This window comes from Vibrio sp. 811 (assembly GCF_033339195.1).
Map to the genome: position 1 here is coordinate 519,042 of NZ_JAWOUB010000001.1, position 56,525 is coordinate 575,566.

Genomic DNA, 56,525 nt, shown 5'->3' on the forward strand with positions numbered 1-56,525 from the left:
CGAGTTAGAATCCAATATCGAACCATTTAAAGGCCTATTGTTAGGTCTGTTCTTTATTACCGTTGGCGCAGGGATCAACTTCTCGGTCCTTTTTGGTGATTTCTGGTTGGTCATGGCATTGACCATTGGCGTGATGGTTTTGAAAGCCTTGGTGCTGTTTATTCTTGCACTGATATTTAGGGTGAAAGGCAGCAACCGCTGGCTGTTTACCCTAAGCTTGGCTCAAGCAGGTGAATTCGGCTTTGTGCTTCTAAGCTTTTCAGTGCAAAACCACGTCATCCCATTTGAACTCTCACAAACTCTTGCGTTAGTGGTTGCGATTTCGATGTTCCTGACACCAGGTTTGTTTATTCTTTTTGATAGAGTGATTCTGCCGCGCTTTGAAAGCCAGTCAAATGAACGCGAAAGCGATACGATTGAGGAAACAGGCACGGTGATCATCGCCGGCATCGGCCGCTTTGGACAAATAGTGAATCGCCTATTGGTATCAAACGGCGTGACTACCGTGGTACTTGACCATCAATCTGACCAAGTCGATAACATGCGCCAGATTGGCACTCGCGCCTATTTTGGCGACGCGACTCGACCAGATATGCTACATACAGCCGGCATTGAGCACGCCGCTGCGTTGGTTGTGGCGATTGATAACCAAGAATCGAGTGTAGAACTGGTGAAGTACGTTAAGCACACGTACCCAAAAGTAACAGTGATTGCACGTGCCTTTGACCGTGGACATGGCTATCTTTTGCGTCAAGCGGGAGCTGATATTATTGAATCAGAGACCTACCATTCTGCATTGGAGATGGGCGGTCACACAATGAAAGCACTTGGCATTCACCCCTTCTTTGTTGAACAACAGAAGGCGACATATAAGCGTGTTGAAGCACGTAAGTCAGAAATACTCTACAAAGCTTGGGAAGATGATTCTGAAGGTGAACGCTATGACAACAATTTCCGACAACTGTTTATTCAGTTAGAGGAGAAAATGGCGGAAGAGATGCAAAAAGATCGTCATGACAAACTATCGCGGTCAGAACGAGGTTGGACACCGCCACCTAAAGGTTACGCCGATGACTTTAATGAAGATAACGTCCAAGAGCTAACACCACCAAGAGAAGAGCCTATCCAACGATAACGCACTCCATATTAAAAACCTCCCGCTTGGGAGGTTTTTATTTTTTCAGTACAGAGCCACACGCCGTGCAGGATAAAATGATCTTCTCGATATTACATAAGATCATTCATTAAAATCTCATACTCTTCGTTTGCTTCTTCCACTAAATGAGAAAGCTCTAACGCATCAGTAACTGCAAGATTGAACTGCCACGGAGTTGTGTCTTCTTTACCACAGATTCGAGTTTCACACCCACGACTCTCAAAAGACAAATCATCAAACTCTGTGGTGTGGCGCTCTTGAAGTTCAACAATCTCAACTTCTAATTTACCGACAGGATTGACTTTAACGTGGGCATGTAACTCCGAACTGTTAGACAAACAATAATCTCTATGAACCGCAATCATGGCCGCCTCCTTGGTCTGCCAACTGACAACTCAACATTGAGTGTAGACGAGGGATTTTGAACGTGGCGTGAAATAATAATGAAGATTGATCTGTCTCATTAGAACAGACAATTGTTGTCATGAAGGCATGAGCCAGTATGAATCTCATCTGATTTAAATTGTTCTGAGATCGTAATAGTTGGCATTTACCGAGACTTTCCCTATTATCGAAACAAAATTACTGTGGTCATTCTTTAGAGGTCAGTATGGAGCTTGAAGCCGTTGCTAAAGCACTAAAAGAGTTAGGGCATCCGACTCGTTTAAGTATTTACAAAGAAGTCGTCAAAGCGGGATACAAAGGTATCGCGGTAGGCGGCGTACAAGAAAAGCTTGGCATTCCAGCATCCACTCTCTCTCATCATATCTCGAGCCTTGCTTCAGCTGGTCTTCTCACCCAGCGCCGCGAGGGTAGAACCCTTTTTTGTGTTGCAGAGTATCAGTGCTTAGATGACGTAATTGGTTTTTTAAAAGCAGAATGTTGCGTTAACGAGTGCTCATAAATTTCTAGCAAAAACGAGAGAGTTTGAGTTTCTATTGAACTTCAGCAGAACGTGAATGACGATGAAAAACATACACACCGAAGTTGCTAAGCTCGGTGTGTACATCTTCTAGTTCGCGACAAGTAACATCGACGACTTAGATGGTACGATTAACTTACCGTCAGTTGGAATGATTTGTTCTGTCATCAAATCAACCCAATTACCATCGATTTTTAATGTCAAAGACTGTTGACGCTGTGATTTATTAAGCACCACAATACCTTTGTCACCTCGCTTAAGTACGAGCATGTCATCGTTACCTTCAAGAACACTCATCGGCTCGCCATGCGTCATATTATGGAACTGGATCATTTTTGCCATTCTCGGATCGCTCCATGCACCTTGCCATCTTGGCTGACCATTTTTACCTTTAATACCGCTAGTGTTTAAGTCGGTATAAATCAACGGCACACCACCATCTCGGCCTAGAATATAGGCATAAGCTAACCATTCGTTTTCCTCGTCCATGATGAGCTCAAGAAAGACATCATTGTTAGGAATATCATGTGTGATAGCAAATGTAATCGCACGACCGGGGGACAGAGCCTGACCAAAACAATAGGGATCAATCAGAGACTTGAAGCTACCCTTTTTAGCAAACGCCTTAAACATGGTTGAGAACAAAGGGAAATCGTACGCACCTAGGCGAGTTTCCTGTAGATACGGCTCAAGAAACAGCTGATACTCTTCTTCCGTCGCACCGCCATCGGTAATAATTTCGCCAAATATGTGCACATCCCGCGTGATGTCGTCTGTCCAAACACGCTTAAGATGCTCTAACGTCATGTGTTTCGCAGCGTCAATACGAAAACCTTTCACACCAATAGCTTTCAGCGCCGTTAGGTACGCTCGCTGCTGTTCAACGACATGGTCACAAACACGAAGAGTTGGCAAGCCAGGGTCGGTTGGCCCACCTGTGATACGTCCGTTTTGAACCTGCCACTTATCTTTCCAGTCTTTGATGCCGAATGCTTCAACAAAGTCCTCTTCATCAAAAAGTGGTTGAGATAGATCGCCAAACAACGCTAGCGACTGATATTTCTGTTTGTTGTTCTGGTATTCCTCCAAGACCTCTTGTCTTGGGTACTGAAGGTCTCTGCGAAGGTGGGCCTCATTTGCCATATGGTTAAACACTACGTCGGCATAAACCCACACACCAACTTGCTCCAGTTCACGAACCATATGAATAAAATCTTTGGTATCACCCAAGGCATTATCGATAACACGATAATCCTGTGGTTGATAACGCTGCCACCAGCGCTCATCGTGTGCGCTTTTCATTGGTGGCGAAACCAACACAGAGCCATAACCAAGCTCGCGGATTTCTTTTGCTCGTTGGGCAATGTCAGCATACTTCCAATCAAACGCATGTAAGATAACGTTTGCACCGAATGATTGTGTTTCCTGTGAGCCACTCATGTTGTTCTCCTGCTCGTTTCCACTCACGATTACTTGTTTGCATTTTTTTGTGAGTGAATTCAATAATCGAAATTATAAAAGCTATTCATCAGAGGCACTCACCCTTTTAGCACTAACTCAAGGCTGAAATCGAAGGCGTAGCGACTCATCCATTGCACAGCGATAAATCGTTCTGAGTGAATAACGGGCACACAACATACAATCCAAACAGCCCAACACAAACCTAAAGCATTGTTTTTCTTAGCAAAAACTTCAATTTAAAAAGATAGAACATAAGACCTATGTACGCCCTAAAATAGGCCCAAAGGATAAAAATAGCCAAGCCAACCCGTTGAGTAATCAATTGTTAATAAAACGAAACTGGCAGATGGATCACGTTTGGCGCGTTTCAAAAATCCAGTAAATCACCATACCTAGCGTTAAAAGACTAATGATTTCTGTTTGTATCTGTCCCGAAATGACTTCAAAATGCGAAACTTAGCTTATCTCTATGGGGTATGCTCTACCTTGGAGGATAATAATGAATATCAAAGAATTTTCTGACCTCGTCGGGCTATCTGCTCATACACTTCGATACTATGAAAAAATCGGTTTACTTAAACATGTCCATAGAAACGCGAGTGGACATCGAATGTATAGTTCGAAAGATCTAAACTGGATAAGCTTTGTTAAGCGTTTAAAAGAAACTGCAATGCCACTTGAAGAGATTCTAGAGTATGCCAAATTAAGGGAAGTCGGCTCTCAATCTGTACCACAACGTCAAGCCCTGTTAGAACGCCACCAAGAAAACCTCAAACGCCACATTGAACAACAGAAAAAGCACTTATCGGCTCTAGAAGAAAAAATTGCCTTGTATAAAAGCGGAAAAGTTCGTTGACTTAGAGTTAACTCTAACGATTAAGGTGTGTTTACGTTTATTCACTAGGAACATACCGATGGAACAATCACGCTTTAACAAAGGATTAGAACTACTCTCTCAAATTGATGGCGACGCTGGTCATAATGTCATCGAAAGCTTACAAGATATTTGTCCAGATTTAGCTCAGTACACCATTGAGTATCCGTTTGGCGATATTTATGCTCGCCCGGGCTTAGACCTAAAATCGAGAGAAATCGCAACCGTCGCCGCGCTAACGGCAATGGGGAATTGCGCGCCGCAACTAAAAGTGCACTTAAATGCAGCGCTGAATGTAGGCTGTAGCGAGGATGAGATTAAAGAGATCATTTTGCAGATGTCCGTCTACGCAGGGTTTCCCGCGGCATTAAACGGCATGTTTGCATTCAAAGAAGTGCTAGCGGAAAGAGCAGAGCAATAACGACGTTGAAATCAATTTAACCGCAATTAAAAACGGCCCTTGGGGTTCGGGCCGTGATTAAAACAACGAGTGAATTAGCGCTCAGGAGTTTCAAGCAGTTTAACCGCGCAATCTACCGCGTTGTTAATGCCTTGACTGCTCTCCAACTTGCCTGAACTTGCAGGACCAAGGGCACAAGAATACAAAGCCAGCTGCTTATCGAACGGCAGATCCAACTGTTCATAGAGATTTTGTCGGATTCTTGCATGTTGTTCTGGTTCTTGGTTAGCAAGGCTAATCAACGTTTCATAAATAAGCGTTTTCATGTCTTTCCCTTTTCACTTTATTGCACGGGGTGCATATATATTGTATCCATTTGGGAAACACAAATCAGAAGCTAGGTCACAGAACGCGTCGCTAAAAAAGTTTATGTGCGCGGTAAATTGCAATACAAACCTAAAGCCGTTTAGAAAAAGGGCAACTGATAACTCGATAGATCAGCCGATTAACTAGCATTCGCCGCTGTTTGTTTATAATCGTGTCCGATATAAACAAAAACGTCGCTGTATCAGCGACGTTTTATCTCGACTTTAGTTAATCGAACCTGTTTAGTTGAAGTGCACTAGCATTTCAACGTCATCGCCTTGCTCTGGAGCCTGAAGAGCGAAGTGCACGTACCCTGCTTCAGTAACAGGAATCGCAAGGTATTCATTGCTGCCTGCATAGTTGGACGCATACTCGTGCTGCTCTACTGTAGGCCAATGCTCCCTACTCGCGTATAGATCGACATTACCAGTTTGAGAGTGAGCCGTTAGCCATACACGAACCTCTTCTACACCTTCAGGCACATGAACTGCTGCATAACGCTGCTTGTGAACGGTAAGCATTTTGGCTTCACCAGACTCTAGTACCACAGGTGCTAAATCATCTTGCACTTGGGTTGGCGGTGTTTGCGCTTCCACTTCTAACGCAGCCACAAGATTTACTGAGTCATAGCTATCACGTCCAGTTAAGCTGATGTAGTAACGACCCGCTTTAACGTAACCATCTTGCTCTGGTTCAAACACAATCTCTTCATTGCTGCCATCAGCATATTGACTCATTTCGAAATCATAGTAATGCGCGACTTTGTTGTAGCTCATGTAAAGATCCGCATCACCCGCCCCCTCAATAGATACATTGAAGTTAACGGTGTTGGCTGGAACATCAACGTAGAACAGTTTTTCGCTGTATGCTTCGCCACTGAGCTGAAGGCTTTGGTTCGCCGTCAATTCAGTCACTTGTGCTTCAGGGCTTGTTGGTTCTGTTGGCTCTTCTGGGTCTGTATCAGGTTGCTCAGGTTCCACTTTTAATGTGTCCAACCAACGTTCAAACTCAGCATCGTATTGTTGACCTAAAGACGTCACCTGCTGTGCCCATTGTTCGAACTGGCCAGAGCGCGACAATGCCAACAAGCTTTCGACGTCTTGTGGATGATTTTCTAACATGAATCGAACAGCTAGATAACCCCAACGATAGATACGATTGGTATCGTGAGAGTACGTGGTATCAAACACAGTGGAAAGGCTAAGTTTACCATCTGCAATCAGCTCAATCGCAGCTTGGTAACCTTGCTTGTAATGCATGTATTCAGCAAAACCTTCTAGCCACCAAACAATATGACCATGAGCCAAGTTATCGCTGAACGAACCGTATTGGTTAAATCGTGCATCTAAATAGTGCGTGTATTCATGTTCTAGGTTCAAGATAGAGAGATCTTCACCATTCGCGTAGCGATAAGCGACGAAACGCGCAGTATTGTCCGCTTTTGAAGGGTCACCTTCTAGGTACTGACCGCCGTTGTCCGTTGTATTACCAAATAGGAATGAAGAGTAATCAACGTAACTAGCGTTACTCGCGAATACCGCCACTTCAACACGATCATTCAAATCATCAGCGACAGGTTGATTACCCGTATTCGCAACTCGATGGAAGTCGGCTTCTTTTGCCGCTAGCACTTCACACGCTTTCGCTGCTTGAGCATCGGTCAGATCTTCAGAGCGAATAATGGCAGGTCCCTGACATTCAAAACGATTTGGCATTACACGTGCAGCTAAATCTTGCTTGGCTTGCTCAATATTCAGACCATTTAGGCCTTCTGGTGCGTAGTAGCTCATCATTTCAACGGCAGCAAGCCATAGTTTGTCATGCTCACTACCCAGTGGATAACGCTGCATCACCTGTTGCATTACTGCCAATGCTTTGCGTTTGGTCTCCTGATCTGGGCTCGCGAGCAAACGACCAGTTTCACGTAATGCATTGAAAACGATAAAGCTTGCATCCGTATCTAATGCCCAAGCATTATCAGATGCGAATTTCACCAACGTATCAATATGGTGTGTATTGTTTGCCATGTATCGGTAGAACGCATCGTTCGCCGCATGGCCTGCCATAGAGCGGAACAAGTTGTTTAAACCATCGACCCATTGCGTGTCCTGCGCGGTTTCACGATTAAAGTGCATCAACGCGGCCATCATGCTATCCATGGTCAGCGGCAACTGCTTAACGTTATCAACCATCAAAGTCAGGCTCTTCATTGCACCAACTTGTTCACGACCTTGATCCAAAGCATGAGGGTTGTTTAGGAATAGGCTCGTCGACTGAGCAAAACGCTGACTCAACGCTTGCGAAAACTCAGGTGTACCAGTACCAGCGTTGTAGCGAACGTAGTAGGCCGCTCGAATAAATTCGCCTAGGTTCTCTAGAATACGAGCTTGATCTGCTTCACCACGATAGCGAGCGATTTCTTGATCCAGCGCGACTTGGATACGGCTTAGGCTCGCTTCACTATAGATATCATTCAGCGTTTCTGAAGGTGCTGAAAACCATGCGTGGTAGCAATCATACTCAGCACCAGAAACGGCAGTAGCCAGATCTCGCGATTGTTGTAAATCAGCAACAGCACACTGATTTTGTGCAAAAGAGAAGCCAGACACACTCGCTAGCATACAAGCAAGCGCCAAACGATGGCGCGGGAAAAAACGGATATGAGACATAACAACACTCATTGATTATTAACATACATTGAGTGGGGGTTTATATTCTTTACAGCTCAAACAGTGAAATCAGTGTCATAAAATTTATGAAACCGCTCCCAAAAATAGGTCTTTTACTCTAATTAAATGGGAGCAATCCCACTCCAAAAAAACTCACAATTATCAATAAAAACATTAATTTACCTTTTTCTAAATAACGACTTTATGAGGAAAATTGCCCTTAAACGCCCCCCTTAACTCTTCCAGATAGAGTTCACGACAATCAAAGGTTCTAAATTAAATTTTGATGCTTGATACCATCTATTTTTATTTGTGACTCATTCCCAATAAGTCATAGAGTGCATATCAAAAGGTTGGCATTAATGGTAAATTCTCCGCCAAGTCAAACACATTTACTCCTCCAGTCATTGATGAGTGAATAAAGCAGATATTTGGCTAGGGATAATACATGTCACTTTGGGGATTTTTGGGAGCGGGGATTGCCTACTTCATGACAACGTTTGCCTTTGTTTTTGGCGGCATTTTTTGGTTATGTGCTGAAGGTAATACATTAAGAGAAACAAAGCGCCAATCATCAATAATGTCCGGGGTTATTGCTTGTACTATTGGAACTTGGGTGCTTGCTTTTGGTGTTTACGTTTACGGTTACTTTTGGGATAACTCTTCTCACTATTATTTTTATTTGCTCGCTCCATGGGGACTTGCCATTTTTGGGGTAAAACTTCGTAACCGCTGGGTTAAGCAATACGCGCGTGTAAAACACGCAAAAGAAGAACAGTGGCAAAAGCGCTGGCGAGAATTATTAGGGGAAGATACTGAAGAGCTTCCACCATATACACATGATTACGAGCTCTACTCGGGCATTTGGCAAGCCAATGAAGCGCTCCAAGAACAGTGTTTTGCAGCCCTTCCTCACGGGAAAGCAGTCTACGAGAGAGTGAAAGCCTTCCAAACGATGGCCTCCCCCGCTGGTGACATAAACAATCAAGTTTTGCTGAGTAAACTCGATCAACTAGAGGATGAAATCATTCAAGTTCTTGAGCAACACTCGCAAAAGAAAGTAAGCATTGAAACTGGCGCAGGTACTTTACACAAAGAGTCAAAACGCAATGTTTATCACCATGAGAATGGCCCAACAGAAGAGCAACTGTACGACTCAATCAACCTCCAACATGATTTGGATCGAGAGCTACGCAACATTATCTATGATCGGCTCGGTTACGATGGCGAAGATGAGTACTTTTTCCTCCAAGCGCCACTCGAAGAGCTTACCGAGAATGAAACCGCAATCAACTGGATGCTCTGGGGGTTAGTAAGCGACCATTTTGCTGTTGACCCATACCAAACGGCGTTGGATCTCAGCCTAATGAATGCGGAACCAAGATGGGGGCAAAATGAACGGTTTGTAATGATTACGGCTCAATAAACGCAAGTACTAAGTCTAACTTTAATACAACCTATTCTGAGACCACCCTCGCGTTGGTTAACTTAGCCAGTAAGCGGCCAACGCGATCGCGCATTTCACGTCTATCGACAATCATATCTAGCGCACCATGCGCTAGTAAAAATTCACTTCGCTGAAACTCGTCTGGTAGCTTTTCACGTACCGTTTGCTCAATGACCCGTCTTCCCGCAAAGCCAATACTTGCTTTAGGTTCACCAATATTGATGTCTCCTAACATGGCTAAACTCGCCGAGACGCCACCATAAGTTTGGTCCGTCAATACTGAGATATAGGGTAATCTGTGCTCAGATAAGTGGTTTAACGCGGCGCTGGTTTTTGACATTTGCATGAGTGCCACCAAAGACTCTTGCATGCGCGCCCCTCCGCAAGCGGAAAAACATACTAACCCAGATTTTGTATTAATTGCGCTTTCAACTGCTCGGACAAACTTCTCGCCAACCACTGCGCCCATCGAGCCTGCCATGAAAGAGAATTCGAATGCACACGCAACAACAGGCAGCCCCAATAACTTGCCCTCCATCACCACCAACGCATCTTTTTCTCCAGTCGTTTTCTGTGCTAAAGCAATTCGCTCTTTATATCGCTTTAAGTCTTTAAAACCCAAAATATCTTGTGGCTCCAACTCACTTGCCAACTCTTGTTGTGTTCCATGGTCCAGAAAAGAGATCAACCTTTGACGCGCAGCCATTCTCATGTGATATGAGCATTTAGGGCATACTTCCAAATTTTCTTTTAACGCGGCACGATAAAGTATTTGTTCACACTCAGGACACTTTGTCCAAACGCCCTCAGGGATAGACGCTTTGCGCGAACCTATTATATTTTTATTCTCAAATAACCGTTCTAACCAGCTCATAAATTCACCACTATTGATTACGTTCTAGCGCGATATCTCGTTGTTTGTTCGCTTAAACTTGTAAATAAAATTGTATGTAACTTAGTACAGGGATAAAGTGCGATATGCTGGCTTGATAATCCAATAAAGTGGGATAATGAAATGTTTGATAACGTTGACCAAATCTGGTTAAAAAGTTTTCACTGTGTTTATGAGAACAACAGCTTTAAGCGAGCCGCTGAGTGTTTGAATATACCAACATCAAATATCAGCCGACACATTGCCCTGCTTGAAGAAAAGTTAAACATTAGGTTGTTCAATAGAACAACAAGGCGAATGACGCCTACCGAGGCTGGAGAAGAGCTCTATAGCAGCACTCGTCCGTTATTGGAGCAACTCAACGCCGCACTAGAAACGGTAACGCGCCACTCACACACGGTAACAGGGGAACTGCGAATTCTTATGCCAGACACACCTGTACTCGCCAAAGCGGTTGTCACCTTTTGCACGCAATACCCGTCAATCTCTTTGTCTTGCGATACAACGCTAAACCCTAAAGATGATGTTATTGACAGCTTTGATGTCATTTTGAGTTTTCATAGAGGGACTTTGTCAGACAGTAACTGGGTGGCGAGAGAGATAAAACGCTGGCCCAGTGCCATTTTAGCCGCGCCTCAACTAATTGAGAAATACGCCACCCCTTACAAAATTACGGATCTAAGTCATGTTCCCTGCATCACGACGCTTACCGCAGTAAATGGTGCACCATGGGTATTCAGAAGCCCTGCTGGGGGCCATATTACTCAAACTGTGCAATCTTCATTCAAAGTAAACAGCGGTCATCTCGCCAGATATGGCGCGTTATCAGGGCTTGGGTACGCAATATTGCCAATTGAGTCATGCCAAAATGAGATCAAAAATGGTGAGCTAGAAATCGTCACTCTAGAGTACGAACCTGAGGATTTAGTGCTTTACGCCTTTTACTCGTCTAGAAAACATGTAGCTAAGAAAATATCTATGTTTGTTGAACATTTAAAGCAAAATGCGAAACTTAACGCTTAGCTAAGCTTTACTCAACTAATTTATCATATTTTGTTTTATCGTCTAGAAAGGACAGACACCGCTAAGCGATTTGAGACTCGATTTTTTCAAATAAAAAAGCCAGCAATTAACATTTACTGGCTTTTTATTAAAGAGGGTCAGTTGGCGTTTAGATTCTAAACGCTCCCACGTGACGATCGAGTGTTCGCGATAGCTCCGCGAGTTGTTGACTTGATGCTTCTAGTTGCTCACTCGCCGTTAGCGCACTTTTCACTGAGTGGCTGACGGTATCCATGTTCATATTAATTTCGTTTGCTACCGTTGATTGCTGTTCTGTTGCGGTTGCTACTTGAGTATTGATATCTGAAATAGTCGTCACTTGTGCAGCTATTGCTTCTAAAGCCTGTCGAGCTAACTCGGTTTCTGCCGTTCCTTCTTCAATAAGAGTCTTACTATTGCTCATTGAATTCACCGCACTTTGAGCTTCAGTTTGTAGCTGGTGAATCATGTTGTCAATTTCATCGGTAGAATGAGCCGTTTTAGTCGCTAGGTTGCGAACTTCATCAGCTACGACTGCAAAACCTCGGCCGGCATCACCAGCGCGTGCAGCTTCGATAGCCGCATTGAGAGCCAATAGATTGGTTTGCTCCGAAATACCTCTAATCACTTCTAGAATACTACCAATCGACTGAGTATTTTCAGCAAGACTCACGATAATGTTGGAAGTGCTGTTCATCTCGTTTTCAAGATTAGTCATCGCCGTTTTGGTTCTTTCTAGCGTCGTGTAGCCATCTTGCGCTTCATTACTTGCTGCACTCGCAGCATTTGCCGCTCCAGCAGCATTGGAGGCAATTTCATTGACCGTCGCAATCATTTCGTTCATGGATGTGACAACCAGCATGGTTTGCTCGTTCTGCTCTTGCCCTCTTGTGAGCGCTTGTTGAGATTGCCCACGCAAAGCGACAGCTGAACTATTAAGCTCCACACCAGTATTTACAACTTGTGTAATAATCTCATGTACTTTCCCAACAAAAACGTTGAAAGCAGAAGAAATTTGCGCGACTTCGTCATTACCTTTCGCTGGCAAACGAACGGTTAAGTCTCCGTCTCCTTTTGAGATGTCTTGTAGAGCGTCTTTAAGCGCAGAAAGCGGTCTCATCAGTTTATTTAGCAGAAGTGACAGAATCAAAACACACATAACGAAGATCGCCACCATAGAGATCAACTGGTAAGTAATAATTCCATTCGTCGCTTGGCTCACTTCGGTAATAGGAATACCAATATCAAAAGTACCGTATAACTGACCATCCACATAAATTGGTGCCATGATGTCAAACACCCATACTTTCTGGACATCGGCATACCACTTTGAGTACTGTTGAACACCTCTCGTCGCGCCTTCAACAGTATATTCATCGTTATAGGTTTTGTTCAGCTTGTGCTTATCACTGTGGGCTACTGCCGTTACGTTACGGTCAATTACAACGGCATAACTCACGTCTGAACGTTGTTTCAGCCCCTCAACAAGCGATTGTAAATCTTGCATTGGATTGGCTGAGTTCTCCAAAATATAACTCGCATTTCCCGCTAGAAACTCAGCTTGAACTTGGGATTTGTTTAAGATGATGTCATCGATTTTCTGACTCGAAATTAGGTACGTTGATGCCATACTCGCCACGACAGCAATACCAAACATGGCGCAGACTGCTAATAAGATGATTCTTTTCATTATAATTGTCTCAATACAATTCAATTGATGCTCATTAATCGAGCGCTAAGCCTTTCTTCTCCAAAACCAACCAAACTGCATTTTGGGTCTGTTTGGCAGAGCAAGACATAACTTTATAACTATGTATCTGCTTGGTTCCCGATTACTTTAGACAGAAGGAAAAAAAGTCTTCAAAACGTCACATTTCTACGAGGTTTGGCGAAGGGACGAGTACGCAAAAGGAAACGTTTGCATAGTTAAATTTAACTATGCGACCAAATTGGTATCGAACATTAAAGAAAAGAGTTCTAATTAGCGTTTTGCCGTCGGGAGCGCTGTGGTCAGTGCTCCCGTTTTATCATTTAGTATCTCAGGTTCAGATATTAGAGCCACAATTGCAGCGGTTGTAATCCGAGATGCTTGGTGAAGCGAGAATGACTTGGTTTGTAGATATGGCAGCGATGTCGGATCGAGTGATTCTCAATCAAGAATCGGCAGCAAAACATGCAAACCAAGGCATGAAGCCATTACCCATACAAAAAGAAAGGAAAAGAGTCTTTATCATAGAGTTTAACTCGTCAGCGATATGTATCCATGCATACCCATGTATAAACCAACTGCACTGATCAAGACGCCCGATAAGTAAGGAGCTCGACGTGCAACATCATTCAAACCGCTCCATTTAGATGTCGCTTTTTGCACGCCCACTGCTGCCACAACGCCAACAGCAACCAGAGTCAAGGCTAAGCCAATACTGAATGACACAACTAAAGTCGCACCAAGAGTCATTGCCTTAAGCTGCAAACAGATAAGCAAAACCGTTACCGCAGCAGGGCATGGAATCAAACCGCCCGTTAATCCAAACAGCAGAATTTGCCCATTCGTCACGTCTCGATTCTCAAAGCGTTTTTGAATGTCTAAAGCGTGAGCGCGTTCGTGAGCATCTTGATATTCCTTATCTTCGCTTTCTAAATGAGAACCAGAACGGAAATGTACATCAAAGTCATGGGTATGATCATGGTGCCCGATGATCAAAGTGACAGAAAGTCCATTAGAGACTTCAATGCAAGACGCCGATTCCAAGTATCCATCACGCTCTATAAAGTGATAGATATCAGCAGGTTGATAACCATCACTCGATACCGAAACCTTGATACCTTCAGCAGTTAAAGGTTTACCGCTGAGTGTTCGCAATTGGAAACGGTGATGCTCCCCTTCCTGTGTAATCGAAAGCGAAACATGCCCATGTCCTGTATCCACAACTTGAGTCGTCCAGTCGCGAGCATGATCCTGAGCTTTGTTCCAAGCTCGCTCATCGCTCCATGTCCGCCAAAACATCCATACGCCGGTTGTCACGATAATGACCCCAGAGATAAGTTGCATCCATGGTTCAGCCGCTTCAGCGGTGAATTTCTGGCTAATATACATCCCGCCAACAGCGATTAACCATACAATTATAGTGTGAGAAAGTGTGGCAGCTAAACCCAGCATCACGGCTTGTTTGACCGTTCCTTTCACCGCGACAATGAACGCCGCCATCATCGTTTTAGAGTGCCCAGGTTCTAAACCATGCAAGGCGCCAAGCAAAATGGCACTGGGAATAAAGAACCACCCATTACCTTGTTGTAGTAACGCGACAAAATCCATTGTTGTTCTCTGTTGTTGATTCTAATTTATCGCAAACTATACTCCCCCCCAGTATTAAATACTACCCCCCAGTATAAATTGAGTGCTACATTATCAGTTAGAATAACTCGGCCCGTAACTTAAAGAAGATAAGACATGTCGCATACAACCAGAGATCAAAAGAAGCTCAACACTCGAGTCAGTAAAATACAGGGTCAGGTGAATGGACTTAAAAAAATGCTGGAAGAAGAGCATGAATGCCAAGATGTGTTGCAGCAGATTGCCGCTATTCGGGGAGCAGTAAATGGTTTGATGCGAGAAGTAATTAAAGGTCACTTACTTGAACACGTCGTACTTGAGGAAGACAAAACTCAACGTGAAAAAGATATGGAAGTCGTATTAAAAGTACTGGACTCTTATATAAAGTAACCCTACTTCGCTAGAGTAAAATCACTAGAGTTAAACTCGAATAGAACCTTTATAGGTAATCTCTTACTAAGCGGGAAATAACAATTCCATTTCATATTGATTAAGTTGAAAACGGAACCTATATCGGTTCAATTTAAATAGTTTATTTATAAGAACTAAAACGGCCCAAACATAGGGCCGTTCATATTATTAAAAACTCTAAACTATCTGATAAAAATACATATTGTGATAGGTTTTTACTTTATGGAAGAGTACAAGTAAACCTTTATACCTCTTGTAATTCGACGTGCTTAGCGCTGTAAGATTTTGTAAATGCAACACACCCCAAAAGTACAGCAAGTGGTAACACAGGATCAAAGATTGAACCATGAGATCCGAAGAATAAGTTAAGAATCATGACTAATGAACCACCAATAGCCCAAGCAATTGTTGTTGGAATAGTCCAAATAATGAGTTGTTTCTTAACCTCAGTAACCCCCATTAATCGATTAACAATATGGAATAGCGAGTCATTAAAGTAGCCAGCAAATAGAGATCCCATCGTAGCTGCCGTCGCTGCGAATAAAAGGTTAACGTCAGGAATATTCACTAAAACTGGGGCAGATATAGAAGCAGCGGTTATCATGGAGACTGTACCAGAGCCCTGAATAATACGAACTAACGTCGCAATAATAAATGGAATCATAACCGCAGAAATAGGAAGCCCTGCAACTTGGTTGGCAATCTCTGCGCCCGCACCCGTTTCACGCAATACGGCACCTAACGCGCCACCAGCTCCTGTTACTAACAAAATGATGCCACAAGTGGAGATTCCTTGTTCCATCTTTTCATTCGCTTCTTCTTTGGTAAGGTTATTACCCAATGTGTAAACCGCTAATAACGTCGCTATTGATAGTGCAATTGTAGGGCTGCCGATAAAAGCGATAAATTGACCAAATGTTGTTGCTGTCAGCCCTTCGAAACCGAAAGTACCCTCTAATAAACCCATCACTGATTTCGCAAGTATAAGTAAAATAGGGATAATAATTGGAGCGATAGATTTACTTAAAGATGGTAGGTCTTTCGCTTCTTTACTTGCAATGTACTCTTTGTGATCATTAATCAGTTGCTCACTAGACTTCGAGAAATGTTCGGTTGGAATGAATTCAGGAAACTGCTTTTCTAACCATCTTGCATACCAAACAATACCCATGACACAAGGCGCTGCGATCATCAAACCAAAACCTAACATGCTGGCAAGATCGACACCAAAGATACCAGCAACGCCCAAAGGCCCTGGAGTCGGCGGAATAGCGTGATGCGCTACGACCAAGCCGCCCGCCAGAGCAACCGTAAGCGTTAAAATCGAGCGATTGGACGTTTTTGACAAAGACTTCGCAATTGGATAAAGAATGATAAGCGCGCTATCCACAAAGATTGGGATGCTAACAATATAGCCAGTTACAGCAAGAGCGGCCTCTTCTTTCTTTTTTCCTAACCACTTTATAAAATTATAGGCAATACTTTCTCCTGCTCCAGAAGCCTCTAAAATAGCCCCCATCATAACGCCGAGACCGATGACAATCCCTATACCGCCTAATGTTCCACCAAATCCTTTGCTAACGGTCGCAATCGTGTCGTCAACACTTAACCCACCAATAATACCTGCGATACATGCCGCAATTAACATCGCAATTAACACATGTACTTTTGTACGTAATACAAGAAAAACAAGGACTGATACGGCTACTATTAGTCCAATTACTGAGGTTGGTAACATTAGACAATCTCCATATTGTTAACAGAAATAAATTGTTGTAATACATCCTTGAAATTACTGTCTGCTTTAAATCCAAGCTCCAGTTCTTTAGTACAATCAATTTTTTGTGGCCAACTACTCACAATACGATCAATGCCCGCATCATGCTCATAGGTAATATAATTAGAAAGTTGTTTACCCATTAGAGTGTCCATTGTTTGAATCATCTCAGCTGGTGTAGTTTGAATACCAGGTAAATTAAGCGTTCTATAGGACAGATTATTTAACTGCTCATAAGGCATTAGCCCTGCATATTGAATATTGTCCACTACTCTAGACGGGCTCGATATCCAAAGTTTTAGCGTAGGGTCTACAGGACAATTTGATTCTTGAGCATTCAAAGGCTCACGAATAATTCCGCTTACGAAAGAGCTAGCGGCAAGGTTTGGTTTCCCAGGGCGAATACAAATAGTCGGTAAACGTACGGATACAGCTTTAACAAAGCCTTTACGGGCATAGTCGTTCACCAATAACTCACCTATAGCTTTTTGCGTCCCGTAGGATGACTGAGGATGAAGTGCTGTTATTGGTGTAATCGTTTCCGGAAGATCACCACCAAATACAGCTAAAGATGAAGCAAACGTAAAACGAATATTAGGGTTTACTTTACGGCAACGCTCAAGCAATAACTGTGTGGTCGTCAGATTTACAGCTACGCCTAAATCAAAATCTTGCTCAGCATGGCTCGATACAATTGCCGCTAAATGAAAAATGTGTGTCGTTTCGGCAGTAATAACTTGGTCTATATTTTCTCGTTTTGTCATATCCATGACTAAAGAAACGACTCGGTCATCAATGCCCTCTAAGCGCGACTTTTGAATGTCGACAATAGTAATACTTTCAGCTTTGTTTTCTTTTAGTAGTGATTTGGCAAGTAGGGTTCCGAGAAAACCCGCCCCTCCAGTTATGATAATATTCATAGTCACGACCCTTTGTTTTTGTAATTAGTTTCAAGTTATTTATGGATAGAAATTAAAATTGTTATAGGTATGGTTTAACCCAACTAAGGCCCAGCTGCGTGCTATGCCTTGGGTTGTATTCACAACCGATCCAGCCTTGGTAACCAGAGTCATCCAAAACATTGAATAGGTGTGGGTAATTCAGTTCGCCTTCCGATGGTTCGTGCCTTTCAGGCACAGAAGCAATTTGAATATGGCCTGTGTATGGCGCCACATCGCGAATCAACGTACTCAGATCACCGTCCATAATTTGTGCGTGATAGAGATCGAGCTGCAATTTCACGTTTGGACGAGCCACTTGTTTGATGAGTTCAACCGCTTCACGTTGATGTGCAACAAAGTAGTTCGGTACATCGCGATTGTTGAGTGGCTCAATCATCAGCTCAACACCATGTTCGGCAAACTTATCCGCTGCATAACGAATGTTTGAGATAAAGGTTTCAATATGCTGATCACGAGTGAAGCGTGAATCAACAATGCCAGACATAGCGTGAACCTTTTTACAGTTCAGTGCCTTGGCGTACATCAACGCAGTCTCGACGCTCGTTTTAAATTCATCCTCACGCCCCGGAATAGCTGCAAAACCTCGTTCACCTGCATCCCAATCACCTGGAGGCATGTTGAATAACGCTTGCTCAAAACCAAACTGCTGTATCTTGCTTGCTAGTTCTTGCGCTTCGAATGCGTATGGGAAAAGGTATTCCACCGCTTTGAAGCCCGCTTGGTGTGCTTTTTCGAAACGATCTAGAAAAGGAACTTCTGCGAATAACATTGTCAGATTTGCCGCGAATTTAGCCATTACTTACCTCTCCCTTTTAGGTCTTGAATCTCAGTATCCGTTAAGTAGCGGATGTTGCTATCTTTAAGAATGAACGCTAGCTTCGCTGTCTCTTCTAGCTCTTCTGCGTTATCCACTGCATCTTCAAAGTCCGTACCCGTGATCACTGGACCATGGTTCGCCAGGAGGAAAGCTCGGTAGTCACTAGCCCGCTGCGCAAGTTCTTCAGCAATCTGAGGGTCGCCCGGGCGCAGGTACGGAATCACTGGCAGTTCGCCAATGCGCATTACAAAGTAAGGTGTGAAAGCTTTGATGGCATTCTCGCGATCTAAACCTTCAAGACAAGAAAGCGCCGTCAAGTAAGTAGAATGTAGATGCACAATCGCATTACACTTTGAGTTATTTCGATAAATCGCCAGATGAAAAGCCACTTCTTTTGATGGCTTTTCACCAGAGATATGGTTGCCATCAATATCCACAACCGAAAGCTCTTCAGCAATCAAGCGGCCGAACGAAGAACCAGTTGGCGTTGCCAGAAAGTGTCCATTAGGCAGTTTTAGAGAAAGGTTGCCAGCGCCGCCAGTCGCATAGCCACGTTCAAACATAGAGAGAGCCATAGTGACCATTTGCTCTCGCAGTTGTTGTTCTGTCATCAATTCTTTATTCATCACAACGTCACCTATTCAAAAAACGACTGTGCTTTGGCAAAGAAGTGTTCATCGCCGAAGTTGCCCGATTTCAGAGCCAAAGAAAGCTCGCCTTCAAGTGACTTCACCCAAGGTACACCTGGTGCGATTTGAGGACCGATATGAAAACCTTTTACGGCTAGGCTTTGGGTTACAACCCCTGAGGTTTCCCCACCCGCAACGATGAAATTTTTCACACCGTGCTGCTGAAGTTTAACTGCAAGTTGGCTAAAGAACTGTTCAACCGCGTGACTTGAAGCATGCGCGCCAAACTCTTGTTGAATCGCTTTTAACGCCGCTGCATCTGCGGTTGCGTAAACCAGTGGTGCGAACTCGCTTTCGATGTTGGTCATGACCCAATCAAACACTTGATTTGAGTAATCTTCTTCCGTCAAACACGCCTTCACATCAATAGCAAAGTGTGGCGCTTTTTCTTTGTAAACAGCGACCTGTTGGTTGGTCATGACAGAACAAGATCCAGATAACACAACGGTTGGTGCCTTTTTAGGGTTCCCCTCTTGCTTCGCATCACTTTGATCTTCAAGGTTCTCTATCCAGTTCTTAGCAATACCCGCAGCCAAACCAGAACCACCAGTTACCAGTTTTAGAGACTTCGCCGCTTGACCAAGTGTGACAAGATGCTCTGCATTGAATGCATCAACCACTGCATAGCGGTTGCCTTGTACTTTTAGCTCTTCAAAGCGCCCAATTACCGCTTTTGGACCTTGTTCAATTATTTGGAAGTTCACCAGGCCAGATTTGCCTTGAGATTGAGCATCCATCATACGAACTAGGCTTGAATCAGTCATTGGTGTCACAGGGTGATTACGCATACCTGAGTCGCTTAGCAAGTCTTGGAATACAAATAGATGGCCGTTGTAAACTGTGCGACCATTCACTGGTAATGATGGGCATACAATGGTGAACGCTTCACCTAGCTCTGCAAGCAGTGCATCCGTTACAGGACCAATGTTACCTTCTGCTGTGCTGTCAAACGTTGAGCAGTACTTGAAGTAAAACTGCTGACAGCCATTTGCTTGCAGCCACTTAAGCGCTGCTACTGAATCCTCGATTGCCTCATCTACAGGACAAGAGCGAGATTTAAGACTGATCACGACCGCATCTGCGTTTACATCAATCTCTTCTTTTGGAATACCGTTAAGCTGAACTGTGCGCATGCCGTTTTCTACAAGAAAACCTGCGATGTCTGTTGCGCCAGTAAAGTCGTCTGCGATAACGCCTAATAACATCATTTTTTCTCCGTTTTACGTGCGCTTATTTCTGTTTGTTTTCTACACCTGGAAGCTCAATACCATCAAAAATCTTGATAACGGCACTGTCGTCCTCCTGGCCAAAACCAGCATTGCTTGCACTCAAAAACATGTTTAGTGCTGTGCTTGATAGAGGAAGTGGAAATTTGAGATCTTTTGCTGTGTCCGATACGAGGTTTAAATCTTTCACAAAGATGTCGACCATAGATTTAGGGGAGTAATCACCATCAACCACATGCTTCATGCGGTTCTCAAACATCCAAGAGTTACCCGCTGCATTCGTCACCACGTCGTACATCAGGTCAAGAGGAATGTTTGCACGTGCCGCTAATGCCATTGCTTCAGCACCAGCTGCGATATGAACACCTGCTAGCAATTGGTGGATAATCTTCACAGTTGCGCCTAGGCCAATCGCTTCACCGATGTTGTAGACTTTAGCTGCCGTTGCGTTGAGTACTGGTTCAAGTGCATCAAATGTGCTTTGCGCTCCCGACGCCATAATAGTCATCTCACCTAATTCTGCTTTTGCAGCACCACCAGATACCGGTGCATCAAGCATCACAAGATTGTGTTCTGCCAATTTCGCTTCAATTTGTTTTGCGTCTTCTGCTGAGATGGTTGCTGAAACCATTACTGGCGTATTCGGCTTAAGCGCTGTAGCAAGACCGGTTTTGAACAAGACCGTGTTAACTTGAGCTGCGTTCACAACAAGAACTAGAACCGAATCAAGCTTATCTGCAAACTCAACTGCATTTGTAGAAACAGCTTTTGCACCGAATGAACCTAACTCTTCAAGCGCTTGAGAATTTAAATCGAAACCATAGACATCTAGGCCTGCACGCACACATGACTTTGCGGCGCCCATTCCCATAGAGCCTAAACCGATAACACCTACAGATTGAACTTCACTCATAAAAACAATGCCTTCTGGTCTATTAAACTTTGTTAATTCTTGTTTGGTTGATGTGATTATATGTGAAGATTAATACTAAGACCTCGCTTTGAATCACATTTTTTCACACAAATTAACAATGTCGTGATATATACCTCTTTATGGGCAGAGATATTCCGAGCAGTTAACACAAGCGAAGGCTGTTCTTACAACGTTGAGAACATAATTCACAGATATTCACAACAAATGAAAAGATTGGTAGGATACTGAAAAACAAGAATATAGAAGTGAAACTATGATCCCAGCAGAACGTCAAAGAACCATATTATCCCTGTTATCACATCAAGAAGTGTTAAGCATTTCAGATTTAACCGACCACCTTGGCGTATCACATATGACCATTCGTCGTGATATCGTGAAGCTTGAATCCTCAGGTAAAGTCGTTTCTGTTTCTGGTGGAGTGCAACTCGCTCAAGCTCTACATTCCGAACTTTCCCATGATGCGAAGGTCGAGCAACAAGCGGATGAAAAAATTCAAATTGGTAAGCTGGCGGCTACGTTAATTGGTCAAGACGCTACGATTTACTTGGATGCGGGAACAACCTCTCTAGAAATCGCCCATCAAATAGCAAATCGTAATGATCTTTTAGTGATCACCAATGACTTCTCTATTGCTGCTTTCCTTATGACGCACAGTGAATGTGAGCTTTACCACACTGGGGGAAAAATTGACCGCGAGAACCAATCCACCATTGGAGGAAAAGTCGCAGAGTTCTTGAATGGGCTAAATATTGATATCGCCTTTATTTCGACTTCATCTTGGAGCTTGAAAGGCTTATCAACACCTAATGAAAATAAAGTTCTCGTTAAAAAAGCAATCATCAAGGCGGCACAAACCAATTATCTGATCTCAGACTCAACTAAATACGGTCAGATAGCGAGCTTTCATGCATTAGACATCGAGCAATTGGACGGAATTATTACCGATCGAAACCTATCCGAAGTGGTCACTCAAGAATTAACGGATAAAGGATTACGTGTGTATAAAGAGTAACACTACCTAAACATCTGAGTTCGCGTAACTTTTATACTCGTTAATTTATAGGTGCTTCCAATATACATAGACCGTGCTGTGTACTTTCTGGCAGAAAACACATCCTTTTGTTTTCTAAATTACCAAATTACTGATTACATCTGGGATATGGAAGCTCACTTCGCTTTATCGCTGCTCGTCACTTGTCATCAAAAATCAAATTCACCGCAATTGCCATCAAAACCAAGCCTGAGATTGGTAGTAAGACACCTAATGGCGAGCGCTCAATGTAAGGCAGATTCTCTGCAATCAATAAACCCCACTCAGGTTCAGGCGGCTTAACGCCAAGTCCGATAAAACTCAGAGACGTCAGGCTGAGCGTAATGTATGGCAAACGCAGAAACGCGTGACGAATCAATGGCGGCAGCACATAAGGCAACAAGTAGTAACGGAGTACTCGCCACTGACTAGCTCCCCAAATAGGCGCAAGATGCGTGTAAGGCTGCGCTTTGGCTTCCATCAACAAACTTGAACAGTGCGCTGCTAATGGTGCCCATGACACCATAACAATAGCAATCAAGGCACTGTTTGGGTTCATCCCCGTTAGACCAGCAATCAACAGACCCGCCACAATGTATGGCACACCTTTGGTGAGCTCAATTAAGCCTTGGCTATAACGAGTCACGAAGCCGAGCAGTAAACCAATCACTAAACTTAGGAACGTTGCGATGATGCCCATTTTGATTGTCGACATCATACCGCCGCCAACGCGAGCAAGCAGATCTCGCCCGACCGCATCAGCACCAAACGGTGCTGTTAAGCTTGGCGATTCAAGGCGGGTAAATTGGATAGTGTAAGGATCGCGCATTAACGCCCATCCTGCACAACCAATCAGCAAGGTAAAGATTGTGGCACTGACGATACGTTTGGTGGTGCTTTGGGTAAAACGGAACGTACTGTGACTGCTGATCAACTTACCACTTGTGACACTGTGCCCGAGTAACCAGCGTTGCAATAAGATGCTCGCACTGCTGATCAACATCGAGAACACCAGCAACACCAACAAACCACCTTGCAGCATCGGCAGATCTTGTGATTTCGCTGCGCCTAAGATTAGTCGTCCGATACCCGGAATGGAGAACACTTGCTCCACAGCAACCGCGCCGCCGGTCAAACCAATCACCGTCATTGCGATTTGAGGAATCAAGTTACTAACGGCGCGCCACAAGGCAAAGCGTAAGATTTGAAACTTACTGACGTTCGCCGATAGCCAAGTGATCACCCAAGGCTCATCTAATACTCGCTTGAGGCTGTCATTGAGCAAGCGCCCGAACAAGCCAGCCGCAGGCAATGCCATTGCCAAACTTGGTAGCCAGAGGTTTTGTACGCCTTGCCAACCATAAGGCGGGAACCAACCCAACCAAATGGAAAACACCATGATCAGCAATGAAGCAATCACGTATTCAGGCAATGAGACCAACACCGAACTGAGCGTGTCATGATGCTTGTCTAAACGATTCTGTTGCCAACGACGCACAGTGTAAAGTACGCTCGCCATGCACATTACAAATGCCATGCCTAGCGCTGTAAGCATCAGTAATAGCGACGTTTTTGCGGTTTGTTGAACGCTCTCCATCACGGATGCGCCACTCACCCAAGAGACACCTAAGTCACCTTGCATGGCAAGCGTCAACCAATCCCACAATCGCTCAGCAGCGCTGCGGTCAAGTTGAAGATCTTCTCGAATTGCTTGCAGAGCTTCTGCCGTCAGCAATTGTTGAGCACCCGCACGAGCACGGAGGATTGATTGGCTTGGGTCGATACCGGCAATATCCGGCATCAAACCCACCAGCACAACCACTACCCCGAGTGACAGGAAGCGCGACAAAAAACGCGTAAACCATTCAGGCATACAAGCGCTCCAACGAGAACGCATGTTGGCAACAGACGACATCGAGTTAGTTCACCTCAGTAAACTGGTCGATCAGGCGACGCTCACGTGGGTCACGTTGTGCGTTCTTCACGCGGTCACTCTCACCTTGGATTACACGCTCGTGAAGCAGTGGAATCACAGCGTATTGCTCAAGGATTTTGCTTTCTGCTTCGATGATCGCTTGTTGGCGTTTCTCACCCAACGGCTGACGATCAGCATGTTTCAATGCTGCGTCCACCTCTTCAGAGCAGAACTGACCTAGGTTGTAAGAACCTTTACAGCTAAAGTCACTTTGCATGTACGCCACTGGGTCACCAGAATCCAGCACCGTTGCACGTGACAACAAGAACGCATCGAACTTACCTGCTAGTGCATCGTTTTCGATTTGTGCGTATTCACGAACGTCTAGTTCAACCACAAAGCCAGCCGCTTCAAGTTGTTGCTTTAGCAGCACCGCTACTTCTGGCAACTCAGCACGGTCGGTAAATGTACCGATGGTGATCTTCTCACCGTTCGCGTGGCGCATTTCCATGGTTTCCATACGAGGGTTCGCATCACGAATTGGTTGAGCCCATGCCAATGCAGGACCTAACAGACCTTTTGCTGAATCGGCGTGGTTCTCGTAAACCGTTTTGATGATTTGCTCACGGTTAACCGCTTGAGCCGCTGCTTTACGCAAACCAAACTGGCTAAACACATCTGATTTATTGTTTAGGTAAAGCGTGTTGGTACGTGGCATTGCGACTTCGTGCAGCTGTGAAGATTCCATCATCTCGATTTGCGATACAGGAACGGCTTCGACTACATCCGCCTCACCGGTACGCAGTGCAGCAGCACGAGCAAAACCGTTTGGTACGTATTCAGCGAAGATGCTGTCTACTTTCGCTTTTTCACCCCAGTAACCGTCAAAACGTTTCAGTTTCGCGCTGGTTGTCCCGTTGATTTCTGTCAGAACGAATGGACCCGTACCCGCATTGATTGGCACAACACGACCGTTTTCTTGATATGCAGCACCCGAAAGGATCGCTAACTGTGGGCTAGATAGACGGCTTGGCAACAATGGATCGTTAAAGGTCGTTTTGATTTCAACAGTGAAGTCGTCCAGTGCGCGAACTTGCCATTCGATACCATCCAAAATACGTGGCTTAGGTGCGGCATCTAATGCTGTTTGTAGAGAGTTCACAACCGCATTGGCATCAAGGTCAGAACCATCGTGGAATTTCACGCCCTTACGTACCGTAAATTGCCACGTCATCGGGTCAACTTGTTCCCACTCTGTTGCCAGCATAGGCTCTGCTACCGACTGATCGTTTAGGTTCACCAGCGTTTCTGCCGTGCTCCAACGTGACAGTTTGAACGCGTCATCTGAAAGTGGCGACAAACCTGTGCGTGGTGGTTGCATCATGGCAACGCGAATTTCCGTTGCTTGCGGTGCAGCTGCTTTTTCCGCTTCTGGCTTGCTTTCGCCAGAGTCAAAACAACCCGTCAACAGTGCGCTTAAAGCCAGCGACAAAGCTAACTTGGGAGTACTAAGGTGCATAAGAAACCTCTCCAATGGTTTTTGTGAATTCATTACTTTTGTGTTGAGCGCTCATCAAGGCTCTCGTGATCAAGTGTGATGGGTTATTTGTCACGTTTTGTGCCGTTCCGTGCTCGACAACGCGTCCTTTGTCTAACACCAGGATTTCATCGCATAGGGTTTGTGCCGCATCGAGGTCGTGTGTCACCAAAATCAGGCGCATCTGACGACTCTTTTGAATGCCTGCCAACAAGTCGAGAATCTGTTTACGACTGACGGGATCTAGGCTGCTGGTTGGCTCATCGGCAACCAACACGCAAGGCTCAACAATTAAAGCTCTGGCGATAGCCACACGTTGCGCTTGCCCAACCGATAACTGCTGCGGGTTACGATCCTGCAATGTGAGATCCAAACCGACATCCGCCAAGACCTTTTCCACCTTCTCATTGAGCTCTTGCGTCAAGCCAATATTGCTTAGCGGCTCCAGTAAGATCTGGCGAACGGTGTAGTACGGATTCAAGCTCGATTGCGGCTCTTGTGGGATCAGCTGAATGTGCTGACACAACTCTTGTCGCTGCTTAGCCGAGCTACGCGATAACGGATAACCACACACATACACTTCACCAGATGTGGGTTTACGAAGACCAAACAGAAGCTCAATCAAAGTCGATTTACCCGCGCCAGAAGGACCAACAATCGCAATGTTCTTTGTGTCGATGGCAAGATCCAATTGTTCGAGCGCTTTGAACGGTTTGCCCCCTAACCAACTTGGTTTGGAGTAATAGTGAACACTGGCTTGCTCAAAGCGAACTTCCGCCGATTTAGGCTGCGTGTGCCCGCTCAAGTTGTGCTTAGTCAAAATAGGCTCCAGAGATGAGGTTAAGGCAGCAGTTGCGCAAGTTGTTGGCAGAAAGGATGCGAACTTTGCTGAATGGCTTGCCATGGTGCGCCATAAGCCACCATGGTGTTGTCCGCTATCACCAAGACTTTGTCACACGCCAAAGCCGCAGATAGATCGTGCGTGATCAACAAACCACTGATGTTGCGTTGCTGAACACTGCTGCGGAACAACTCAAGGATCTCCGCTTCGGTGATTGGATCGAGCGCACTGGTGGGCTCATCAGCGATGATCAAGTTGGCACTACCAAGCAATGCAATGGCAATACAAATACGCTGGCGCTGACCACCAGATAGCTGACTTGGATGCTGCGCCAATGCTGCTTTTGGAGCCGCAAATCCGAGTTGAGACAGCAAGGTCGTCACCGTTTCTCGGTTTGCTGAAGACAAACGTGTTTTGTTGCCCGTCAATGCCAAACACAGTTGTTGCTCGACAGAGGCCAATGGATTCAGTGCTTTAAGTGCATCTTGGAAAATGACCGCAGGACGCTGAGATTGACTCCGTTGCAGCATGGCAGTTTGTGCTACCTCACTGCTGTTAAGCTGGATACTTCCGTCTACCCAAATATCTAACGGCAAAAAACCTGCGACGGCTTTCGACAACATGGATTTACCAATGCCGGAAGGTCCCATAATGGCAAGAACTTCACCTTGAAACAGCTCAAAAGAAATGTCTTTGAAGAGTGTGCGCTCTGAGTCTGTAAGGCTGAGATTATTAACGGAGAGTACTGGTTGAGAAATCACTGCATCAAACTAAATGTAATAATATAACATCACAAATAATATCATGCGGGTTAAAGCAAGGAAACCAGTCGGAGGGGTTATTTCATCACCTTTTTCAGATTTATCAACAAGGGCAGATGGCTCCACCCTTGTTATAAGAACATCTAAATTAGGTCGTTTGTGACAGTGTGAATTACTGACACTTTTGTTTGACTTGTTCGAGGTATGGGAACAAGAAGACAAAGCGCCCAACGTAGAACAGAGTGAATGCCAGCCATAAACCGTGGTTGCCCCAATATTGCACCGCAATAAATTGAGTCACTAAGAACAACACCATGGTTAGAAAGGTAGAGTTACGCACTGGTCGCGTCGTCCCTGTACCGGTAAAGATGCCGTAAAACGTAAGACCAAAACCAGCAACCAACGGGAATGCCAATAACCAAGGGCTCATGTCTAGATACAGTTCAACAAGGTTTGGCAAGGTGGTAAACAACATCACCACTTGGTGTTTGAACAGCACTAACAGCAAGGTCAAGACAACAACGAACGCCGCGGTCCATTGCGTGTTTAGCTTAATCACGTTATCAAGCAATGTCGTATTCTTCTGGCCTACCGCTTTACCTGCAAAGACGCTCGACGCGTTCGCTACACCGTCGAACATGTAGCTGACGATAAAGGTCACTTGCATCATGATTGCGTTCGCAGCAAGCACATCAGAACCAAGCTGAGAGCCTACACGCGCCATCATGTTGAAGAACACCAATAGACACACAGTACGAAGCAGCAGATCCATATTGGAAGACGCAATGACTTTGAGATCTTTACGCGTCATTTTTGCGGTCTGAATGTGATCAAACAGCGGGAAGCGACAGGTTTTCAACACCAGCACCGCACCAATAACAAACGTCGAGATTTGCGCGATAAGTGTCGCCACCGCAACACCAGCAATGCCCATATCAAAGTACAACACAAATACGATATCCAGCACGATGTTCAGAACATTACCAAACACTTGCGTGAACAAGGTTTCTTTGGCTTTCGCCTGCCCCATCAACCAACCAATCACGGTGTAGTTCAGCAGTACAAACGGCGCACCAAAGATCATGATATCGAAGTAAGTCTTAGCGTTTTCGGCCACGACTGCATCAGGGGAGATAATCAGCTCTGCCCCCATCCAAATCACGGACTGCAACGCAATGAAAATCAAGCCAAGGCAGAGCGAAAGCACGAAAGGACGCAATAAGCTACTCGCTTGATCCTCTGGGCTATTTTTACCTAATGCGATTGCACTTTGCCCGGTAGTACTGACGCGGAAGAAGCCAAACAGCCAATACAAGGTATTCATGATAACGGTGCCGATCGCTACACCACCAATCATCTCAGCCACACCGAGTTTACCGATCACCGCGGTGTCCACCGCCCCCAATAATGGTTGGGTAACAGTAGAAACGATGAAAGGAAATGCGATTTTAAAATAGTCTTTATGAGTCAGGGACATCTTAAATTATGAACAGGATTAATTTTTATAAGGTCGCTATCATATGCGAATGGCGCCCGAACATGAACCAAAGTTCGCCAGCAAGGAATAGCATTGATAATTGATACAACCGGCAAACGTATCCTCATATCAAAGCTTGAAATAGAATAACGACTTATGAGAAAAGCCAAGTTAACTGCATATAAATGAGTTTCTAGTTTGGAAAGATTGGCGTTTGGTGGAGCATGGCAGATCAGAATGTATCTGCCATGTCATAACGGTAGTGATTGGTGAAAAGAGACCGTACAGATGATATTTAATGCTTGTGGGTTTCATCTGACAATGTTTAGGTCGATACCAAGCCTTATGTTCTGTAAAGCACCTTTACAACATGCCAACCGAACTTGGTTTTAACTAGATGCGGCGTTAACACTTCGCCAGAAAAGCACACTTTGTCGAATTGAGGTACCATTTGACCACGGCGGAATTCACCAAGGTCACCACCGCGTTTGCCTGACGGGCAAGTTGAATACTTCTTCGCTAATGTCTGAAACTTTGCGCCTTTTTTCAGTTGCTTGATTATGTCTTCCGCTTGCTCTTTGTGCTTCACAAGAATATGTAATGCGGCTGCTGTATTTGCCATTGTTCTATCTCTCACTATTCTGGTCGCGCAAGTGTACCCAATCCTTTTTAACAGACCAAACATTTCTTAATAATAGCTCAGCGGTAAAGGCCCCAATACACGAGGAATATAAAATCGTCTACATAATGAGTTTAAAATACAAACAAGTTTTGCTCAGTTAATCACTATTCTCTAAAAGATTGTCTAAAAAGCTCACATTTGTCTCTCCGATGGTTGAAGCCTTCGTCTGATAAGATTAGATTAGACACAATTCGGTGGTATTTATCAGGTTATTTTCATGGCAAAAGTCGTTAGCAAAGCGAATCAATCTCAGGGCATGTTGATGTTTAAGCTCACCCTGCAACAGAGTTTCGCTATCGGTACGCTAAAAGTCCGTGAAATCGTCCCGTACATGCCAACGACAAAGATCCCTTACTCGCATCATCACGTCATTGGAACCGTTACGATACGTAACTTAACAGTACCAGTGATCGATATGTCAGCGGCTGTTGGCTTTCGTCCTATAAGTGAAGAAGAATATAAAAGCTGCTACTTGATCGTGACAGATTGCTTGCGAACCGTGGTTGCTTTTATGGTTCGTAGTATAGAGAAGATCATTGAGTGCGATTGGAAAGCTATTGAAACGCCACCTCCGAGCGCTGGAAAAAATATTTTCGTGACTGGAATTACTCGCTACGAGGATAAAACGGTTCAAATGCTGGATGTGGAACTGCTACTTTCCAAAATTTATCCGCAGTACGAGAATTCAAAGATCCCAATGCTGACAGATATTGAGCGAGAACGCCTAAAAGCACTCAGTATTCTATTGGTGGATGACTCTTCCATCGCTCGTAAACAGCTATGTGACGCACTCGATAGCATCAATATTGGGTATCAAATCTGTAAAAATGGTTTAGATGCATTGGAACTGATGAAAAGTGACGCTGCGGCTCATCGCCCAATTGATATTCTGGTCAGCGATATTGAAATGCCCGGATTAGACGGTTATGAATTAGCATTTGAAGTTCAGAATAATTCCTCTCTGAACCATTCATACCGCATTTTACACACATCGTTATCGAGCGAAATCTGTGTAGACAGAGCTCACCAAGTTGGCGCGCATGAGGCACTTGAGAAATTCAATGCAGGAGAACTAATCGAAGCGATGCTTCGCGGAGCAAAAGAGCTAGAAGCCAAAGCTATGACTTCTTAACTCTTATTGGACGACTTGATTTGAGAATATAATGCAGTGCTTGTCCTATCCCTGATGCTCACATCCGCTAATTTCTCAGCTCACTTCTTTGGCATCGCGTAACTACGAGAAACGAATTCCGTCTCTTTGACTTGGTGAGCATGATTAATATAAGAAGCTAGGCTGTAAAGTACATTCGCTAATAAGTTCGCGTAACGAAACAAAATAGGTGCGGGCTGCTTCTTACCTGTATGTTCAACGGCAACTAATGCTCGTACCGTTTTTTTAGCTTGGCAACGGCACAAATGCAATTGACTGGCTGCCGGGTGCCCTCCGGGTAGAACAAAGCCTTTGAAGCCGCCATCAATACGTTGCTTGAGCAAAGCGTAATCGGCCTTTAACTCTTCAACTTCCGTCTCTGTAATCGCTAATTTTCCGCGAACCGAACCATTTAGATGATAAACATTAGGCTGCATTCTTGTCAGTATATCGCGGCTAAACTCGTCCAACTCCATAGCGAGAACAAGGCCAATACGACTACAAAGTTCATCTGCTGTAATTTCAAAGTCACAAACCGGACTGTCCTCGTAAATAAACGGATAGCAAATCTCGCTCAATTCCTTGCTTACAGGTTTCATGCTTTTGTTCCAATATAAAAAAGGGAGTCAGTATAACCTAACTCCCTTTAAACGTTCATTATACCAAATGATCGACATTCATATGATCGGTTTACAATCAGGCACTTTCGACTTTCTTGTGACCTTCTTGAAGGTGAACAAAATCTACTAAATCATCACCAGACACTTGATACGCCTGACCAAAACCTTTAACAAATAGCCCCGATTCTGGCTTTAAGTTGAACAAAACGAAATCCTCTAGCTGGCTTAGACCATCAATAATCTCACCAAAACGCTCTTTCATTTGTTCAACAACTTGTTGCCACATCTCTGTGTCTCGCTCAACTACATTTGCTACCGCATCAAAAGTTAAGCGCTTACGAGCAAACAGCTGCTTTGAAGACTCTTCATCTTCGATCATCATCAATGAAACATTTGGATTTTCTAAAAGGTTACGGGCATGACGAGCGATTTTAGAAATGAGAACGAAATAACCTTCCTGGTTTTGGACATAAGGCGCGTAGCTTACATTCGGGCGACCTTCTGCATCGATAGTTGCAAGCTGAAGTGTACGGCGCTCCTGACGAAACTCTTTGATCTCTGGCCCTAAACGACCTTGCAAACGCTCTTGTTTAACTTGTTGATCCATATTGATACCTGACTTTACTAATTAGTATTCGAGTTAAGCCTCGATTATGTTTGTGATTACTTTTTTAATTCGGCTTGTAGGGCGCGAAATGCGGTGACTTGCTCTTCAATCAACTCGCGCTTTTCGTTACGGCCTAAATAAACCTTGAAAATATTGCTTCCGCACTCTGAGAAAAAACCAAAATAGTGACTCTCTCTACCCATAAACGGTTTACTGACTAATGCGACATTTTTAACGTTATCTAATTTAAGGTGGCCGTGCAGTTCACCTTCTCTACCCATTAAATTGTAATAGCCACGCGCCACTTTTCCTTTTGGAAACGGCGCTTTAACTTCAAAGATAGAACCAAAAGAGTGGACGATGGTCGTCACCGGGCCAAAACCAACCAAACTTTCTAGGATGCTTTGCGCTTGCTCTCCTGGTGCAATAGCCACCATTTCCTGAGGTAGAGCCGCAACAACCTCAAACTCGGAAATGCCAAGACGCTCTGCCATCGCAGCTGGCAATAATTGTGGTTCTTGCTCTAGTAATACTTCAACTTGTTGCTTGATTGATTCCATTGTGTCTTCCGTTTTTGTTCAATTTGTTTTCATTAATTATTGGATGCTTTCGGTACGGTTTCGTGCATCTCTGACGTGAGTACCTGAATACAACTTTGAGCCAGTGACACTGCCCAGAAGCTGCCTGCAAGAGTAAGGACTGCGCTACGTTCATGTAGTTGTACTAAGCCTTTCGCTTGCCACACTTTAAATAGAGGCAATAAAAACCCGAACGCGTCCTCTCCCATAAATGATGGAAGTTGATTTGCTTGAACAATGCCACGGTCAAACGCAGATTTGAGTGCAGAAAAAAGTGGTTCTAGAGGGCTTTGCTTCATCATCATCGCGATGGTGCTTTGACCTTCTTTGACCGCTTTAATATAGGTCTCTAGTGTGCGGTGTTGCATCATCCCGTAGCCACCGATATTACCTCCAGCACCACAGCCAATTGGCAATACCTCTGCATAAGTCTTGGCTAAACTATTGTATAAACTACGCTCGCGGTTATCGATTGCCCAATGGTTCACACTCAGTTGCTTCATATGGTGTTTGGCCATAAAGTTCACACCGAGCTCATACATTCCCGCTTTTTCTGGTGTGGTCGCAGGTGGCGGGATTTTTCCCTTTTCTACGAGGTTGAGCATGGGAGCTGACCCACCAACCACTAACTGATACAAGTCCAGTCCGTGTGCGCCAGTCGAGAGGAAATCATTTAAATCTTGCTCTAACACTTCTTTGGTTTGATAAGGTAAGCCATAGAGTAAATCGATAATGACCGGAATTTTGTCTTCTTTGGCGATCTCGCTCACCCGTTTGAGGACATCTTCTCTATCATCTAAACGTTTTGCGCTGCGGCGCACTTTTGTATTAAAACTTTGCACACCAAAAGAGAAACGATTAAACCCACCGTCTAAAGCGCCTTGATACAACTCATCAGAAAAACGATTGATGCGACCTTCTAAGGTGATTTCGCAGTCTGCGGCCAAAGGAAAGTGGTCTCGGATAGCCTGGCCTAACACACGAACCTGTATTGGAGATAAATCCGTTGGCGTTCCGCCCCCGATATATACGGCGTGAAAAATACCATTTTGTGTCCAAGGTAATGCCGCTTTCTCTCTAAGCTCCTGCATTAATGCTTCAAAGTACTCATCAACCAGTGTGCGACTTGCAGCATTTTGAAAGAAGTTACAAAAAGTGCAACGAACGCGACAAAACGGAACATGAATATAAAGACAGCGCTTATTGGTCGCTTTAATTGAGTTAGCCGTAATACTCGAAAAAATCGCCTGTTGTTGAGACGAGGGCACAGGTACGCTCGCTCCCCCGGCATGTGCAGAATGCTTCTTAACAAAAGCAAATCGCAATGGATCAGGACTATCACTGCCCAACACTGATTCATCAAGCTTATCGATATCGACGCTCATATATACTCGCTTAACTCCCATCATGTAAGGGATGGAAGCTGATCTTGAAAATTCTGCAAGAATCATAATTTGAGCGTAATGATAATGCAATTGATAATTGATCTTATTTCCATTGTAAGTAATAATCTGCCCAAGTTTTCATAGTTTCCCGAGATATTGCGTGAACGTACAAAGATATGTCATTGCAGGAGGTGCTTCCCTTGCCATCCATGCCGCACTTCTTTTTGTTTCTCAAGAGACAAAGGTGTTCGCGATGCCGGCTGGAAACCCAGCAAGTTCGGTAAGTCTAAATCTTGTGTCTGCTCCTCCAGCTGTCGAAAAATCTACACCAGAAAATGTAGCACCACCAAAACAGCAGCAGCCTCAAGACCAACCTGAACCAGAAAAGAAGATTGTAAAAAAACAGGTCGTCAAGAAAGACGCTGTTAAGAAAAAGGTAGTAGAGAAAAAACCTGAACCGGTTAAACAATCTAAACCTAAAGCGGTCGAGCCCACCAAAACCGTAACAAAGCAAAAGGTTCAGCCCGAAGCGAAACCAAAGAAAAAAACGGAACCAGTGAAGAAAGAGACGGTAGCTCAACAATCCGCACCTGCGAGCCAATCCAAAGGGGCAACGTCTCAGCCTGTCTTGGTCGACAAACCAACGTTTGTGAGTCAACCAACACAACCCCGTTACCCAAGGTCTGCACAAAGACGTGGTATTGAAGGTGTAGCCTTGTATGAGATATGGCTAGATGAGAATGGTAACCAGATTAAACAGGTTTTGATTGAGTCTTCCGGCACAGAGTCGCTAGATGCCTCAGCACTTCGTGCGATCAAACAGTGGCAATTTACACCACATATTTCAGGTGGGCTAAAAGTCGCTCACCGAGTACAAGTACCTGTTCGTTTTAAGTTGGATGGATAATGGAACAACTACAAGAATTACAAACTCAATTTGGGCTGATGACATGGCCTTTGATCATTTGCTCAGCTCTAACCGTGATGATCATCGCCGAGCGATTATTCCATGTGTTAATTAGCCTTGGTGTAGGAAAGCGAGCCATTCGCCAAAAGCTCACAGGATTAGACCCAACAAATGGGAGCGAGCTTGAAGCACTTGCTGAAGAGTTGTCGAATAAGCGGCCGCTTCTGTACCGTGGTGTTGCGATGTTGCTTGCTCATCATTCTTTCTCGAAATCTTTAAGAGAAGATGCCGCAGGTATTTGGCTGCAAGAAAAACGCCATCAGCTGCATTCCGGCCTTCGTTTGCTGACGCTGATTGGTGTCATCAGTCCTTTAATTGGCTTGCTTGGTACGGTACTTGGCTTAATTGACATGTTTAAAGGCATCGCGGTTTCAACGGGGAATATCACGCCGAATGATTTGGCTGACGGCCTAGGTCTTGCTATGCGCACCACTGCCGCGGGTCTCATTATCGCACTTCCTGCCATTTCAGGAGCGCAGATCATTGGTTTGTGGGCGGATCGTGTAATCGCCAAGCTTGAGCACACTTTAAACTACGTCAACTTATGGCTTGAAGGCATCTCGTTACAGCATGTCTCGCCAGACCACTCAAAAGTAACACTGCGCTCTTCTGAGAAGATTGAGGCAGCAACTAAATGATTAAAACACCACAAGAAAATAGTCGTAACGGTTTAACCCCCGATTTAACACCGCTGTTAGACATTATTTTTATCGTCATGGTTTTCCTGATGTTAACCGCAGCGGTCAAACTCGATTCATTAGACGTCAATTTACCGAGCACAGAATCTCAGGCTGTTGCAGATGTCGATAAGCAATCCATCACGGTAAATATTCTTAAAGACGAGCCTTACTGGGCTATTAACGGCAAGACATATATCGATTGGGACAACTTTACCCTCGCGCTGTTAGAAGAGAGTAAGTCAAGCGATAAACCGATTGTAATTGGAGCAGAAAAAACCGCGAATATTCAGTCGCTAGTACAACTTCTCGGCTTTTTACAAGAAAACGGAATTCAAGCAACTCAGTTACTCACTGAAGAGCCATCATAAAAATAAGTAAGATAGAGATCCTTTCAAAATGAAGAACACACGCATCACTATTCATGCTGTTGTCACGGCAGCTATTTCCCTACTTGCGAGTAGTCAACTTTTTGCCAATGAAACGCCATCCTCAGAGCGCGTTGTTAGCGCAGGCAGCGCCGTCACTGAACTCTTGCTTGAACTCGACGCTAAAGATAGCTTGGTTGCTATCGACGTCACCAGTCAATTACCAAAAGGGATGGAACTGCCTAAAGTGGGCTACCATCGTCGTCTTTCAGCGGAGGGGTTGCTCGCCTTACGTCCGACAAAAGTCATTGGTTCTGATGAGATGGGGCCGAAAACAACATTGAGCCAATTGAAATCGGCTGGCGTAGATGTAGAAATTGTTAATACTGATGCAAATGTCGAGGGCCTTTATCAACGTATTGATCAAATTGCGAACCTTATGGATCGCAAGGCTCAAGCTGAAAGCTTAAAGCAAGATGTCCAGGCGCAAGTACAAGCACTCAATGCAAACCAGCCTAATCAAGCAAAGAAAAAGAAAGTGCTCTTTCTGCTGATCCATGAAGGGCGACCTGCAAATGTTGCGGGCTCACAAACGACACCCGATGCAATTATTCAACTCGCCGGCGGACAAAACCCAGCCGCTACACAACTCTCGTCTTACAAGCCTCTATCCACAGAAGCGATGGTAGAGATGCAGCCTGACGTGATTCTTGTTAGCGGCCGCAGCTATGAAACGTTGGGTGGTGCCGATGCAATTTTAAAAGCAATGCCGCTTCTTGCTGCAACACCCGCTGGAAAGAACAAAGACATCATAACGATTGATGGCCATGCTCTGGTAGGTGGTTTGGGCCTTAAAAGCCTTGCAGAAGCTAAACGCTTGAATGCACTGCTTTACCCATAGAGACATGACATGTTGTTAAGACGCATCCCCCTTTCAACGACGTTATCAGTGCTTAGTGGATTTTTAGCATTTATTGCTATCGCCTCTATTACCGTTGGCCCAATGAACATTAGCTTTGCTGACAGTTTGCGTAGCCTAACGGGAGGCAGTTCTGATCTCGCTCCTCACATTCAGTTGGTCATTAACGAAATCCGATTGCCTCGCACCATTTTGTGTATGTTCATCGGCGCCATTTTGGCAATTTGTGGTGTGGTTATGCAGGGCTTGTTCCGTAACCCATTAGCCGAGCCTGGTATCATTGGTGTGTCTGCTGGCGCTGCTCTTGGTGGTGCATTCGCTATTGTTGTATTTGCTGAATTTAGCCAAAACTATCCGCAACTAATGAACTTAGCGGCTCTGCCTCTTTTTGCTTTCATTGGCGGTGCACTAACGACTATTCTCGTTTATAAACTCGGCACAAGTAAGTTTGGTACCTCAGTTACAATTATGTTGTTAGCCGGCGTTGCCATCAGCGCGCTCTCGGGTGCTGCGATTGGCTACATGAACTTTATCGCAGATGATCAGATGCTGCGAGATTTGACGCTTTGGTCGATGGGCTCATTAGCTGGTGCAAATTGGTCAGGGATTGCTCTATCTGCTGTAACACTCGTCATCCTATTGCTCTGGTTTCAGAAGAAGTCGATGGCGCTGAATGCTCTGTTGTTAGGGGAATCAGAAGCAAGACACTTAGGAGTTCCGGTTCAAAAACTCAAACGTCAGCTTATTTTACTTTCTGCACTGGGTGTTGGTATTACGGTGAGCATCAGTGGTGCAATTGGCTTTATTGGGCTCGTGATTCCTCACTTAGGGCGCATGCTCGCTGGGCCTGACCATCGAACGCTATTACCAATATCTGCCTTAATGGGAGCACTGCTTCTTACTGCCGCAGATATGTTTGCTCGTGTTGCCGTGGCACCAGCTGAATTACCAGTTGGAATCGTGACCGCATTGATTGGCGCGCCCTTTTTCATCTACTTATTGTTCCAGCAAAAAGGGAAGATTTTGTAATGAACCAGATCGTTTTATCGGGGAAAAACATTTCGATGACATATGGCAACCGTGTGGTGCTCGATGACATCAACATTGATATCCGAGCTGGTGAAGTGACCGCCCTACTCGGCCCCAATGGCGCAGGTAAAAGTACTTTACTCAAGCTTCTATGCGGTGAGATCTCTTCGAATCATCACATCACCTACTTCGGTAAACAAAAGCATGATTGGGAGCCTGAAAAAAGCGCCAAACATATTGCAATGCTCCCGCAGCACTGCACCTTAACCTTCCCATTTCTAGCCAGAGAAGTAGTAGAGCTGGGGGCAATACCGCTATCACTGTCCAATAAAGAAACCACTAAACTGGCTTTACATTACATGGAACAAACCGACGTATTGCATTTAGCAGAAAGCCTGTACCCGTCTTTATCTGGTGGAGAAAAGCAACGACTGCATCTAGCACGAGTGATGACACAACTACATCAATCTGGCGAAAAACGAATCTTAATGCTTGATGAACCTACCTCAGCGTTGGATCTCGCCCATCAACACAACACGTTAAAAATTGCTCGTGAAACGGCAAAAGCACAGAACGCTGCGGTGGTTGTGGTGTTACATGACTTGAATCTAGCCTCTCAGTACGCGGACCGCCTTGTACTCTTGCATAACGGGAAACTAGTTTGTGATGACACGCCATGGAATGCACTAACGTCAGAGCGCATTGAACAAGTTTATGGCTATCGCTCTATTGTGACAAAACATCCGACGCTAGACTTCCCTCAAGTGCATGCCGCAGCATAAAGCGTATCTCCTCTAAAGCCGTCTCGAAAACACTTTGATACGACAAAGGCCCGCAATATGAGAGTTGCGGGCCTTTGCTTTTATATTGGCAGAATTTGTTGCTTTAAACGCTATTACTTGCTCATTTGGATCAATGAACGACCAATCAACCACTCAAGCTCTTTGTCACCACCCGCACCAAACTGGCTTTCAACCATTTTGTATAAGCGGTCAATACCATTAGCAGCAAATTCTTGCGCATTTTCAGCGGTGACAATGTGATGGAATAGCAGTCGTAAAATCGCGAGGAACTCAGCATCTTCCAGCGCTTTAATCCAACTTTGTGAAAATGCATTTAATCCTTTATCAAACTCTAAGTGTTCAATAAACATTTTAAAGATACGGCCATCCAGTGCGGCGGTGAAGTCCGTTTTCTTAGGGAAGTGATGGCTAATACCGGTACGCGATATACCTGTCTGCTGGCTTAGCGTCGTGTACGACATTTTGTCGTAACCTAATCTGAGTAGCTGATCAATAACGGCATCCATGATCTTTTGGATAGTGATTTCGGTATCTTCTTTACTACGCTTTGGCATATTTTAAGCTCTTCTCTTTGTAAATCCATCTAACTCACTATTAAATGAGGCCAGAATGAAATCATTCTTAGCATTATACCCGGCTCGCCGATGCGGTTCGATTAGCGAAAACCTAGAAATCAGGTTGCTAAACGCTGCACTTGAAAGCGCTTTGGGTATATGTATTGCGACTATTTAATATCATGTCGAGTTCCAAACCATAACGTCTTTACACTGCGTAATGTGTAATTTTCAGTTATGTTTTTGTCAATACATGCTACTCAAAATAAGGCGAAAAGTTAGTCTCATCAAAACCTTGCGCCAATTATTCATCGAAACTATTCAAAGACCAAGAATGATAATTATTAAAAATAATCAATCAAGAAATAGTCTTATAAATTAACCATTAGTTCAACTGGACTGAGCAAAATCTCGTCACTATGTTCGTTAATTGATTTTAAATGTTGATATATATCACATTAACGTTCTTGATGATTTAGTAATCCAATCTTTAACCCTTACTTAACAAGTGCCTATTCTGTTCCTTTTTTACGCAAAAGTCGTCATTTTTGTAGATACAGATCAAATACCTGATAGAATACCCTTAGTATTTACAAGAGGATTCGTTATGAGTGTCGAATTAGAAAAAAACCAAGTATGTGAGGCCTGCGGCTGTGCTGGCGAGATAGGCTTTATCATCAAAGAAGGTGACGAAGTTGCCGACGTAACGGTTTTCGCACAGACAAAAACAGAGCTAGAGTCTGAACTACAAAAATACATCGAGCTCGCTAAATCAGTATGTGCTGATGTTGAATACAATGTTTCAGAAATAACCGAAGAATCGAACCAAGCGACGGCTCGATTCAAATTTGAAGTAAGTGCTGAAAAACTTATCTTTGAATTAAAAACTCGCTCACTCGCGCGTTAATGAAAAAAGCGAGCATGATGCTCGCTTTTTATTTTTCCAATCTCTTAATCTTAAACCGCTCTAAATGAAACAGACAACTTCGGCGCGTTTATTTATCTTTTTTGAACACGACCCACTTTAACGAGCCATTGGTTTCAAAATCGTTCTCAGCGGTACACATCAGTAATACGCCTTCAACATTGATCACGGCCCCTGTGGTGTAGGCTTTATCATCGTAGTAACAGATACGCTGACCTACCTTACCGTCAGAAACTATTAGCGCTTTGTTTTCTGGTGTACTGTATGATTTAGCAAAAACGGAACCCGACAGCAGTACTGCAAAAACACCAGCGGTAAAAATAGATACACTTTTTAACTTCATGAAAATCTCCCTCAAACTTCAATAATACTAACAAGGACCCTTGTGAAGTTCTTGGAAGAATCTCATATTATTCAAATATCTACTGATATTTTTCTCACCTCTACGCTTGAATCTGCTTCACATTCAATCATTTAATTTATCTCATTTTAGTAAGCTTGAAGTTACTTAGCGCAGTAAAGAAGCGCACACTTTTAGCGTGTATCTCTAATTTGAATATTTAAGTTATGAATCAAAAACTGTGAGCAAAAAATGCATAATAGGTTTATTTAAGTATAAGATAAGCACCTGTTGATCTCGGTATTTAACTAAATCTTTGACTATGCGTTTTGTTTCCCTATGCCTTACTTCAATCCTGCTCTGCTCGTCTCCTTTGGCATATGAGCTAGATTACTATTCTAAGTTTGGTCACATCGATAATTACGGCAATCTTGATCTTAGAAACAAGCCTTACACCCAACTACCCTCTGGCCTAGTGGTAAAGGGCAACTTAAACATCTCACAAACCCCTATCAAAACCTTGCCTAAAGGGCTTGATGTTGAAGGCAGTCTGGAAGCAACTAACAGCGCACTCAAAGTTATTCGCTCAGGAACAAAGATAAAAGGCTATGCAAACCTACTAGGTAGTAAGATCGAAAACTGGCCTAAAGGCATCAAACTAGGCGGTTACCTAAATCTGACAGATACACCGTTAAAAGCGCTTCCAGCTAAACTTCGAGTAAAAGGTGATCTAAGTGTTATTCGCACTCCCATTTCTGAACTTCCTGAAGGATTGGTGGTTGATGGTAATCTTTATATTGGAGGATCAGCGCTGAAAGTATTTCCAGACACAATGACGGTGAAAGGGAATATCTATTTAGGTGGTAACAGGATCACCAAATGGCCTAGCAATTTAACCCTTGGTGGCGCCGTCGCACCTTAAAGAGCAGATAAAAAAAGCCCCGGCAGGCCGAGGCTTTAAGGCATTCTGAATCAACAGACTTCAGTGACGAAAGTTACTCTTGGTTATTCACAGGATTGGCATAGCTCGCCACCAAATAAGGTCTTGCGCCTTCAGGTAGCTGATCCAACTTATCCGCGAGATGACGCTTAACCGCTTCCGTAATGATGCTCGAATCTTCATGCCCAGCAGCTAACAAGTTGATTGGGTACAACTTGTAGTTGTTGTGAATTTGGCGGTCGATTTCACCAGCAAGAGATTCCGGCGTTTCAAACTCTTGCTCAATCACATCACCAAACGCAACATGTACACGGCCTTTATAGCCAACGATACCTTGAATGATGCTTTCGATATCTTCAAATTCGCCTTTTTCATAGCGGCCATTTTCTGCTTTTTCGTACAGCTCTTTTGCTTTGGCAATGTCACATGGATCATTTTCATAGGCAATCGAGACAGGAACGATTTTCAGAGAACGCGTGTACTCACCAAAGCTGATCTTTTGTTTACGACCTTCAACATGGAACATTTTTAAAATCGCAGGATCAGTAAAGTCGTTTCCATCTTTAGCACGGCCTTCCTTTTGGGCAATCCAAATTGAATTGCCAGTATCAAGCGAATGTTTGATATAGCTTGACAGTTGTCCCAATGCTTTCATCATTTCTCTAGGCGCTTTAGCAGAGCGCTTAACGATGAAGCTCTTATTGAGTCGCATCAATTCTGTCGCACATGGCTTCTTCAGCAGGTTATCGCCAATCGCTATACGAACTGTACGGTGCCCACTTTGGTACAAGCCATAATTTACGAGCGCAGGGTCCATCGCAATATCACGGTGGTTAGAAACGAATAGGTATGACGTGTTTTTATCCAGCTTATCCAAACCAGAAAAAGTGACGCCATCCGTTGTCTTATTCAATGTATCTTTCAGATACTTCTTCACTTCAATCTGAATTGCTTCGACAGAATCAAGCTTGCTCCACTTGGCTTTCAGGTAGATGCGCAGGATCGGGCTCATTAGCGTTTTGAACCATGCTGCTTTATTAGCAAAGCGATGTTCTAGGATAGCAGTGATAAATTCATCATCTTGGATTAGACGATCCAGCGCTGCTGGAATTTCTTCGTCGTTGTAAGGACGAATTTCAATATAAGGATCGGTATTGGCTGTCATTGTTCATTACATATCAAAAAAAGCTGGCACATTTTACGCATAGTTTTGCTGACAAGCAGCATTTCAACCCATACTTTTAACATGGTCATACCAGTTTAGCCACCATTTATCATGCTAAAAAATTCTCTCAGCAGGTTGGAATCGTATGGGTTTAACGTTACCCTTAGCGCCAAAAAACACTGGTACTCATAATGAACTACGCAATTGAATTTCACGACGCTAAATACCCCTTCCTTGATGTAGCTGCGCGTAAAAAAGCACTGAAGCACAGTCTACTGTCTGTCATCGAAGGGTTAGCCGTCATTAAATTGGGTAAGCAGGAGTATGCCATTGAACCAGGCCAATATTTTTGGATTCCTCAAGGATGTTTGAGCTCCCTCACCTTTTTACCTAATTCTCGTGTATATCGTTGTGATTTTTCTGTGCGTTTAAATGACGAGTTCTCACAACAGGCGGGCTTTGTGAAGCCTTCACCGCTACTAAAAGCGCTCGTCGAGAAGCTAGCAACAACTGCCGAACGCTCGGATCTGCAAACCGATCTACTGACAGTAGTAAGACATGAAGTATTGACGCTGTCTCCTAAACTAGCGCACTCAACGTTAACGAGAACCATCAATCAATGGACTCCTGGCTGTGACATGAATATTTCTAAAGAGCTTTGCTTGGTACTAACACTACGTGAAGCAAGAAAAATGAAACTGTCGGGGAAGAAGGAAGAGCAAATTGTTGACTCTCTTTTTGCTGGTAACACCGAAGAATATGAACAGCTTTGCTTTTTAGTCTTTGGAGAAGCGCTATAACTTGCTCTTCAACAAGCTACGTCTTCAGCATTACGGACACAGAAAGTAGATTAAAACAAAAAGGGCGTACATTGATAATGTACGCCCTTTTTTCATTTGCTTGAGGTGTCTAGAAAGGTACCTCTATTTGCATCATCCAGTCAGCGTCATAATATTCGTGCCAACGATAATCAAACCGCATTCTTGGCTGTCCGTCGGATTTATCACCAAAACCAACGCTGAACATCAACCCGTGACTACGAAGCCACTCTTCTGTATCCATTTTACTCTCTTCGTCTCGAAGCTCTTCCGGCATCCAAAAACCAAGACCAAAGTAATTCTTTTCTAAGTTTTGAGTTAGAAGTGGGGTGTCTTCCGGCTTAATCGCCCACTCCTCCCAATAGTTTTCTGTTGGTCCTTCAAGCTTCGCTTCCGCTGCATACCAAATCAATGCTTCAGTACTTAACACGCCGATGGAATCTAAAATTTCTTCACAGATTGGAAGCGTGTTATCTTCAAACACCACGGAACGATCAGAAAAATAGTTACACGCGGAATGAGCTTGTGTCACCACAAGCAGCGCACATGCACTAAATAAAACTGCTCTGACCATGAAAATCTGACCTCTCAGTTCCCAGACAATGTTTCTCTGTATAAGCCTTTACTAAGTAATAAATCACGTACGGAAGGTGTTGTATAGGCGCCGATCTCTTCACCCTCGGCCAATGCTTTGCGAATATCTGTGCTTCTGACTTTTACTTTTTCAGGACATGCCATAACAGTCCAACGTTCCGTAATCTCTTCAGCTCTACTAAATTTAGCAAATTTGAAGAAATTATCAGGACCAATGACAAAAGTTATATCGGCAGTTGGGTAAATTTCTTGAATTTTTTCTAACAACGCATAGGTCGTCACACTTTGTCCAGGTTGGTATAAAGCTTGCTCTGCATCAGAACGCTGAACATTAGAAAGCCCCATATCCTTGATGAACACATCAACCATTTTGCACCGAGTTGGGTAATCAAGCATGTTCTTGCCCCAAGCATGTGCAATGCTTGGCTCAAGTAGCACGAGATCAAAGTGGCTCAAAGACTCAATAACACTTTTATGCCCTAAACTAGGTGGGTTAAATGCACTACCAAAAATGGCGATTTTTTTCATATCCGGTGATTACCTGGTTGAAGAGAGTTTTCTAATCTGATGATTTCGGTATGATACTACTAATCTTTACAGCTTTTGACCCTAAAGTCGCGTTTAATGAGCCTCAACTGTATGGTTTATCACCATTTGAGCAAATGCGCTTTAGAGTCTGAAATATTTGCAGGAAAAGGAACCCTAAATGGAACAATCCATCCGTGACGAAATGCGCGTACTCCCTTCAATTGATCCGCATTTTGAAATTGAACGCCGTGTCGCTTTTATTAAGCGTAAATTGCAAGAAGCGGGCTGTAAGTCTCTTGTTCTTGGCATCAGCGGTGGCGTTGACTCAACGACATGTGGTCGTTTAGCTCAGCTGGCTGTAGACCAGCTGAACGAAGAAGCGGGCAACAATAGCTACCAATTTATCGCAGTTCGCCTGCCTTATGGGGAGCAAAAAGATGAAGATGAGGCTCAGCTCGCTCTGTCTTTTATCCAGCCAACCCATTCTGTATCGGTGAACATCAAAGCAGGTGTTGACGGGCTTCATTCGGCTTCTCACGTTGCATTAGAAGGCACAGATCTTCTACCAACTGATGCAGCAAAAGTCGACTTCGTAAAAGGCAATGTAAAAGCGCGTGCTCGCATGGTTGCTCAATACGAGATCGCGGGCTACGTAGGCGGCCTTGTTCTTGGTACTGATCACTCAGCAGAAAACATCACTGGTTTCTACACTAAATTTGGTGATGGCGCTTGTGACATGGCACCATTGTTCGGATTAAGTAAACGCCAAGTTCGTGAAGTGGCTGCTACATTGGGTGCACCTGAGCAACTAGTGAAGAAAGTGCCAACAGCAGACTTAGAAGAGCTTGCTCCACAAAAAGCAGATGAAGATGCCCTAAGCTTAACTTACGAGCAAATCGACGATTTCTTAGAGGGCAAACCCGTTCCACAGCAAGTGAGTGACCGTTTGGTAGCGATTTACAAAGCAACGCAGCACAAACGCCAGCCAATCCCGACGATTTACGACTGAGCGATATTTTCAGCTCTCTTTAAAACTCAAAACGCTGCTAAAAATAGCAGCGTTTTCTTGTCTAGGAACAGTTTTTGTCGAAGGACAAAGACGTTCTCGCCTAGTTGGTTACTGTTACGTCCGTCTCTGGCACAGCACAACACGCCAATACGGTTCCCATTGCACGTTCCTCATCAGTCAACGCGGGCACGTCCGGATGATGTACTTGACCCGACGTAAGCTGAACTTTACAGGCACCACATAAGCCTGCACGACAGCTATTGCTGATGACCTTCCCAGCATCTTCGAGCTGATCTAACAACGTTTTCTGATTATTCCCTACAACTTTCGTCCCATTGAAATCGATCGCTATGCTCTTCTCTGGTCTTGAAGTGACTGAAGATACGCCAAACGCTTCTTGATGGTAGTTTTCTTCTGGCAGCCCTTTTCTTAGCAGGAGATTTTTCGCTTTCTCCATAAAACCATCAGGACCACACACAAACACTTGGCGCTGTTCAACATCTTTGATTTGCTTAATGTGTGACAAACTTAAACGCCCTTTTAACCCAAACCAATCAACAGCAGGTTGCGTTAAACAGACTTTTACTTCTAGCCCTGGGTGCTCACGCTTTAACTGCTCCAACTCTGAGCGACAAGGAATATCATTTTCGGTCCGACATTGATGGTAGAAAACCACGTTCTCCAACTGATTATGATCCGCTAAGTAACGTACCATCGATAGCATTGGTGTTACTCCGCTACCCGCAGAGAGTAACAATAGAGGCTGCGCTTCATGCGTTTTTAGGTGGAACTGGCCATCAGGTTGTTCTGCCTCTAAAACATCACCGACTTGTAAGTTGTCTAAGAGTGAGTTAGAGACTCTTCCACCCGCGATACGCTTTACAGAAATAGCATAACGACCCGGACGAGAAGGACTGGATGATAAGGTATAGCGTCGACCCACTTTCTTACCATCAATATTCACCTCTATTGGCAGGTGTTGTCCTGGCAAGTAATTAGGCAACGAACCTTTGTTTGGCTCTAACCATAAGGTCACAAAGTCTTGGGCAATTTCTTCACGCTCAACACATGTAAGCTTCATGCGCACTGGCGAGTTATCTGCGTAAAACTCCGGCTCTTTGTACTCCAATACTTCAACTTTATCGCCTTGACGAATAATGCCTTCATTTCGCGCGACAAGATTCTGGCCAAAGAACACACCACCGACATCGTTTGCACGGAACTGTTGCAAGGTTTTGAGCGGCTCTTTGCTCTCACGGAATGTGCCTCTTTGGGTATTCACCGTAGTCAGGATACAGCGCTCGCAAGGTTTGAGAGACTCAAACTCTACCTCACCGATTCGTATGCGCTTCCATGAATCTTCTTCAAATGGCTTAGTATCAGAGACAACTAAGTTAGTACGAAACTGATCCATTGAGTGTAACTCTGAACTTCTTCGGTTCAGCTCATCAAGTGAAGCTTGGCTGATCACTAAAACCGGATAACCATCAGCAAAACTGACGTTTTGACCTAGCTTTTCACGGACACGATTCGATTGCTCACCACTAAACAACAACTCAACGCGTTGCCCCAACACACGACTAAACCAGTCATCTGCATCATCTGTCGTGGTATAGGCAGTAAAGGTATCTTTCCAAACCGTTGCAGGTGTCTCCTGCATTTTGAAATCTTGGTAACGGATTTTAAGTGGCTCCATACCCAAACTACTAAACACCACTCCATCGGACAATAAGGCAGACTTAATGGTTACCATTTGCGGATACTTTCGCGCAGTGATCATCGAGCCATCAGCTTTCGCAATCATAAAGCGACGATCGAAGCTCAATCCTTGCTTCTCAACCCATACGGACGACAGCGATAATCCGCCAACTGACTTAACCGGAAAAACATTAATTTGGGACAAAATGGGTTGCGGCATGGCCTTCTTCCTACGGGTGTTTTTTATTTGTTGCGGTATTGTATACTCAAATCACATTAAGTTGCAGAGTCTGCTGCCTCTTCATCCATTGCAACTTTCTCGAAACCATATTCTTATAAATTTGGTTTTAGTGACAAGTATTTACTACACTCAACATTCGCGTTTTTTAACATCGTTCTGACCAAATACCGTTTGATAAAGTGTGATACGACACACATAATTCATCTGAGTTATCACTGCCCCCATTTATTGATTTGGAGCTTAATTATGGATACAAGAAAACTGGTTCTGATTTTGTTATGTATCTTTCTTCCGCCTGTCGCGGTGTTTATGGAGAAAGGTCTAAATAAAGACTTTTTGATTAATCTAATATTGACGTGTTTCTTCTTTCTACCAGGTACGATCCACGCGCTTTGGTTAACAATGAAGTAACCACTTACACTCTCACTCTTTATAAAATTGAAAAATGGGATGAAATATGAGGGCAATTCCTCTATCATCCTGTCGCCTAAGCGCAAGCGTTTGCTCAAAAGCAAATACGGCGCTTAGGCTCCAATCAGACAACTTTTCAATGGTGGGAGCAATTAATGACAACACTGACTATCACTCGTCCTGACGACTGGCACGTTCACTTACGCGATGGGGAAGTTCTTAAAGACACCGTTCGCGACATCAGCCGCTACAATGGCCGTGCGCTGATTATGCCAAATACCGTCCCACCTGTTACTACAACTGAGCTCGCCCTAGCCTACCGTGACCGAATTCTCAAAGAGCAACATGGCGAACAGTTTGAGCCTTTAATGGCGCTTTACCTTACAGATAACACGACACCAGACGAAATACGTAAGGCTAAAGCAACCGGACACATTGTTGCTGCCAAGCTCTATCCTGCTGGCGCCACAACAAACTCAGATTCCGGTGTGACCAATGCGAAAAACATTTATCACGTTTTAGAAGCAATGGAAGAAGTAGGAATGTTACTTTTGGTTCATGGGGAGGTAACACATCACGATGTTGATATCTTCGACCGAGAAAAAGAATTCCTTGATACTGTCCTCGCTCCTATCGTCAATGATTTCCCTAATCTTAAAATCGTACTAGAACATATCACCACCGCCGACGCAGCAAACTTCGTTAACAATGCCTCAGACAACGTAGCGGCTACCATCACTGCCCACCACCTTCTTTTCAACCGTAACCACATGCTTGTGGGTGGTATTAAACCTCATTTCTACTGTTTGCCAATTCTTAAGCGCGGAACCCACCAGCAAGCGCTGATCGAAGCAGCAACTAGTGGTAGCAAGAAGTTTTTCCTAGGTACAGACTCAGCGCCACATGCGAAAGGGGCAAAAGAATCGGCTTGCGGTTGTGCTGGTTCTTACACTGCGCACGCTGCGCTAGAGCTTTATGCAGAAGTCTTCGAAAAAGAAGGCAAGTTGGAAAACTTGGAAGCTTTCGCAAGCTTCAACGGTCCTGATTTTTACGGCATTGCACGTAACACAGATACAGTAACGTTAGAAAAATCCGCTTGGGATGTGCCAGAAACGATGCCATTTGGCAATGATATCGTTGTGCCTATTCGAGCAAATGAACAGATCGAGTGGAAAGTGAAGTAAGTACTTTACTGACGTTTCACCCATAAAACAGGGTCATGCTTTTTGTAAAAAGAAGTCATGACCCTTGTTATTATCGTCTCATGTTTTAGATGTGATTATTGACCACGAAGCTTTTCAACCATCGTCCATACCGCAACCACAACCAACCCCGCCACAAAGCCGATAATACCGTTCAGTAAAATAGGCAAAATGGCTGTAGCAACCGAATGACCACTAAAGTTCATAATAATCGGCTCTACAAAGTGATGAATGGCTGGCACGTTGTGCACCACAATTCCTCCACCCACCAAAAACATCGCAGCAGTTCCTACAATGGTTAACAACTTCATCAACTTTGGTGCAAAAGCGACCAAGGCCCCTCCGACTTTCGCTACCCAACCTTTACCGTTTGAGCGACTTTCAAGGTAAAGGCCTAAATCATCTAGCTTCACAATCCCAGCGACTAGTCCATAAACTCCAACCGTCATAATCACTGCAATTAAACTGACAACTAAAATTTGCGTAACAAGACTGGCTCCTGTCACGGTACCTAACGCAATCACGATGATCTCTGCTGAAAGGATAAAGTCTGTTCGAATCGCACCAGAAACTTTACGCTTTTCATACTCTTCTATCGACTCGCCAGTATTAACTAGCTCCTCTTTTTCTTCGTGCGGATGCGAGTGAGGAAACACTTTCTCAAGTACTTTCTCTGCCCCTTCAAAGCAGAGAAATAAGCCGCCAATTAGCAATAATGGCATAATAAGCCATGGAATAATCGCGCTAATAAGTAAAGCTGAAGGAACTAAAGTCAATTTATTTTTGAATGAGCCTTTTGCAACCGCCCAAACCACTGGAATCTCTCGCTCAGATGCAACACCAGACACTTGTTGAGCGTTTAACGCTAGATCATCTCCCAATACACCTGCGGTTTTCTTTGCCGCCATTTTTGACATTAAGGCGACATCATCAAGCACCGTGGCAATATCGTCCAACAGTGTGAGTAAACTTGCTCCAGCCATTTTTTGTCTCTTATATGAAATTGAGTAAGTAACAAAATGTAACACCAATGAATCACTCATCAAAGTGATGATTTTGCAAAGAATACCACACCAAATGGTGTTTTATATTGCTGTAAAGATAAGACAGGTCTAGTCTTGTGATACCTTTCAGCAGTCAAAAGAAAAAGTATAGATGAAAAGTGGATACATTTACCCGATCGGTACTCCTGGCCAACCTTGGAACGAAGAAGAACGTAAAGCTTGGTTAGCAACGCAAGAAGTAAAACGTAGCTACCAAGATGAAGTCGTCAGTAAAATCGATGCCCTACGCGAGCGTTTTGATGTTGAACAATATGGTGCGCTCTCATACAACGAGGCACGCTTCCCTCTGTTTTGTATCAAAACACGCAATTGGGATTCAACTAAGCCTGTTGTGTTGGTCACAGGCGGCGTGCACGGTTACGAAACCAGCGGTGTACATGGCGCATTAAAGTTTGTAGAAACAGAAGCAGAGCGCTATGCAGAGCATTTCAATATTGTCGTTGCACCCTGCGTAAGCCCTTGGGGTTACGAGGTGATCAACCGCTGGAATCCAAACGCGATTGATCCAAACCGCTCTTTCTATAAGTATAGCCCTGCCGAAGAGTCCGCTAACCTCATAAAGCTCGTTGCAACTTTAGGCGATGTGTTAATGCACATTGATCTACATGAAACGACAGATTCTGACGAAACTGAGTTCCGTCCAGCCTTAGCTGCTCGTGATGGTATTGAGTACATTGAAGGTATGATCCCAGATGGCTTTTACACGGTGGGAGATAGTGAAAACCCTCAGCCTGACTTCCAAAAAGCGGTCATTGAGTCAGTTGCAAAAGTGACTCACATTGCACCAGCAGATGAAAACGGCGAAATCATTGGTTCACCCGTCGTACAGTTTGGCGTTATCAACTACCCAATGGTAAAACTGGGCCTGTGTGGCGGCGTAACAAATTGCGTTTACGGCACGACAACGGAAGTGTACCCAGACAGCCCAACAGTGACCGACGAAGAATGTAACGATGCACAGGTTGCAGCCGTGGTGGGTGGTTTGAATTACATAATCGCTCAGCTATAACAATCGATTCTTGTATTGCTCCGGTGTCATGCCGGAGTATTTCTTGAACATCGCGATAAAAGGGCTGGCTTGGTTATAACCTAACGTCAGAGCGACTTCTTTTACGGTCTGCCCTTTACGCAGCAACTCCATAGAATGTAAATATCGCACACGTAAGCGCCACTCAGTAAAGCTCATTCCTAATTCACTCTGGCAATGTCTCGCTAACGTGCGTTCTGTAGTATGCACTTTTGCCGCCCACTCCGCCAAACTAATTTCATCGGTTGGCGATTCTTCTACTGCTTTTAAGATTGGCTGAAGATATTTGTTGTCGGTTGTCGGTAAAAAGTGATGTTCCACTTCTTGTTTCGCCAGTTGATCCAACAACACTCGCACCAAGCGTTTGTCTTCATCGCTCTGCGCGACGTTAATGTCACGCTGACGAAAGTCCTCAATGATGGCAGAAACGATGGGGGTGACTTTGATTAAACTGGTTTTGGTTGGAAAATGCGCCGTCAATTCAGGGGCAATGTTCAAAGAACAATATTCGATTGGCTTACGGTTGTAGCTAGTGTGACGAACTCCGGCGGGAACCCAAATAGCAAGATGTGGAGGTGCTAGAAATCTTGTGTCTTCTGCATCCATCTCCAGAATCCCACCGCTGATCAGTTGCACTTGCCCCCAAGGGTGGCTATGAATTCGTGTTTCTGTATTAGAGAGAAACGCTTCGAAATTCATAAACACATCTGATGGCGCACGATCGATTGATAAGGAGGGGTGAAGATTTCTGGCGCTCTTTTTCAAAATTGTCTTCCTATCGCTTACGATGTCTTTTAAGAGATACTTTTTATTATAAAGACCTGCCAGACTAGCGCCATCAATAATTGTGCTATAGGGTTCTCATGATTTATTTACTTCCGTTTTTCACCGTTATGATTTGGGGTGGTAACTCAATTGTGAACAAGATGGCTGCGAGCGCCATTGAACCAAGTGCGATGAGTTTCTACCGTTGGTTTGTCGCAATGGTACTCCTAACGCCATTTTGCCTGCCTGCAATCATCAAACAACGACACATTATTCGACCTTACTTAGCTAAGTTGGCGTTTCTTGCGTTACTTGGTATGGTTCTCAACCAGTCACTTGGATACTATGCCGGTTTAACAACAACGGCCTCTAATATGGCCCTGATCACCTCTTTAGTTCCGTTGATCAGTGTGTTTTTAAGTGTCCCATTGCTCGGTAAATCTATATCAATGTTAAGTATCGTCGGTGGTGTCATTTCGCTCGGCGGCTTGGCATTTATGCTTGGTCACGGTGATATCACTTACTTTTTACATCAAGACTTAACGCAAGGTGACAGCTTAATGCTCGTTGCTGCCATGGTATACGCGGCTTATTGTGTTCTGCTAAAACGCTGGAAAATGCCATTCAGTAGTTTGACTCTGGTTTACATGCAGGGCTTCTTTTCTGTTTTGATGCTCACACCACTTTGGCTCTCTAGTGAACAACTGTTACCAAGCCAAGACGCGCTACCATTAATCGCTTATGCTGGTATTGCTGCTTCCATTTTCGCGCCGCTGATGTGGGTCAAAGCGATTGATTCAATTGGTGCTGATTCAAGTGCTATGTTCATGAACCTAATGCCTGTGGTTTCCGTCATACTTGCTTCAACACTAATTGGTGAGAAAATTTACGCTTACCACATTATTGGTGGGTTGTTAGTCATCTCTGGCGTTATCTTGTCGCAAATAAAAGTAAGACAGAGAAAACCATTGTCCAATTCTGAGATTGCCTCTACCGCCAATTAACATCTACACCCCAAGCCACAGAACTACGCTGTGGCTTGTCACTTCCAGCGTTCGAATAAAAGTTAATATTTTGTTTCATTCGCTATTCCCGAAAATTCATCTTGCTGCTAAATTGGGAAAACAATAACCCATCAAGGAAAGACAGATGAGCAGTGGTCAAAGAGACATTACCCTTCGCTTTTTAGCAGAACCCAGCGATGTAAATTTTGGCGGAAAAGTGCACGGCGGCGCCGTAATGAAATGGATCGACTTGGCAGCGTACGCCTGCTCTGCAGCGTGGAGTGGTAAATATTGCATTACCGCATATGCTGGCGGCATTCGGTTTGTTGCGCCGATTCATGTCGGCAACTTAGTCGAAGTTAGCGCGAAAGTCATTTATACCGGACGAAGCTCAATGCACATTGCGATTGACGTGCAAGCTAGTGATCCAAAGCAAATGAAAAACAGACTCACCACTCACTGTATCGTTATCATGGTTGCTGTAGATGAAAACGGAAAACCAACCGATGTACCGAAATGGATTCCAGAGTCAGATGAAGACAAAGCCTTAGAGCAATCCGCTATCCGTCTTATGAACATGCGTAAAGAGATTGGGGAAGAAATGGAAGCACACGTTAAATATCTCAAGTAACTGGCATCCGTTAAGAACGCTATTAAGTACCTCAACGTTACCTAGACCCAGAGTGTGGAGCAACATCATGGTTTCGCCATTTGTTTCACGCTCGCCCTTATCTGTCATAAATCCTTCACCTAGCTTTGCTTAAATCCATCCATTATTTTAGAGTTGGATAGAGTTTGGATCTTGAGACTAAAAGAAACGACCTTAAGTGAAGAGACGTTGACCAATTTAAAAGCGGTCGAGTACCAGTGGGTGAGAACTATGTACGTCGAGGGGTATAACGAAACAGAAATTAATCATTACATTCAAACTTGCTTTGGCGGTGACGTTACCTTTGCTAATCTATTTCGTCGCGTCGCACTGCAGCAAGAAAGTTTGTACACGCTGCTTCAATACGTTGGATGCGCACCTTCCAGCCGAGAGTTTTAATCTCTTCCTTCCCTACCTCAATTTAGCTTTTTACTAAGCTCTAGTTATTTATGTGAAGTGCTACGCAGGGCATTATTCAAGCCCTGTGTAATCCATTGCAAAGCCGCTAATCTCTATCTACTTATTGCAAAATTGCCTTTAACAGGCATAAAAAAACCTGAGTCTAAACTCAGGTTATGGTTACAAAAACTGTTAGTGATTGAATCGTAAGGAACTAAGCTAACAGCCAGCTATGCGTAACGCCAATAAAAGCCAAGATATTACTGATCGGCGGCCAAACCAAAATTGTAATATCCGTGCTAAGTATAAGGGCGACCATGTGGTCGCCCTTTTCTAGTTATTCTTATCAATCTCAGACCACAAGAGATTATCCTTTCACACCACCAGCGGTTAGACCACCAACCAACCAGCGCTGCGCAAGTAAGAATACGGCAGTGATTGGCACTGCTGAAAGTACAGCAGCTGCGGCAAAGTCACCCCACAAGTAGTTTTGTGGATATAGGTATTGCTGCATACCCACTGCAAGTGTGTACGAGTCTACATCAGAAAGCAGTAGTGACGCTACAGGAACTTCACCAATTACCATGATGAACGACAATATGAAGACTACCGCTAGGATTGGCACAGACAGTGGCAGCAATACCAAACGGAATGCTTGCCATGGTGTAGCACCATCAAGAGCCGCTGCTTCTTCTAGAGACGAGTCAATACTTTCGAAGTAGCCTTTAATGGTCCAAACGTGCAGTGCGATACCGCCTAAGTAAGCGAAGATCAGACCGCCATGCGTGTTCAGACCAAGGAAAGGAATGTACTGACCCAGTTTGTCGAACAACGCGTACAGAGCAACCAGTGCCAACACCGCAGGGAACATCTGGAAGATCATCATCGCTTTAAGAATGGTGTTCTTACCTTTGAACTTCATACGAGCAAACGCGTAAGCCGATGTGGTTGATAGCGCCACGATTAGGATTGCAGAAATACCACCCACTTTTACCGAGTTCCACAGCCATGTCATTACTGGGAATGGTGGCGGTGTAACTGTACCGTCTGGATTAGTCACCGAGAAACCTAATGCCAATTTCCAGTGATCAAGTGTTGGGTTGTCTGGGATCAGGCTACCCGTTGCAAAGTTACCTTCACGGAATGAAATCGCGATGATCATCAGTAAAGGGAAAATAATCAGTGCCAAGAATGCCCACATTGCAATATGAGTAGCCCAAACACGATACTTTAATGACTTACCTTGTACCATTGCCATTGTAATTTCTCCTTAGTCCTGAGCTACTTTAGTTACGCGTAGGTTGATAAGTGCCAATGCGCCAACCAATAGGAAGATAAGCGTTGCTACTGCACTTGCTAGACCGAAGTCTTGACCACCAGCACCTTCGAATGCGATTCGGTAGGTGTAACTTACTAGCAGGTCGGTGTAACCCGCAGGCTCTGATGTACCAATCATGTTTGGACCACCGCCAGTCAACAACTGGATAAGTACGAAGTTGTTGAAGTTAAATGCAAAACTCGCGATCAACAATGGTGTTAACGGCTTCAACATCATTGGTAGTGTGATACGTGTGAAGTTCGTGACAAAGTTCGCACCATCAATTGCTGATGCTTCATATAAATCGTCTGGAATCGCTTTTAGTAAGCCCATACACAAAATCATCATGTAAGGGAAACCAAGCCAAGTGTTCACAATTAAGATCATGGTTTTCGCCATGAACGGGTCAGAGAACCAAGCCGGGCTAATGCCGAACAAGCCTTCCAACAACATGTTGATCTCACCAAAGCTTTGGTTAAACAAACCTTTAAAGATCAAGATAGAAATAAACGCCGGAACTGCATAAGGCAGGATTAGCAACAAACGGTAAACTGAGCGACCTTTAAGTGCTTCCCACTGAACCACACTGGCAAGGACAAGACCAATAACAAGCGTAAACAATACGGTTAGCGCAGAGAAAACAATGGTCCAGATAAAGATACTGATAAACGGCTCTTTGATACCATCATCTTTCCAAACACGCTCAAAGTTGTGGGTACCAATGTTCACCACGAAACCTGGTGACACTGTGCTACCAACAAATTGACCGTTTTCATCGACAGGTTGGTAGTAACCTACTTCCATATTTGGACGTAGCGTTTCTTCAGTCCGGTTGTTGTAAAGCGTTTCACCATCTTCTTGTAATGTGTACAAAGGTACAACTGCAGCAAATTTGCGCAGCCCACTCATGCGGATATCATCACCACTTGGCAAATGTAAATCGACACTGCTCAACGCACTGCGGTTCTTAACAATCGCCTTGATTGATTCTTTTTCACCCGTTACTTCTTCAATTGGTGAAAGATCAAACTCCGATGCTGAAAGGTTATCAAGCTGAAAAGTCGGGCTTGCAAGTAGCTCACCATCTTTTTCAACCACAAGTTGATGGCCTTGCTCCGTTTTATACAAAGTGAACGGGTAGCTATCACCA

At 44.2% G+C, this 56,525-nt stretch carries 58 protein-coding genes (2 of these 58 cut by a window edge); 25 read left to right on the forward strand and 33 right to left on the reverse strand.

Annotated features, from left to right (window positions below; all coding sequences use genetic code 11):
- A protein-coding gene (locus R7Q46_RS02210) for a monovalent cation:proton antiporter-2 (CPA2) family protein (protein ID WP_318077263.1) crosses the window boundary here: on the forward strand, positions 1 to 1,135 show its 3' portion. Its footprint begins 830 nt before the window's first position; only the last 1,135 of its 1,965 coding nucleotides appear in the window; its start codon lies beyond the left edge, outside the window; it ends in the stop codon at positions 1,133 to 1,135.
- A gap of 92 nt (positions 1,136 to 1,227) precedes the next feature.
- Here R7Q46_RS02210 and R7Q46_RS02215 read toward each other — a convergent pair whose 3' ends face one another.
- Positions 1,228 to 1,521 (reverse strand): hypothetical protein, encoded by a 294-nt coding sequence (locus tag R7Q46_RS02215; RefSeq protein ID WP_005375389.1) that lies wholly within the window; start codon positions 1,519 to 1,521, stop codon positions 1,228 to 1,230.
- A gap of 245 nt (positions 1,522 to 1,766) precedes the next feature.
- Between R7Q46_RS02215 and R7Q46_RS02220 the strand changes: the two genes are divergently transcribed.
- Positions 1,767 to 2,060, forward strand: a complete 294-nt coding sequence (locus R7Q46_RS02220) for an ArsR/SmtB family transcription factor (protein WP_005375388.1) — start codon at positions 1,767 to 1,769, stop codon at positions 2,058 to 2,060.
- Positions 2,061 to 2,168: 108 nt separating this feature from the next.
- Here R7Q46_RS02220 and R7Q46_RS02225 read toward each other — a convergent pair whose 3' ends face one another.
- Positions 2,169 to 3,518 carry an alpha-amylase family protein gene (locus tag R7Q46_RS02225; protein WP_262602746.1) on the reverse strand — a complete coding sequence of 450 codons (1,350 nt, stop codon included), beginning with the start codon at positions 3,516 to 3,518 and terminating at the stop codon, positions 2,169 to 2,171.
- 520 nt (positions 3,519 to 4,038) lie between these two features.
- On the opposite strand from R7Q46_RS02225, the gene R7Q46_RS02230 reads away from it, so the two are divergent.
- Positions 4,039 to 4,395: a MerR family transcriptional regulator gene (locus R7Q46_RS02230; RefSeq protein WP_047101703.1), complete on the forward strand. Its 357-nt coding sequence runs from the start codon at positions 4,039 to 4,041 to the stop codon at positions 4,393 to 4,395.
- 58 nt (positions 4,396 to 4,453) lie between these two features.
- Positions 4,454 to 4,834, forward strand: a complete 381-nt coding sequence (locus R7Q46_RS02235) for a carboxymuconolactone decarboxylase family protein (protein WP_054728771.1) — start codon at positions 4,454 to 4,456, stop codon at positions 4,832 to 4,834.
- A 74-nt stretch (positions 4,835 to 4,908) separates the two neighbouring features.
- Here R7Q46_RS02235 and R7Q46_RS02240 read toward each other — a convergent pair whose 3' ends face one another.
- The gene (locus R7Q46_RS02240; RefSeq protein ID WP_005375384.1) at positions 4,909 to 5,139 is read right to left on the reverse strand and encodes a PAS factor family protein; all 231 of its coding nucleotides are present in this window, start codon (positions 5,137 to 5,139) and stop codon (positions 4,909 to 4,911) included.
- A 282-nt stretch (positions 5,140 to 5,421) separates the two neighbouring features.
- On the reverse strand, positions 5,422 to 7,848 hold the full coding sequence (locus R7Q46_RS02245; RefSeq protein ID WP_318077264.1) for a M9 family metallopeptidase: 2,427 nt from the start codon (positions 7,846 to 7,848) through the stop codon (positions 5,422 to 5,424).
- 448 nt (positions 7,849 to 8,296) lie between these two features.
- Here R7Q46_RS02245 and R7Q46_RS02250 point away from each other — a divergent pair, with 448 nt between their 5' ends.
- Complete coding sequence (locus R7Q46_RS02250; RefSeq protein ID WP_053303803.1) at positions 8,297 to 9,274, forward strand: hypothetical protein; 978 nt, start codon at positions 8,297 to 8,299, stop codon at positions 9,272 to 9,274.
- Positions 9,275 to 9,305: 31 nt separating this feature from the next.
- Here the strand turns inward: R7Q46_RS02250 and accD are convergent, their stop codons facing one another.
- Positions 9,306 to 10,169, reverse strand: a complete 864-nt coding sequence (gene accD, locus R7Q46_RS02255) for an acetyl-CoA carboxylase, carboxyltransferase subunit beta (RefSeq protein ID WP_017821534.1) — start codon at positions 10,167 to 10,169, stop codon at positions 9,306 to 9,308.
- Positions 10,170 to 10,310: 141 nt separating this feature from the next.
- Here accD and R7Q46_RS02260 point away from each other — a divergent pair, with 141 nt between their 5' ends.
- On the forward strand, positions 10,311 to 11,210 hold the full coding sequence (locus R7Q46_RS02260; protein WP_064369126.1) for a LysR family transcriptional regulator: 900 nt from the start codon (positions 10,311 to 10,313) through the stop codon (positions 11,208 to 11,210).
- A gap of 148 nt (positions 11,211 to 11,358) precedes the next feature.
- Here the strand turns inward: R7Q46_RS02260 and R7Q46_RS02265 are convergent, their stop codons facing one another.
- Together R7Q46_RS02265 and R7Q46_RS02270 are read right to left on the reverse strand one after the other, a co-directional pair.
- Positions 11,359 to 12,918 carry a methyl-accepting chemotaxis protein gene (locus R7Q46_RS02265; protein ID WP_031778895.1) on the reverse strand — a complete coding sequence of 520 codons (1,560 nt, stop codon included), beginning with the start codon at positions 12,916 to 12,918 and terminating at the stop codon, positions 11,359 to 11,361.
- Between the two features lie 549 nt (positions 12,919 to 13,467).
- Positions 13,468 to 14,544 carry a nickel/cobalt efflux protein RcnA gene (locus tag R7Q46_RS02270; protein WP_171344147.1) on the reverse strand — a complete coding sequence of 359 codons (1,077 nt, stop codon included), beginning with the start codon at positions 14,542 to 14,544 and terminating at the stop codon, positions 13,468 to 13,470.
- Between the two features lie 135 nt (positions 14,545 to 14,679).
- Here R7Q46_RS02270 and rcnR point away from each other — a divergent pair, with 135 nt between their 5' ends.
- Positions 14,680 to 14,952 (forward strand): Ni(II)/Co(II)-binding transcriptional repressor RcnR, encoded by a 273-nt coding sequence (gene rcnR, locus R7Q46_RS02275; RefSeq protein ID WP_005375370.1) that lies wholly within the window; start codon positions 14,680 to 14,682, stop codon positions 14,950 to 14,952.
- 265 nt (positions 14,953 to 15,217) lie between these two features.
- Here rcnR and R7Q46_RS02280 read toward each other — a convergent pair whose 3' ends face one another.
- The 6 genes from R7Q46_RS02280 to ltnD form a co-directional block, all read right to left on the reverse strand.
- Positions 15,218 to 16,711: a GntP family permease gene (locus R7Q46_RS02280; protein WP_005375369.1), complete on the reverse strand. Its 1,494-nt coding sequence runs from the start codon at positions 16,709 to 16,711 to the stop codon at positions 15,218 to 15,220.
- On the reverse strand, positions 16,711 to 17,670 hold the full coding sequence (gene denD, locus R7Q46_RS02285) for a D-erythronate dehydrogenase (RefSeq protein ID WP_017635260.1): 960 nt from the start codon (positions 17,668 to 17,670) through the stop codon (positions 16,711 to 16,713). The genes R7Q46_RS02280 and denD overlap by 1 nt, the downstream gene beginning before the upstream one ends.
- A 61-nt stretch (positions 17,671 to 17,731) precedes the next feature.
- Complete coding sequence (gene otnI / locus R7Q46_RS02290; RefSeq protein WP_238975516.1) at positions 17,732 to 18,508, reverse strand: 2-oxo-tetronate isomerase; 777 nt, start codon at positions 18,506 to 18,508, stop codon at positions 17,732 to 17,734.
- Positions 18,508 to 19,155, reverse strand: a complete 648-nt coding sequence (locus R7Q46_RS02295; RefSeq protein WP_170890010.1) for an aldolase — start codon at positions 19,153 to 19,155, stop codon at positions 18,508 to 18,510. The genes otnI and R7Q46_RS02295 overlap by 1 nt, the downstream gene beginning before the upstream one ends.
- 11 nt (positions 19,156 to 19,166) lie before the next feature.
- Positions 19,167 to 20,423 carry a 3-oxo-tetronate kinase gene (otnK, locus tag R7Q46_RS02300; RefSeq protein WP_318077299.1) on the reverse strand — a complete coding sequence of 419 codons (1,257 nt, stop codon included), beginning with the start codon at positions 20,421 to 20,423 and terminating at the stop codon, positions 19,167 to 19,169.
- Positions 20,424 to 20,448: 25 nt separating this feature from the next.
- Positions 20,449 to 21,357, reverse strand: a complete 909-nt coding sequence (ltnD, locus tag R7Q46_RS02305) for an L-threonate dehydrogenase (protein WP_005375356.1) — start codon at positions 21,355 to 21,357, stop codon at positions 20,449 to 20,451.
- A 274-nt stretch (positions 21,358 to 21,631) separates the two neighbouring features.
- Here ltnD and R7Q46_RS02310 point away from each other — a divergent pair, with 274 nt between their 5' ends.
- Positions 21,632 to 22,390: a DeoR/GlpR family DNA-binding transcription regulator gene (locus R7Q46_RS02310; RefSeq protein ID WP_005375354.1), complete on the forward strand. Its 759-nt coding sequence runs from the start codon at positions 21,632 to 21,634 to the stop codon at positions 22,388 to 22,390.
- Between the two features lie 178 nt (positions 22,391 to 22,568).
- Here the strand turns inward: R7Q46_RS02310 and R7Q46_RS02315 are convergent, their stop codons facing one another.
- The 6 genes from R7Q46_RS02315 to ppiC form a co-directional block, all read right to left on the reverse strand.
- Positions 22,569 to 24,323, reverse strand: a complete 1,755-nt coding sequence (locus R7Q46_RS02315) for an ABC transporter permease subunit (RefSeq protein WP_372434508.1) — start codon at positions 24,321 to 24,323, stop codon at positions 22,569 to 22,571.
- A 4-nt stretch (positions 24,324 to 24,327) separates the two neighbouring features.
- Positions 24,328 to 25,842: an ABC transporter substrate-binding protein gene (locus R7Q46_RS02320; RefSeq protein WP_318077265.1), complete on the reverse strand. Its 1,515-nt coding sequence runs from the start codon at positions 25,840 to 25,842 to the stop codon at positions 24,328 to 24,330.
- Positions 25,832 to 26,680, reverse strand: a complete 849-nt coding sequence (locus R7Q46_RS02325) for an ABC transporter ATP-binding protein (RefSeq protein WP_042521553.1) — start codon at positions 26,678 to 26,680, stop codon at positions 25,832 to 25,834. Before R7Q46_RS02325 ends, R7Q46_RS02320 begins: the two co-directional genes overlap by 11 nt.
- A gap of 20 nt (positions 26,681 to 26,700) precedes the next feature.
- Positions 26,701 to 27,462: an ATP-binding cassette domain-containing protein gene (locus R7Q46_RS02330; RefSeq protein WP_213871224.1), complete on the reverse strand. Its 762-nt coding sequence runs from the start codon at positions 27,460 to 27,462 to the stop codon at positions 26,701 to 26,703.
- Positions 27,463 to 27,634: 172 nt separating this feature from the next.
- Positions 27,635 to 28,939, reverse strand: a complete 1,305-nt coding sequence (locus R7Q46_RS02335) for an MATE family efflux transporter (RefSeq protein ID WP_042521555.1) — start codon at positions 28,937 to 28,939, stop codon at positions 27,635 to 27,637.
- A 343-nt stretch (positions 28,940 to 29,282) separates the two neighbouring features.
- Positions 29,283 to 29,624 carry a peptidylprolyl isomerase PpiC gene (gene ppiC, locus R7Q46_RS02340; protein WP_081007916.1) on the reverse strand — a complete coding sequence of 114 codons (342 nt, stop codon included), beginning with the start codon at positions 29,622 to 29,624 and terminating at the stop codon, positions 29,283 to 29,285.
- A 214-nt stretch (positions 29,625 to 29,838) separates the two neighbouring features.
- On the opposite strand from ppiC, the gene R7Q46_RS02345 reads away from it, so the two are divergent.
- Complete coding sequence (locus tag R7Q46_RS02345) at positions 29,839 to 30,753, forward strand: chemotaxis protein (RefSeq protein WP_005385059.1); 915 nt, start codon at positions 29,839 to 29,841, stop codon at positions 30,751 to 30,753.
- Between the two features lie 80 nt (positions 30,754 to 30,833).
- Here the strand turns inward: R7Q46_RS02345 and R7Q46_RS02350 are convergent, their stop codons facing one another.
- From R7Q46_RS02350 to hutW, 4 genes are all read right to left on the reverse strand, one after another.
- Entirely contained in the window at positions 30,834 to 31,370 is a 537-nt protein-coding gene (locus tag R7Q46_RS02350) for an ATP:cob(I)alamin adenosyltransferase (RefSeq protein ID WP_005375333.1), read from the reverse strand.
- Positions 31,371 to 31,467: 97 nt separating this feature from the next.
- Positions 31,468 to 31,998, reverse strand: coding sequence for a heme utilization protein HutZ (gene hutZ / locus R7Q46_RS02355; RefSeq protein ID WP_222716848.1), 531 nt, complete (start codon positions 31,996 to 31,998; stop codon positions 31,468 to 31,470).
- A 56-nt stretch (positions 31,999 to 32,054) separates the two neighbouring features.
- Positions 32,055 to 32,558 (reverse strand): heme utilization cystosolic carrier protein HutX, encoded by a 504-nt coding sequence (gene hutX, locus R7Q46_RS02360; protein WP_005385051.1) that lies wholly within the window; start codon positions 32,556 to 32,558, stop codon positions 32,055 to 32,057.
- Between the two features lie 32 nt (positions 32,559 to 32,590).
- Complete coding sequence (hutW, locus tag R7Q46_RS02365; protein ID WP_318077266.1) at positions 32,591 to 33,961, reverse strand: heme anaerobic degradation radical SAM methyltransferase ChuW/HutW; 1,371 nt, start codon at positions 33,959 to 33,961, stop codon at positions 32,591 to 32,593.
- Positions 33,962 to 34,121: 160 nt separating this feature from the next.
- On the opposite strand from hutW, the gene R7Q46_RS02370 reads away from it, so the two are divergent.
- The 6 genes from R7Q46_RS02370 to R7Q46_RS02395 are packed head-to-tail and all read left to right on the forward strand — an operon-like array spanning position 34,122 to position 38,703.
- Positions 34,122 to 34,868 carry an energy transducer TonB gene (locus R7Q46_RS02370; protein WP_318077267.1) on the forward strand — a complete coding sequence of 249 codons (747 nt, stop codon included), beginning with the start codon at positions 34,122 to 34,124 and terminating at the stop codon, positions 34,866 to 34,868.
- The gene (locus R7Q46_RS02375; protein ID WP_005375324.1) at positions 34,868 to 35,566 is read left to right on the forward strand and encodes a MotA/TolQ/ExbB proton channel family protein; all 699 of its coding nucleotides are present in this window, start codon (positions 34,868 to 34,870) and stop codon (positions 35,564 to 35,566) included. The genes R7Q46_RS02370 and R7Q46_RS02375 overlap by 1 nt, the downstream gene beginning before the upstream one ends.
- On the forward strand, positions 35,563 to 35,976 hold the full coding sequence (locus R7Q46_RS02380; protein ID WP_005375322.1) for an ExbD/TolR family protein: 414 nt from the start codon (positions 35,563 to 35,565) through the stop codon (positions 35,974 to 35,976). The genes R7Q46_RS02375 and R7Q46_RS02380 overlap by 4 nt, the downstream gene beginning before the upstream one ends.
- A 28-nt stretch (positions 35,977 to 36,004) precedes the next feature.
- Positions 36,005 to 36,874, forward strand: a complete 870-nt coding sequence (locus R7Q46_RS02385; protein ID WP_085569330.1) for a heme/hemin ABC transporter substrate-binding protein — start codon at positions 36,005 to 36,007, stop codon at positions 36,872 to 36,874.
- Positions 36,875 to 36,883: 9 nt separating this feature from the next.
- Positions 36,884 to 37,921 (forward strand): FecCD family ABC transporter permease, encoded by a 1,038-nt coding sequence (locus R7Q46_RS02390; RefSeq protein WP_054578656.1) that lies wholly within the window; start codon positions 36,884 to 36,886, stop codon positions 37,919 to 37,921.
- Entirely contained in the window at positions 37,921 to 38,703 is a 783-nt protein-coding gene (locus R7Q46_RS02395) for a heme ABC transporter ATP-binding protein (protein ID WP_213871228.1), read from the forward strand. Before R7Q46_RS02390 ends, R7Q46_RS02395 begins: the two co-directional genes overlap by 1 nt.
- 113 nt (positions 38,704 to 38,816) lie before the next feature.
- Here R7Q46_RS02395 and R7Q46_RS02400 read toward each other — a convergent pair whose 3' ends face one another.
- Positions 38,817 to 39,278: a TetR/AcrR family transcriptional regulator gene (locus R7Q46_RS02400; RefSeq protein ID WP_005385033.1), complete on the reverse strand. Its 462-nt coding sequence runs from the start codon at positions 39,276 to 39,278 to the stop codon at positions 38,817 to 38,819.
- A 607-nt stretch (positions 39,279 to 39,885) separates the two neighbouring features.
- Between R7Q46_RS02400 and R7Q46_RS02405 the strand changes: the two genes are divergently transcribed.
- Entirely contained in the window at positions 39,886 to 40,185 is a 300-nt protein-coding gene (locus tag R7Q46_RS02405; RefSeq protein ID WP_005375307.1) for a YfcZ/YiiS family protein, read from the forward strand.
- 88 nt (positions 40,186 to 40,273) lie between these two features.
- Here R7Q46_RS02405 and R7Q46_RS02410 read toward each other — a convergent pair whose 3' ends face one another.
- Positions 40,274 to 40,546, reverse strand: a complete 273-nt coding sequence (locus R7Q46_RS02410) for a YnjH family protein (RefSeq protein WP_213871229.1) — start codon at positions 40,544 to 40,546, stop codon at positions 40,274 to 40,276.
- Between the two features lie 319 nt (positions 40,547 to 40,865).
- Between R7Q46_RS02410 and R7Q46_RS02415 the strand changes: the two genes are divergently transcribed.
- Positions 40,866 to 41,465, forward strand: coding sequence for a hypothetical protein (locus R7Q46_RS02415; protein WP_017821237.1), 600 nt, complete (start codon positions 40,866 to 40,868; stop codon positions 41,463 to 41,465).
- A gap of 73 nt (positions 41,466 to 41,538) precedes the next feature.
- On the opposite strand, the gene R7Q46_RS02420 is transcribed toward R7Q46_RS02415, so the two are convergent.
- Positions 41,539 to 42,648: a 1-acyl-sn-glycerol-3-phosphate acyltransferase gene (locus R7Q46_RS02420; RefSeq protein ID WP_005385027.1), complete on the reverse strand. Its 1,110-nt coding sequence runs from the start codon at positions 42,646 to 42,648 to the stop codon at positions 41,539 to 41,541.
- A gap of 191 nt (positions 42,649 to 42,839) precedes the next feature.
- On the opposite strand from R7Q46_RS02420, the gene R7Q46_RS02425 reads away from it, so the two are divergent.
- On the forward strand, positions 42,840 to 43,448 hold the full coding sequence (locus tag R7Q46_RS02425; RefSeq protein WP_064369671.1) for a hypothetical protein: 609 nt from the start codon (positions 42,840 to 42,842) through the stop codon (positions 43,446 to 43,448).
- Between the two features lie 109 nt (positions 43,449 to 43,557).
- Here R7Q46_RS02425 and R7Q46_RS02430 read toward each other — a convergent pair whose 3' ends face one another.
- Entirely contained in the window at positions 43,558 to 44,040 is a 483-nt protein-coding gene (locus R7Q46_RS02430; RefSeq protein WP_104976466.1) for a hypothetical protein, read from the reverse strand.
- A 14-nt stretch (positions 44,041 to 44,054) separates the two neighbouring features.
- Positions 44,055 to 44,588 (reverse strand): nicotinate-nicotinamide nucleotide adenylyltransferase, encoded by a 534-nt coding sequence (locus R7Q46_RS02435; RefSeq protein WP_065275432.1) that lies wholly within the window; start codon positions 44,586 to 44,588, stop codon positions 44,055 to 44,057.
- A gap of 178 nt (positions 44,589 to 44,766) precedes the next feature.
- On the opposite strand from R7Q46_RS02435, the gene nadE reads away from it, so the two are divergent.
- Complete coding sequence (gene nadE / locus R7Q46_RS02440; protein WP_005375299.1) at positions 44,767 to 45,597, forward strand: ammonia-dependent NAD(+) synthetase; 831 nt, start codon at positions 44,767 to 44,769, stop codon at positions 45,595 to 45,597.
- Positions 45,598 to 45,697: 100 nt separating this feature from the next.
- Here nadE and R7Q46_RS02445 read toward each other — a convergent pair whose 3' ends face one another.
- Positions 45,698 to 47,515: a hybrid-cluster NAD(P)-dependent oxidoreductase gene (locus R7Q46_RS02445; RefSeq protein ID WP_318077268.1), complete on the reverse strand. Its 1,818-nt coding sequence runs from the start codon at positions 47,513 to 47,515 to the stop codon at positions 45,698 to 45,700.
- Positions 47,516 to 47,782: 267 nt separating this feature from the next.
- Here R7Q46_RS02445 and R7Q46_RS02450 point away from each other — a divergent pair, with 267 nt between their 5' ends.
- Together R7Q46_RS02450 and pyrC are read left to right on the forward strand one after the other, a co-directional pair.
- On the forward strand, positions 47,783 to 47,947 hold the full coding sequence (locus R7Q46_RS02450) for a YqaE/Pmp3 family membrane protein (protein ID WP_005375297.1): 165 nt from the start codon (positions 47,783 to 47,785) through the stop codon (positions 47,945 to 47,947).
- A gap of 155 nt (positions 47,948 to 48,102) precedes the next feature.
- Positions 48,103 to 49,131, forward strand: coding sequence for a dihydroorotase (pyrC, locus tag R7Q46_RS02455; RefSeq protein ID WP_005385019.1), 1,029 nt, complete (start codon positions 48,103 to 48,105; stop codon positions 49,129 to 49,131).
- 95 nt (positions 49,132 to 49,226) lie between these two features.
- On the opposite strand, the gene R7Q46_RS02460 is transcribed toward pyrC, so the two are convergent.
- Entirely contained in the window at positions 49,227 to 50,132 is a 906-nt protein-coding gene (locus tag R7Q46_RS02460) for a DUF808 domain-containing protein (protein WP_318077269.1), read from the reverse strand.
- Between the two features lie 172 nt (positions 50,133 to 50,304).
- Here R7Q46_RS02460 and R7Q46_RS02465 point away from each other — a divergent pair, with 172 nt between their 5' ends.
- Positions 50,305 to 51,222, forward strand: coding sequence for a M14 family metallocarboxypeptidase (locus R7Q46_RS02465; RefSeq protein WP_054728741.1), 918 nt, complete (start codon positions 50,305 to 50,307; stop codon positions 51,220 to 51,222).
- On the opposite strand, the gene R7Q46_RS02470 is transcribed toward R7Q46_RS02465, so the two are convergent.
- A complete protein-coding gene (locus tag R7Q46_RS02470; RefSeq protein WP_025768515.1) occupies positions 51,217 to 52,005 on the reverse strand; it encodes an AraC family transcriptional regulator in 789 nt (262 codons plus the stop codon). The two genes, R7Q46_RS02465 and R7Q46_RS02470, sit on opposite strands and share 6 nt — an antisense overlap.
- A 98-nt stretch (positions 52,006 to 52,103) precedes the next feature.
- Here R7Q46_RS02470 and R7Q46_RS02475 point away from each other — a divergent pair, with 98 nt between their 5' ends.
- The 3 genes from R7Q46_RS02475 to R7Q46_RS02485 all read left to right on the forward strand — a co-directional run bounded on the left by R7Q46_RS02475 (position 52,104) and on the right by R7Q46_RS02485 (position 54,057).
- A complete protein-coding gene (locus R7Q46_RS02475) occupies positions 52,104 to 53,009 on the forward strand; it encodes a DMT family transporter (RefSeq protein WP_017821248.1) in 906 nt (301 codons plus the stop codon).
- 145 nt (positions 53,010 to 53,154) lie between these two features.
- Positions 53,155 to 53,640, forward strand: coding sequence for an acyl-CoA thioesterase (locus R7Q46_RS02480; protein WP_005375279.1), 486 nt, complete (start codon positions 53,155 to 53,157; stop codon positions 53,638 to 53,640).
- A 171-nt stretch (positions 53,641 to 53,811) separates the two neighbouring features.
- Positions 53,812 to 54,057: a hypothetical protein gene (locus R7Q46_RS02485; protein WP_005375277.1), complete on the forward strand. Its 246-nt coding sequence runs from the start codon at positions 53,812 to 53,814 to the stop codon at positions 54,055 to 54,057.
- Between the two features lie 367 nt (positions 54,058 to 54,424).
- On the opposite strand, the gene malG is transcribed toward R7Q46_RS02485, so the two are convergent.
- Entirely contained in the window at positions 54,425 to 55,315 is an 891-nt protein-coding gene (gene malG / locus R7Q46_RS02490) for a maltose ABC transporter permease MalG (protein WP_005375275.1), read from the reverse strand.
- Between the two features lie 12 nt (positions 55,316 to 55,327).
- Positions 55,328 to 56,525 carry the 3' portion of a maltose ABC transporter permease MalF gene (malF, locus tag R7Q46_RS02495; RefSeq protein WP_005375273.1) on the reverse strand. Its footprint extends 377 nt past the window's final position, so the window shows 1,198 of its 1,575 coding nt (coding positions 378-1,575); its start codon lies off the right edge, out of view — the gene reads right to left on this strand; the stop codon is at positions 55,328 to 55,330.

What these genes read in the sequence shown, in the direction of transcription:
- R7Q46_RS02215 (WP_005375389.1), bottom strand. Translation starts at nt 1,521, where the DNA reads ATGATTGCGGTTCATAGAGATTATTGTTTGTCTAACAGTTCGGAGTTA.
- R7Q46_RS02220 (WP_005375388.1), top strand. Translation starts at nt 1,767, where the DNA reads ATGGAGCTTGAAGCCGTTGCTAAAGCACTAAAAGAGTTAGGGCATCCG.
- R7Q46_RS02225 (WP_262602746.1), bottom strand. Translation starts at nt 3,518, where the DNA reads ATGAGTGGCTCACAGGAAACACAATCATTCGGTGCAAACGTTATCTTA.
- R7Q46_RS02230 (WP_047101703.1), top strand. Translation starts at nt 4,039, where the DNA reads ATGAATATCAAAGAATTTTCTGACCTCGTCGGGCTATCTGCTCATACA.
- R7Q46_RS02235 (WP_054728771.1), top strand. Translation starts at nt 4,454, where the DNA reads ATGGAACAATCACGCTTTAACAAAGGATTAGAACTACTCTCTCAAATT.
- R7Q46_RS02240 (WP_005375384.1), bottom strand. Translation starts at nt 5,139, where the DNA reads ATGAAAACGCTTATTTATGAAACGTTGATTAGCCTTGCTAACCAAGAA.
- R7Q46_RS02245 (WP_318077264.1), bottom strand. Translation starts at nt 7,848, where the DNA reads ATGTCTCATATCCGTTTTTTCCCGCGCCATCGTTTGGCGCTTGCTTGT.
- R7Q46_RS02250 (WP_053303803.1), top strand. Translation starts at nt 8,297, where the DNA reads ATGTCACTTTGGGGATTTTTGGGAGCGGGGATTGCCTACTTCATGACA.
- accD (WP_017821534.1), bottom strand. Translation starts at nt 10,169, where the DNA reads ATGAGCTGGTTAGAACGGTTATTTGAGAATAAAAATATAATAGGTTCG.
- R7Q46_RS02260 (WP_064369126.1), top strand. Translation starts at nt 10,311, where the DNA reads ATGTTTGATAACGTTGACCAAATCTGGTTAAAAAGTTTTCACTGTGTT.
- R7Q46_RS02265 (WP_031778895.1), bottom strand. Translation starts at nt 12,918, where the DNA reads ATGAAAAGAATCATCTTATTAGCAGTCTGCGCCATGTTTGGTATTGCT.
- R7Q46_RS02270 (WP_171344147.1), bottom strand. Translation starts at nt 14,544, where the DNA reads ATGGATTTTGTCGCGTTACTACAACAAGGTAATGGGTGGTTCTTTATT.
- rcnR (WP_005375370.1), top strand. Translation starts at nt 14,680, where the DNA reads ATGTCGCATACAACCAGAGATCAAAAGAAGCTCAACACTCGAGTCAGT.
- R7Q46_RS02280 (WP_005375369.1), bottom strand. Translation starts at nt 16,711, where the DNA reads ATGTTACCAACCTCAGTAATTGGACTAATAGTAGCCGTATCAGTCCTT.
- denD (WP_017635260.1), bottom strand. Translation starts at nt 17,670, where the DNA reads ATGAATATTATCATAACTGGAGGGGCGGGTTTTCTCGGAACCCTACTT.
- otnI (WP_238975516.1), bottom strand. Translation starts at nt 18,508, where the DNA reads ATGGCTAAATTCGCGGCAAATCTGACAATGTTATTCGCAGAAGTTCCT.
- R7Q46_RS02295 (WP_170890010.1), bottom strand. Translation starts at nt 19,155, where the DNA reads ATGAATAAAGAATTGATGACAGAACAACAACTGCGAGAGCAAATGGTC.
- otnK (WP_318077299.1), bottom strand. Translation starts at nt 20,423, where the DNA reads ATGTTATTAGGCGTTATCGCAGACGACTTTACTGGCGCAACAGACATC.
- ltnD (WP_005375356.1), bottom strand. Translation starts at nt 21,357, where the DNA reads ATGAGTGAAGTTCAATCTGTAGGTGTTATCGGTTTAGGCTCTATGGGA.
- R7Q46_RS02310 (WP_005375354.1), top strand. Translation starts at nt 21,632, where the DNA reads ATGATCCCAGCAGAACGTCAAAGAACCATATTATCCCTGTTATCACAT.
- R7Q46_RS02315 (WP_372434508.1), bottom strand. Translation starts at nt 24,323, where the DNA reads ATGTCGTCTGTTGCCAACATGCGTTCTCGTTGGAGCGCTTGTATGCCT.
- R7Q46_RS02320 (WP_318077265.1), bottom strand. Translation starts at nt 25,842, where the DNA reads ATGCACCTTAGTACTCCCAAGTTAGCTTTGTCGCTGGCTTTAAGCGCA.
- R7Q46_RS02335 (WP_042521555.1), bottom strand. Translation starts at nt 28,939, where the DNA reads ATGTCCCTGACTCATAAAGACTATTTTAAAATCGCATTTCCTTTCATC.
- ppiC (WP_081007916.1), bottom strand. Translation starts at nt 29,624, where the DNA reads ATGTTTGGTCTGTTAAAAAGGATTGGGTACACTTGCGCGACCAGAATA.
- R7Q46_RS02345 (WP_005385059.1), top strand. Translation starts at nt 29,839, where the DNA reads ATGGCAAAAGTCGTTAGCAAAGCGAATCAATCTCAGGGCATGTTGATG.
- R7Q46_RS02350 (WP_005375333.1), bottom strand. Translation starts at nt 31,370, where the DNA reads ATGAAACCTGTAAGCAAGGAATTGAGCGAGATTTGCTATCCGTTTATT.
- hutZ (WP_222716848.1), bottom strand. Translation starts at nt 31,998, where the DNA reads ATGGATCAACAAGTTAAACAAGAGCGTTTGCAAGGTCGTTTAGGGCCA.
- hutX (WP_005385051.1), bottom strand. Translation starts at nt 32,558, where the DNA reads ATGGAATCAATCAAGCAACAAGTTGAAGTATTACTAGAGCAAGAACCA.
- hutW (WP_318077266.1), bottom strand. Translation starts at nt 33,961, where the DNA reads ATGAGCGTCGATATCGATAAGCTTGATGAATCAGTGTTGGGCAGTGAT.
- R7Q46_RS02375 (WP_005375324.1), top strand. Translation starts at nt 34,868, where the DNA reads ATGGAACAACTACAAGAATTACAAACTCAATTTGGGCTGATGACATGG.
- R7Q46_RS02380 (WP_005375322.1), top strand. Translation starts at nt 35,563, where the DNA reads ATGATTAAAACACCACAAGAAAATAGTCGTAACGGTTTAACCCCCGAT.
- R7Q46_RS02385 (WP_085569330.1), top strand. Translation starts at nt 36,005, where the DNA reads ATGAAGAACACACGCATCACTATTCATGCTGTTGTCACGGCAGCTATT.
- R7Q46_RS02390 (WP_054578656.1), top strand. Translation starts at nt 36,884, where the DNA reads ATGTTGTTAAGACGCATCCCCCTTTCAACGACGTTATCAGTGCTTAGT.
- R7Q46_RS02395 (WP_213871228.1), top strand. Translation starts at nt 37,921, where the DNA reads ATGAACCAGATCGTTTTATCGGGGAAAAACATTTCGATGACATATGGC.
- R7Q46_RS02400 (WP_005385033.1), bottom strand. Translation starts at nt 39,278, where the DNA reads ATGCCAAAGCGTAGTAAAGAAGATACCGAAATCACTATCCAAAAGATC.
- R7Q46_RS02405 (WP_005375307.1), top strand. Translation starts at nt 39,886, where the DNA reads ATGAGTGTCGAATTAGAAAAAAACCAAGTATGTGAGGCCTGCGGCTGT.
- R7Q46_RS02410 (WP_213871229.1), bottom strand. Translation starts at nt 40,546, where the DNA reads ATGAAGTTAAAAAGTGTATCTATTTTTACCGCTGGTGTTTTTGCAGTA.
- R7Q46_RS02415 (WP_017821237.1), top strand. Translation starts at nt 40,866, where the DNA reads ATGCGTTTTGTTTCCCTATGCCTTACTTCAATCCTGCTCTGCTCGTCT.
- R7Q46_RS02420 (WP_005385027.1), bottom strand. Translation starts at nt 42,648, where the DNA reads ATGACAGCCAATACCGATCCTTATATTGAAATTCGTCCTTACAACGAC.
- R7Q46_RS02425 (WP_064369671.1), top strand. Translation starts at nt 42,840, where the DNA reads ATGAACTACGCAATTGAATTTCACGACGCTAAATACCCCTTCCTTGAT.
- R7Q46_RS02430 (WP_104976466.1), bottom strand. Translation starts at nt 44,040, where the DNA reads ATGGTCAGAGCAGTTTTATTTAGTGCATGTGCGCTGCTTGTGGTGACA.
- R7Q46_RS02435 (WP_065275432.1), bottom strand. Translation starts at nt 44,588, where the DNA reads ATGAAAAAAATCGCCATTTTTGGTAGTGCATTTAACCCACCTAGTTTA.
- nadE (WP_005375299.1), top strand. Translation starts at nt 44,767, where the DNA reads ATGGAACAATCCATCCGTGACGAAATGCGCGTACTCCCTTCAATTGAT.
- R7Q46_RS02445 (WP_318077268.1), bottom strand. Translation starts at nt 47,515, where the DNA reads ATGCCGCAACCCATTTTGTCCCAAATTAATGTTTTTCCGGTTAAGTCA.
- R7Q46_RS02450 (WP_005375297.1), top strand. Translation starts at nt 47,783, where the DNA reads ATGGATACAAGAAAACTGGTTCTGATTTTGTTATGTATCTTTCTTCCG.
- pyrC (WP_005385019.1), top strand. Translation starts at nt 48,103, where the DNA reads ATGACAACACTGACTATCACTCGTCCTGACGACTGGCACGTTCACTTA.
- R7Q46_RS02460 (WP_318077269.1), bottom strand. Translation starts at nt 50,132, where the DNA reads ATGGCTGGAGCAAGTTTACTCACACTGTTGGACGATATTGCCACGGTG.
- R7Q46_RS02465 (WP_054728741.1), top strand. Translation starts at nt 50,305, where the DNA reads ATGAAAAGTGGATACATTTACCCGATCGGTACTCCTGGCCAACCTTGG.
- R7Q46_RS02475 (WP_017821248.1), top strand. Translation starts at nt 52,104, where the DNA reads ATGATTTATTTACTTCCGTTTTTCACCGTTATGATTTGGGGTGGTAAC.
- R7Q46_RS02480 (WP_005375279.1), top strand. Translation starts at nt 53,155, where the DNA reads ATGAGCAGTGGTCAAAGAGACATTACCCTTCGCTTTTTAGCAGAACCC.
- malG (WP_005375275.1), bottom strand. Translation starts at nt 55,315, where the DNA reads ATGGCAATGGTACAAGGTAAGTCATTAAAGTATCGTGTTTGGGCTACT.